This window comes from Paenibacillus doosanensis, from assembly GCF_025060755.1.
GTDB classification, from domain to species: Bacteria; Bacillota; Bacilli; order Paenibacillales; family NBRC-103111; genus Paenibacillus_S; species Paenibacillus_S doosanensis.
Window position 1 is genome coordinate 57672 of record NZ_JANYUY010000007.1, and the last position, 57093, is coordinate 114764.

Genomic DNA, 57093 nt, shown 5'->3' on the forward strand with positions numbered 1-57093 from the left:
ATCAAATATATATTATTGAATTCCGTTCCAGAAAGATCGCGAGGTTTCCGGATCAGCTTCACATGCAGCTATTGTTATTTTGGCGAATTGTTGCGGTCTTGATGCCCGTCTAGATTTGACTATTTTTACGAAATTCAGAGGCGTTGATGCCCATCTTCGCACGGAACACCCGGCTCAAGTACGAGCCGTTCTCATAGCCGCACATGGAAGAGATGGCGTCCATCGTGTAATTCGTTTCGAGGAGCAGCCGCTTCACCTCTTCCAGCTTCAAACGGGTCGCATACTCCTTCGGGGACAGGCCGTATTCCAGCCGGAACCGTCTCGTTAATTCCGATTGCCGGATGCCGAGCATCTCGGCAATTCGCTTCATAGTCAAGCCGCTGAACAAATTGTGGTGAATGTAGCCGGCCGCCTGCCGCATTTGCGGATCGGTTCTTTTCCTTCGCTTCTGCGCGTACTGCCCTTCCATATCGCCCAGATGGAGCAAATCCATCAGCATATGATTGGCGATCTTCGTCTTGTACGATTCGCTGCCATGCTCGCGCCAAGCTTTTCGCAAATAAGCATAGGTGGACGACAGACGATTGACGTCGCTGACAGTTACTTTGCCGACCGGGAGCGAATCGAAGGTGGGGTCCGGCTCGAGCATCGGACTGTAGTTGAGCATATGGAACGTAATTTCTCCGAATGATCTGCGCTTGAATAGAACACCGGACGGTACGAACACAAGATCGCCGAACGAAGCTTTACCTGTATGTTTGCCGACGCCGTATTCGAAGGCGCCTGTTTCTACGCCTAGAATGACATGCTGTTTGTGAATTTCTTCCGGCTTGATAAAGCCGGGCTGCGGACCTGCATATACATAAAATTTCAACTCGTGTGACGGTGTGTACAAACGTATCGCCTCCTTCCTTCACCATTTTAATTTATCATGACCAAAGCCGAGGCGGGAATCGAGAACATTAAAAAAAGTACAGAAACTATATAAAATCTGTGTATTTCTATTTCAACTTTGTGTGTGTAAGATGAGGGTGTGGTCCGTTATCGGCATTACGAAAGGCGCTGGTTTGGCAGCCGTCGACGTGTGCCCTGGTCGTTATTGCGCTCGGAGCGATCTGTTGGGCGGCTGCAAAGACGTGCCGGTCAAATTTCCGCTCAGCTCAAACGTCGTGCTGATTTGGCTTGCCGGCAGCTTATGGAGGTGAGGCTGGGAACAGCTTGACGGATTACCGCTTTTATGAAAACGTTTACAATTTAACCGTTCATGACAAGAGGTGATTATTCATGAAACGCTAGCGAAAAACGAAACGCGCCGGAAGCACCCGACAAGCCATTACGGCTGCAGAGTTGACACGAATTCTAATTAGAATGGAGGCTTGAATAAGTGGGAAGCAGACGTGCACTATTCAGAGCTGCAAAATTCATGATCTTATGCTTTTTAATATGCAATATGTTGATATGGCCCTTGCTGAGCCAGGTGGCCCATGCAGACGTTATTGACACGCATGACCCGATTGAAGTAAGCGTCGACTGGGGTACAACGGGGAAAACGATCCCCGCTTACGCATACGGATTAAATTCCAATGGACTATTACAAGATTCGTATACGACGGATGCCAACTTTATGTCGCATCTTCGTTATTTGAACGGTAACAAAGGGCTTGTGCGCATTCATAGTACAAGCATGATTAGTACAAGCGGCTGGATCAATGCGGACCTCACCTGGAGCGAATCCAAAATCGTCGCCGCTCTGACACCCTTGGCAGCGGAACATTATCCGGTCATGATCAACATTCCATATGGACCGAACGGCCAAACGGACTATTTGGATGCGGATACGTTCGCCGCTTTCGCCGCCGAATTGGTGCGTATCGTTAATGTGGAGCACGGGCTGGGCATTGCCTATTGGGAAATTCCGAATGAAAGAGAAAGCGGCTTCGTGAATCCGGGATTGAATGCTTCGGCAATGGCCAATCTGATCCGCAAAAGCTATACGGCTATGAAAGCGATCGACCCGTCGATTCAAGTCGGCGGACCGGCCGCAAGCGATGTGAACGTCTCCTATATTAGCAATGTGGTCCAAGCGGCTTGGCCCCAAATCGACTTCGTTACGATGCACGCGTACAGCAGCGGACAATCACGGCCGGGTACGGACAATCAGGCATATGATCATGCCCAGAAGCAAGGCGTACTTGTCAACTCGCTGCGCTCCGCCCTGCTCGCGAACAACTCGCAAGCCGATCTGCCCATATTGATTGACGAATACAATATGACTTGGGATACCGATCCCCGCCTGCATACAAGCAAGGAATCCGTCTACAGCGCGCTGCTCGTCGCGGGTGTCATCGGCGGAGCCGGGTCAGGAGTCAATTTCTGGCATGCCGAAAGCTCCTACATGGGCCTGATGAACGACCGCAGAGAACTGTACGATACGGCGGATCTGAATCATTGGTTCAATCGTTTTTTTCACGGACAAGCAGCAGCCTCCGTATTCCCCGATAAGTCCAAAGTAGACGGATTTGCAGTCAAAGGGGATAACCGGAATTCAGTTTTACTCGTAAACAGGACGAATAACGAACAACTTGTGCGCTTGCAGCAATCCGGCTCGCAGCTGACGAATCAAGCCGCGGCGTCCAGTTGGGATTTGTATCGGATTGATGAATACGGCTCTTCCCATATGCCCGGGATCGATGGGAGCCAATGGCCGACAACGGGAATTTTGCTGCCCGCAAATTCCGTAACGATTGTAACGTCAGGCACAGATGTGACGATAACGGAGCATATCCCGTATACGCTCACGAATAGGAGCTCGGAAACATTATTAACGGTCACCGGCTCCGCTTACGGTTACATTCATGAGCAGAACCGGTTGTCCGCCCAACAGCGCTGGGTGTTCCAATCGGTTGGAGCCAACGTATACGAGGTCCGCTCCTACGCGGACGGAAGCTTGCTGTCAATACCCGATGGAACGAACGGGACCATTACTCAGTGGAAGCTGCTGCCGGTTGGCGGGGACACGTTCGAACTTCAAGCGGCGGGAACCACCTCGGCACTGTCCATCTCCAACGACCCGCTTGACAACCATGTGCGGCTGGACCCTGATGCATCGACGGCAAGGCAGCAGTGGACGTTAGCCTATGCAGGCACACGTACCGAAATTATCGATCATGCGCAGCATCTGTATCAAATCGTTAACAAAGCGTCGGGAAAAGCGCTGCAAATCGGCAATTCACGGAAGACGGAAGGCGGAATCGCCAATCTCCAAAAGGATGAAGGATTAGCCAGCCAAAAATGGAGCTTCCGATGCTACGCCGATTGTTCCGGCTTCCGAATCACGAACGCGAACAGCGGACAAGTCATTCACGGCGCAGCCGGGTCGCTCATTACTCAAGCGCCCTTCTGGTACGACCCTCCCAGACAACTGTGGACGTTGGAGAAACAAGCGGACGGCTCCTATGTAATCCGGAATAACTTATCCTCTCAAGTGCTGCAGCCTAAAGAGGGGAGTTTGCTGGAAGGTGCTCTAGCCGTAAGCGGCCCCTATACCGGAGCCGATGATCAGAAATGGTATATTTCTAAAGATACCCGAATTCCTGTTGCACCGACGATCGACGAGGAATCGGACTATATTCTGCAAAATTTGGCCACAGGGAAAGTCATCTCCGTACCGAACTCAAGCACAGCGAATGCTGCGGCTGTCACGCAAGCAGCGTATACGGGCAATCCGGAGCAGCTTTGGCAATTTAAATGGTATAGGTCCGGAACAAGAATCATCAACAAAAACAGCCAGCTGCTGCTGGCGCCTAACTCGTCATCGCTTTCTATCCAGCAAACTTTCGCTTATCACGATATAAATCAGCAATGGATATTGGAGAAGCAGCGCGACGGTACTTACATGCTCATCTATGCCGCCAACCGAAAAGTGCTGCAGCCTGTGGGCGGAAGCAGCGCGGTTGGCGTCAGATACGAATGGGTCGAACCGACAGGTGCAAATGAACAGAAATGGATTCCGATCCGAAAATAGCTTGAATGAATCAACCATGAACGCTCGCGATCAGCGGCGAATTGCATCAATACCCGGCTGATCGCGGCTCGTGCTTGTTTTGCTTGGCCTTGACTATTACTTCGAAGACGGGCTCCGCCACTATCACGGTTGGGACAAATCGGGCTGTACGAAAAGCCATACCGTGTCCAGTGATTATCATCTTTTTATAAAAAAAGAGAGGGGCTCCTCCTGGGCTCCCCCTCTCTTCTCCTTAACTACACCTGCTATAACCGCAGTTGCTGCAGCTTTTGCAGCCTTCCGTATTAATCAGCGAGGCGCTGCCGCAAGACGGGCACAGGTCGAGCGAGGTCGCCGAGTTGCGGGTCACTGCGTATTGCGCGGTCGTCTCCATGACGACCTCTTGGGTTGCGGTGACGTAAGTCTCCGCCTCGTCGGAGAAGTCGCCGTGCATTTCGAGCGCCTTCGCTACGGCGTCGGCGATCGATTCCACGCGGTTTGCGCCGAAGCCGATGGCGCCGGAGCCTCCGATGCCTTTCAGATGCTTCGTCAGCAGCTGCACTTTGTTGCCGTGATCGCCGTAACGCAGGAACAGGGAGATGACCCGGCCGAGCGCTTCCGACATGGCGAACACGTCGGAACCGGCTTTGCCTACGTTCAGGAAAATTTCGCTAGGCGTCCCGTTCATGTCGTTGATCGTAATGTACGCCATACCGAACGGCGTATTGAATTTATATGTGGCGCCGCGCAAAATTTGCGGACGGCGTTTATATTCCTTATCCAGCACGGAAAACGACTTGCTCTCGGAAGCCGCCGCTACGGTAACGGACGCCGCTTTGCTCACGACGGCGGTTTCCTCCGGCTTGGCCTCGGCCTTGATCGTTTCCGCTGCCGCGGCAGGCTTCTCTTCCTTCTTCTCCGTCGACAGCACCTGCACGTCGCGGCTTCCGTCGCGATAGATCGTTACTCCCTTACAGCCGAGATCGAAGGCCAGCTCATACAGCCGCTTCGTTTCTTCTACGGTGAAATCCGCCGGACAGTTGGCCGTCTTCGAGATGGAGCTGTCCACCCATTTCTGAATGGCCGCCTGCGCGCGGATATGATCTTCCGCGGACAAGTCCATAGCGGTTACGAAATAGTCCGGAAGCTCCTCGTTCGGATGGGCATCCTTCCACTGCTGCGCGATCGGCACGTACTGCTTGTCGAAGCCGAGCCGGCTTTGACGGTAATATTCGAAGGCGAAGTAAGGCTCGATTCCGGTAGAAGTACCGACCATCGTCCCCGTGCTTCCCGTCGGCGCCTGGGTAATGACCGTGACGTTGCGCATCCCCTTCTTCTGTACAGCGGCTCCTACTTCCGGATAGACGGCCGTCATATTTTTCATGAAGCCGCTTTGCAGAAACGGTTCGGCGTCGAACTGCTTGAAGCTGCCTTTCTCCGCGGCAATGTCGGCAGACGCCAAATAAGCTTCCTTGGCCATAAAGCCGTATAATTGATCAAGGAATACGAGCGATTCAGGACTGCCGTAACGGATCTCCAGCTTGATCATCAGCTCCGCCAGACCCATCGTGCCAAGCCCTACGCGGCGCTCGCTCTGCTGATTGACGCGATTCTCCTCAAAATGATAAGGCGTCTTGTCGATGACGTTGTCCAGGAAACGCGTGGAATAACGGACGACCTTGCCAAGCTCATCCCATGCCACATCCTGCTTGTCGGCATCGTAAAACTTCGACAAATTAATGGCGGACAAGTTGCACACGCCCCAGGCGGGCAAGCCCTGCTCTCCGCACGGATTCGTACAAATAATCGGGTTGAAATACCAGCTGTTGGACATCTGGTTATAATATTCCATGAATACGACGCCGGGCTCCGCGGATTTCCAGGCGGATTCGATGATCGTATGCCACACGTCACGCGCTCTTACGGTGCGGTGCACATTCACTTTCTTGCCGAGCTTCTTCCATTTATCCAGATCGCCGTCCCACAGATCGTCGTATTCGGCGTCTGTCGTATCCGGATAGACAAGCTCCCAATCCAAGTCTTCCTTGACGGCTTTCATAAAGCCGTTGCTTACGCAGACCGACAAGTTGGCGTTCGTGATTTGCCCCATCGTCTGCTTAACCGTAATGAAGTCGACCACATCGGGATGCCAATCGTTCATCATCAGCATCAGGGCGCCGCGGCGGCTGCCCCCCTGCTCGATCAAGCCCGTCGTGTAGCTGAACAGCCCGCCCCATGATACGGCTCCGCTGGAAGATCCGTTCACGCCCTTCACGACGGCGCGGCGCGGTCTCAAAGAGGACAGATTGATGCCGACTCCCCCGCCGCGCGCCATAATTTCGGTCATTTCCGATAATGTGCTCATGATGCCGCCGCGGCTGTCGTGCGGAGATGGAATGACATAGCAGTTAAACAGCGTCAGCTCGTCGCTTGCATCCGCGCCCGCCGCGATCCGTCCGCCCGGAACGAGCTTCCAGTCGTCAAGAATGTATTCGAATTTTTCCTTCCACTCCTGCCGCTTCTCTTCGGTCGGCTCCACGGAAGCCATCGCCCCCGCCAAACGCTCCCACATCTGCGCCGGCGTCTTCTCGACCGTTAACGTCAGCTTTTCTACGGACGACGTTACGACATCGCCGCTTCTCACCTTCACTTGAACTTGATTGCCGTCCCTGGATATGACTTCTCCGACTTCTTTGGCGGGAAATTTCGGATCGTCCTTCGTCAGCACGAGCACCGTATCCCCGACTTTTGTATTTTGAGTGTCCGCATCTTTCATCGCATAGCGGTCAAGAAATATCTTTTCGCTTAATCCTTCGAGTCTATTGCCGCTCCCGTTCTCCGTCATCAATACAATAACCTCCCGAAAATTAGAATGCTGCAAATCATCACAACATCTGGTATGCGAAATCCATTATACATCACAATATATTGTGCTTCTAATGGGTGAGTAGCGGAATTTGGAAACTGGTACAAGACGTAGGGCCGAATGCTCTTATTTCCTCTTGAAATCGCTCTTTTTCGCCGCCGTCGGCTTCATTTTTTTCGACAAAAATCAGTACCATCCCGCCGCCAAAAATGCCAAATTACCTACTAGAGACCTATTGGCATTCCTTCGTCTACCGGTACCGAAAGCATATTCTTCGTCGGCCTTTGACATCCGCTTCCGTCATTGATACGCTATCAGTAGAAGCAGGTGCCTATGATCAGTTCGCACTGCTGTCGGTCAATATATTATATCACAAACCGGCATGATATACAAACAAACGTTCGTATACATAATTACAATCAGGAGGCTTTCCTATGTATTTGTACCAACATGAATTTCTCCCGAAGGATGAACTTCGTATTTCCCCCGATGACCGCGGTTACTACTTCGGCGACGGCATTTACGAGGTGTTTCGCGTCTATAACGGCATGCTGTTCGAGCCAGCAGGCCATTACGAGCGGCTCGAACGAAGCGCGCGCGACGTCCGGATAAGCCTCCCCTATTCCATAGACCGGCTGGACGGCCTGCTGCGGCAGTTAATCGAGCTGAACAAGCTGAGCGAAGGCATCGTCTATATGCAAATTACCCGGGGCGCGGCGGAACGGACCCACGCTTTCCCCAAACAGGCGGAGCCGATACTTACGGCGTATTGCAGCGAGCTCGCAAGACCGCTGCAAGCTCTGGAGCACGGCATCGCAGCGGTTACGGCCGACGATATCCGCTGGCTTCGCTGCGATTTGAAGACGCTCAATCTGCTGCCTAACGTCATGGCCAAGCAAGCCGCACTCGATCAGGGAGCTCAAGACGTCATCTTCCACCGCAGCGGCACGGTGACCGAATGCAGCTCATCGAACATTATGATCGTGAAGGACGGCGAGCTGCGTACCCACCCGGCCAACCACCTGATTCTGCACGGCATCACCCGCGCCGTCGTGCTCCGCTTGGCCGCAGAGCTGCAGCTTCCCGCGAAGGAAGAAGCGTTCACGCTGGACGATTTGAACAATGCGGACGAAGTGTTCCTGAGCAGCACAACGATGGAGATTACCCCTATCGTTTCGATCGACCGCAAGCCCGTCGGCAGCGGAGCTCCCGGCCCCGTAACCCGCAAGCTGCAGCGCGCCTTCGAGCATCTGATCGGCAGCGGCGGCCCGCAAGCGTAACGCTCTGCCTTCCTCTCACCATCGCAGGAGGATAACGTACTCAACGGGAATGGCCCCTCTCGGATAATAAATGATCAGCCCCAAAAAACCTCCGGAGTCATCTCCGGAGGTTCCATGCTTCGTTCGCGTATTTATCCTTGACCAGCTGTTCAACGAGCGTCAGCTCGTAATCCGTCAGCGCGCCTTCCTCCAATTGAACGCCGAGCCCTTCGGCCATCCCGGCCCGAAACGCTTCTTCGACCTCCGGCAGTTCGACCGGAGCCCGGCCAAGCCCCCGGCAAATGTCGTTAATCGCGACCGCCTTTTGCGAAAATTGCTGTTTCAATCTCTCTTGAATGCGTTCGTTCTTGAACTTCAAGACGCGAAACAATTGGTCCGCATCCATATCGAGCAGAATCGATCCGTGCTGCAATACGACCTGCTTTTGCCTTGTCTGCGCGCTGCCCGCGATTTTCCGTCCCTCGACGACCAGCTCGTACCATGAAGGAGAATCGAAGCATGCCGACGAGCCCATGGAGGCGTATTTGCTCTTGTCCTCCTCGCTGGCAAGCTGTACCATCTGTGCGTCCAGCCCCAGCTTGCGAAAGCCGAGCAGCAGCCCTTCGCTCAGCACGCGGTAAGCTTCCGTCACCCCGCTCGGAATGCCGGGATAGCTCTCCGCCACGATAATGCTGTACGTCAGCTCCTTATCGTGCAGCACCGCTCTCCCGCCGGTCGGTCTGCGAACGAATCCGAGTCCCTCTTCGGCCAGCCGTTCGAAGTCGACTTCCTCGGCCTTTTGGAAATACCCGATGGATAAGGTCGGAGGCTCCCACCCGTAGAAACGGACCGTAGGAGGTACTTTGCCCTCGCTGTGCGCGATCAGAATCGCCTCGTCGACCGCCATATTATAAGAAGGATGATGCATCCTGTTGGAAATAAAACGCCATGTTGCCGTCATGCTGTCTACCTGCCTTTCCTTGTTGCTGTTCATGAAGCCTGCCTGGCTTCCGGTTGCTTGATTCGCCGCACTCCTAACGCTTGGGACATATTTCTCTCGCATCCGTCACATTGTCCAGCTGAAACTCGCCCTCCGGTTTCTCCGACGCATCCAGACCGACGAAGGCGATCGCTCCATCCTCGCCCAGAACGGCGAACCGGTTGTCCGCCGGTATCGGCGCGATATCGACAGGCCGGTGGTCCCATGTCAGATGAAGCTGTTTGCGGCTTTTCAAATCGAGCAGCGCCAGCGGCTTCTCCAGCTCGACCGAGCCATCTGCCGCATCAAAGCGGTCAATTAGCATTTTACCCTGCATCGCCGACATCGTAAAGGAGTACGGTTTCGTGTTCGACACGAAGTTGTTCATCAGCTCGTATGGAGACTCGGCGGCATTGAATTTATAAATTTTATTGGACCATTCGCTCTTATGGCGCTGGGAGATCATCATATAAATATCGCCGTTGGAATCGACGCTTACCCGATCCAGCGGATAACGTCTGGGCTCTTGAATCAGCTTGCCCCATTCGCCGCTTTGGATATCGGCCTTGTAGACGTTCGAGCTCGTTTCGGCATTGTTGGAGGTCACGAAGTAGACGTCCTTGCCCGCTCCCTTCACATCCTCCACGCCTCCGGGCACAAGCCAGTCCTTGATCCATTTGTGCTGCTTCAGCTGATAAATGCCGACCCGGGTCATATCCCCGCCTTTTTGCGGCGTTTTATCTGCAGACGACACGAACATCAGATCGCCGAATACATAATGGTACTTCGGCGCCATTTTGGGCGTAGCAAGCTGCAGAAAGCGGTCCCCCTGTTTCTCTCTCACGTACAATCCTTTGAATGCCTTCGGATCGTCCGGATTATATACGGTGACGACCGTATGATCCCCGGTGTAGCTGATCCCGCTGATCGGCTGGGACGTCTGCAGGATTTGCTTGCTTCGCTGCGTCCGGCTGTTCACGCTGAATACCTGATACGGATCCGCGACAAGCAAATCTCCCGTCTCGTCGATCGCCTTCGTAACTTCCTCGTCGATAGGCAATGCCTGCGGCTTGGCATCCCGGCTCGCATAATAAACCGTGCCGAGGCCGACCAAAAGCGCGGCTGTCAGCCCCAATACCCATTTCTTCAAGTCGAATCCTTCCTCCCCCTTGCTACTAAACATCATAATGCATTCATCCAAGTTATGAAAGGGCTTCTTTTCGTCCATACTAAAAATGATAGCTTTGCCTGCTCTATCAATGAAACTTGCGGAAATTTCCGGATTGTTTTCATCAAATGGAGCAAGCGATTCATTAGCGGTCGGACACGGCTGCCGGGGCTTAACGCCCAGCCGCAGAGCTTAGTGCAACGGCCCGATGCAAGCCCTGCTGTCATCAAGATGCCCGCTTTCCTTTCCCGAAGGAAGGCGCCCAAAGGAGGGCATACCATGCAAACTGGCAATAAACTAGAACATGTGAGACCCTTTAACGAGCATGTACAGCTGCATTTTGACCGGGAATGGTTCGAGCAGTTGCATGAAAGAGCGCTGCGCAACGGTCCCTGGGACGATTGGACGCTGTATCAGCTCGCTTACGAGGCGGAGCAAGCCAGTCTGATCTCCAGCTTCGACCAGCTGCAATCTCTCGTTCATATCCAGCAGCTGACGCCGATGCCCCATCAGATCGATACCGCCAAAAAAGTGCTCACGGAGATGAGAGGCCGGGCCATATTGGCCGACGAGGTCGGTCTCGGGAAAACGATTGAAGCCGGATTAATTTTAAAAGAATACATCATCCGCGGTCTGGTCAAAAAGGTGCTCATTCTCGTGCCCGCTTCGCTTGTGCTGCAGTGGGTGCGCGAGCTGAACCAAAAATTCGGCATACCGGCCGTAGCGCAAAAAAAAGAATACATGTGGGCGCAGTACGATATTATCGTCGCTTCCATGGATACGGCCAAGCGCGATCCGCACCGGGACATCGTGCTCGGGATGGAATACGACATGCTGATCGTCGATGAAGCCCACAAGCTCAAAAACAAAAAGACGACTAACTACCAATTCATCAACGAGCTGCGCAAAAAATATTGCCTGCTGCTGACGGCAACGCCCGTCCAGAACGATTTGAGCGAGCTGTACAATCTCATCACTCTGCTCAAGCCCGGCCAGCTCGGCGGCCAAGGCAGCTTCCAAGCCAACTTCGTCGTCGACAAGCGCATTCCGAAAAACGAGGAGCAGCTGCAGCAGGAACTGTCCAAGGTCATGATCCGCAACCGGCGCAGCGACGGCAACGTCAATTTCACCAAGCGGATCGTCCGCAATATTCCGTTGACGCTCTCCCCCGAGGAACAAGCGCTCTACGACGGCGTGACCGACTTCGTCAAGGGCCGCTACCAAGAGTCCGAGGGCGATATCAGCAGCGCGCTTTCGCTGGTTACGCTGCAGCGCGAAGTGTGCAGCAGCCGCGACGCCGTGTTCATTACATTGGTGAACATGTTCAAGAAAACGGCGGAGGATTCTCCCGTCCGCCAGCGCATTTGGCAGCTCGTCGAGCTGATCCGCAGCATCAAAGCCAACACCAAAGCGGAAAAAGCGATGGAGCTTGTCCAAGAAATTAACGATAAAGTGATCATATTCACCGAGTACCGCGCTTCGCAGGAATATTTGCTGAACTATTTGAAAGAGCATAAAATTACCGCCGTTCCCTACCGTGGAGGCATGAACCGCGGTAAAAAGGACTGGATGATGGATCTGTTCCGCAACCGCGCCCAGGTGCTGGTGGCGACGGAGGCCGGCGGCGAAGGAATCAATCTGCAGTTTTGCCACAACATGATCAACTTCGACCTTCCTTGGAACCCGATGCGCGTGGAGCAGCGAATCGGACGCGTGCACCGGCTCGGCCAGCAGGACGATGTCAAAATCTATAATCTGTCCACCAACGGCACGATCGAAGAATATATTCTGTCTTTGCTGCATGAGAAAATCAATATGTTCGAGCTGGTCATCGGCGAGCTCGATACGATTCTCGAACGATTCGAGCAATCCCACTCGCTGGAGAAATCCATTGCGCAGATGATTCTCTCCTCTTCCGAGGAGGAGCTCAAACGCCAGATGGACGATCTCGGCCGCTCGTTCACGACAATCCGCACGGAAGTGGAACGCGATTCCGCCGCCAGGGACATCTCCCGCTCCCATATGATGCCCGGCGCCGTCGGACAGATCTTACCTATTACCGGCGAAGCGGAGGCATCCCCATGAAGAGCGAACAAATTCAAAGCTTCGTTATGCGCTACCTCGAAGCGGAACAATGCGACATCCTGGAGAAGCATCCCGCCTACGTCACGGTCAAGCTGTCTCCTTCCGCCGACAAGGAGCTGACGTACCGGCCGTATTACTGGAACTTTGTCGAACGGACCGGCGCCGTCCCGGAGACGATGACGTGCACGTTCATCTTCGACCCGGAGGGGCATAAGGCCGCGCAGTCCGCTGCCGGCGCTCAAGCGGGCGCAGCCGGAGCCCAGCCGGGCGCTGCTTCTGCGGGCGGGACGGCGCTCTCTCCGCCCCCCGGCGAGGGAGCGCCGTCGCCGGGAACCGCCGGCCCCGGCCCCCAAGCGCCGGGCGCCCCGCAGCAGGACAGCATCCTGGGACGCTATTTCGGCTTTGTGCCGACGCAGATGACATCCAGGGTGCCTAAAGATGAAGTTACGTTCGGAAGCCGCAGGCTCGGTCAAATTTTCGACGCGGTGCGCAGCAAAGGGCGCTTCGTCCACCTGTTCGAGCAGTTCAAGCCCGAGCAGCAGAAATCGGCGCCGCCGCCTACGATCGCCTACGAAACCTGGATGCAGGTAAACTACAAGGTCGAGCTCGCCTGCGATATGAAGCGCAGCGAAATTCATTCGCTGGGCGTTCATCTGGTCACCGGGGAAATTCGCGAGCATTTCCAAGAATGGCTGCAGACCAAGCGGCTGTCCCCGCGTTTGCCCGCTCATGTCTACATGATTCCGGATAAATTTACGCTGCCGCGGGCCGTCATTTATTTGGAGCAATATTTGGAGAACCGGTTAAAAACGTACGACCACCGCTGGGCGGAGGACGCCAAGCTGCGGCTTCAGGACGAGCTGGAGCGGATTCATTCGTATTACGAAGCTTTAATTCAAGGGGCCGAACCGGAGAAAAAAGCGGAGATCGAAGCCCAGTATACGAACCGTCAGCTTGAAATCGACTGGCAGTTTCGGCCGCGCATTCAAATATCCGTCATCAATTGCGGTCTGTTTCATCTGCATGCGGGGAATCTGCCTACGAATTGACGAATTCCGTTCATTTCCAGCAAAAATAGAAGCAAACTTTTTTTTGCTCCGCTACAGGTTCTAACAAACTTTTCAAGGCATATTTTATACAATAAGGGCATAGCAGCTGCTTCATGTGACAGCATCCGTGCCCGACAAACCATGACAAGCAGGTGAATGGATGAAAAAAACGTTGTTTAGGCTTTCCTGCCTTTTGCTCTGGACAAGCCTGCTGGTTGCAAAGCCGCTCTCCTCCGCCGCGGTACCGGACAACCCGCCCATTCCGGCACAAGCTCTGGCGCCCGTTATGCAGGATGGCACAGTCACAACGCCGACCTTCCTGGACGCGGTCAACCAATTGATGAAGCAAATCGCAGGCCAGCAAGGCTTCGAGGCATGGAAGCAAGCCTCGTGGACCAGCTATCCGCTGGGGCCGGGGCAGCACGGCTGGATCGTTCTGCTCAAAGCAGGCGGCGCCGAAGTCGGCTACATGGTCATCTATGCCGATCCCGACAACCCGGACAAGTACAAGCTTGCCGAATACGGCAGCGGCAGCGCTCCTCTCTTCAGCTTAAACACTCTGTACCAATCTTTGGTACAGCTCGAACTCATCGATACGTCCTACAGAGCCGAACGCTGGTACGCCGATCCGTTTCATGCGGTATGGCTGGTTTCCGCCGGCGAACAAAACTATTACATCGATGCCAAGACCGGGCAGCCGCTCCTGTTAAGCTCCGTCCAGGAGCTTCAGGACGCTTCCCTTGCAGCCGCGCCCCCGCCCCGGATCGGGCCGGACCATACGGTCGCCGCCAGTCTGCAGACCGACGCTTTCGATCCGTACGACCGGCTGCCGTGGGTGAAGGGCCAAGCTGTCTCCTTCAGCCGATTCGAGCTTCTTGCAACCGCTATCAAGGAGCAGCGCAAGCTGACCTTCGTCGCCGAGCTGTACGGCCGCACCGTAACGCTGCCGTTAGCCGTAACGGGCTACCACCGTTGGTCCGACGAGGAAGCGTTTCTGCTTCTCGACCAAGACGGGCCCAGAGCCGTTTCGTATGCCGCCGTTTCCGCGGCCGGCCGGCTATTCCCTTAGGTTTTTCTCCTCCTTCCCTATATAGAAAAGCTTCCCGTCCCTTCAGGCTCGAGCCTTTGCTCGCGCCGAGGAGAGAAGCTTTTCATTTTTTTTTGCGCCAGCGAAGTCCTTCCATCCACATGCGCAAAGCTAGCGGGAGCATGCCGAACCAGCGGTACTGCCAATGCTCGCGATGCTCTCTTTGGCTTGCCCTCGTCTGTTTGCGGATTTCCTTCGGCGTTTCCATATATTCCACAAATCGCTCTGTCACATATTTTACCAATTCATCCCCTTTGGCGATATGCGCTCACCTCCAAACGGCTCATAGTAGCCATTGTTGCCAGATTCTGCCCGCTCCAAACCGCGCCGTTAAGCGGCGTCGAGGCCCGACTCCTTCCCCGTTAAGCGAAGCGGTCCGCGAGCTGGACATCGTTGTCAGCCGTTTTGACGCGCCAAATGCAAATCACCCGGTATCCTCAACGCTGAGGATACCGGGTGACAAAAGGGCATACCTTACATTTTCTCAGGGGCTTCCAGACCGATCAGGCCGAGTCCGTTGCGCAGCGTAATCTGCACGCACTTCACCAGCGCGAGCCGCGCTTCGCGCAGCGCTTGATCGTCCACCAGAATCGGACATTCATGATAGAAGCGGTTGAAGGCTTGAGCCAAATCGACCAAGTAACGACTCACTACGGACGGCTCCAGCTTGTGCATCGCCTGCTCGACCCGCTCCGAGAACAGGTACAGCTGCTTCAGCAAGCCTTGTGAGGCCGCGTCCGGCAAGAGCGACGCATCCAATTGAGCGGCCTGCCGGGCGAATTCGATTCCGTCTCCTCCGTTCGCTTTACGCAGCACGCTGCAGGCGCGCGCATGCGTATACTGCACGTAAGGACCCGTCTCTCCCTCAAAGTTGAGAGCCACGTCCCAGGAGAATACAATGTCCTTAATCCGGTTATTGCTCAAATCGTTGAAAATAATCGCGCCTACGCCGACTTGACGGGCGACCTCGTCTTTATTTTCCAGATTCGGATTTTTCTCTTCGATAATCGCTTTCGTCTTCTCGATCGCCTGCGTAAGCAGCTCCTCAAGACGAATCACGTTCCCTTTGCGCGTTGACAGCTTAGCCCCTTCGAGGCTCACTTTGCCGAACGGCACGTGAACGAGCTTGTCCGCCCAGTCGTAGCCCATCAGCTCGATCACTTTGAACCATTGCTGAAAGTGCAGGCTTTGCCCCGCATCCGTGACATAGACGCATTTGTCGAAGTCATACGTATTTTTGCGGTAAATCGCCGCCGTAACATCCCGCGTATGGTACAGAGTGCCGCCATCCTTTTTGATCATCAAGGCCGGCGGCATATTGTAATCGTCCAGACGCACGAGCAAGGCTCCGCCGTCTTCCTCCAGCAGGTTCTTCTGTTTCAGCTCGTCGACGACGGCCGCCATCTTGTCGTTGTAGAAGCTTTCGCCTGCATACGAATCGAAGCGAACGCCGAGCAGATCGTAAATTTTTTGAAATTCCTTCAAGCTGATTTCGACGAACCATTTCCATAGCCCGAGCGCTTCCTCGTCGCCTTGCTCCAGCTTGACGAACCAGGCGCGCGCCTCGTCCTCCAGCTCCGGCTTAACGTCCGCTTCGTCATGGAACTTCACGTACAGCCGCTGCAGCTCGTCAATGCCTTCCGCTTCGACTGCGTCTTTGTCGCCCCATAGCTTGTAGGCGACGATCAGCTTGCCGAACTGGGTTCCCCAGTCTCCGAGATGGTTGATGCCGATACAATTATATCCGAGAAATTCGTAAATTTTGTAGATTGCATTCCCGATCATCGTCGTCCGCAAATGCCCGATATGAAACGCTTTGGCAATGTTAGGCGAGGAGAAATCGAGCGCGATGTTGCGTCCCTGGCCGATGTTCTGCGAGCCGTAACGTTCCCGCTTCTCCAATACTTCGCCGATGACGCCGGAGGCGAAGCCCGCCGGGTCGAGAAACACGTTCAAATAACCGGACACCGCTTCCACCCGTTGGATGGCGGGATGCCCCTGCCAGTTCGCTTTGAGCTCCTCCGCGATGGCCTGCGGCGCTTTGCGCAGCTGCTTGCTCAGTTTGAAGCAAGGCATAGACAGATCGCCCATCTGCGGATTCGGCGGATATTCGATCAGCTCCGCGATCGACTCCGCAGTCACCCCTTCCAGCTGGGAAGCGAGCTGCGACGCCAATATATTCTTGTAATCCATCATGATTAACCCCTTTCGAATCTTCAAGCCTTACATAATGAGAAAAGCTCCTATCCGGAGCTTTTCCACGGAGCATGACCCTGCCGTTGAATGCAGCATCCCATGCCGTTCAGAAATGATCTGCACCGCTCGACAAAGCACCCCAAAAGGGGTGCTCGTCATACCAAAATCATAGTCTGCCATCATTTACATATGTAGCTATTATATCGGTCCGTAAAAAACGAGTCAAGTTCCCGGTCCGGCCATTCGCTTACGAAATCCGGAACCTCCGCACCAGCGAATCCAGCTCCCGGCACAACGTCTCGATCGAATGCACCGATTGCGTAATCTGTTTCATCGAATCCAGCTGAACGACGGATAAATCGGCCGCCTGGGCGGATTGCTTGGACGAATTTTTGGCGATGGACGCCGTCTCCAGCACCGATGCGGACACTTCCTCGGAGCCGGCCGAAATTTGCTCGGAAATGGCGGATATTTCCGTAATCTGCTCGTTGGTATGCTGGGCTTTCTCCACGATGCTGTGGAACCCTCCCGCCAGTTGATTGACGTACATCTTGCCGGTCTGCATCTCCCGGATTTCACGCTCCATGGCCTCGACCATATGGGATACCTTGCCCTGAACCGCTTCGATCAACTCGGCGATATGCTCCGAGGATTGCTTCGATTGCTCCGCGAGCTTGCGGATTTCTCCCGCTACGACGGCGAAGCCTTTGCCTTCTTCTCCTGCCCGCGACGCTTCGATCGAAGCGTTGAGCGCAAGCAGATTGGTCCGGGCGGAAATATCGCCCATCACTTTTACGATCTCGCCGATTTCCTCCGAATGCGCCGATAGCCCCCGCACCGCTTCGGACGACACTTCCACCGACTGGTGAATCGAATCCATCTGCAGCAGCACTTTATCGAGCGTTTCGCTTCCGAGCTCGGCGGCCTTCAGCGTATCGTACATCATCTCCGCCATGGCCATCGACGCATCGGCGATTTCGCCCATCCCTTCCGAGATCTCCTCCATCGCCCGAGCGCTTTCCTCCGTGCCTTTCTCCTGCGTGGCGGCTCCGGTCGCAATTTCCTGCATCGCGGTATTCATCGAGTAAATTGAAGTGACAGTGCGATCGGCATCGCCGGCGAGCTGGCGCGTCGTCTTGTTGACCTCGAGGGATGTCTCCTCGATCGTGACGATCATCGTCTTGAGCTGCTGGTTCATCTGGTTGACGGATTGAACGAGACTGCCGATTTCATCCTTGCTTCTCGTTTGGATCGGCTCTCCGGTCAAATCCCCTTCGGCGATCCGCTTCACTCTCTCGCTGATCGCTTCGATCGGCTTGATCATCCGGCTGATCAGCAGGAATGCGACGAACGCCGCTGCGATCGGGAAAATCCCGCCGGTTTGCAGCGTGAACTGCAGCATATTCCATGTCCGGTTTTTCAAGATTGAAGCGTCGAAATCAATCGCCATCATCGCCACGATCTCCTTGGACGAATCATGGTCGGCGAAGATCGGCGCATAGCCGGTTTTCCGGTCCCCGTCGCCAAACGTATACACGGACGAAGCCGCCGGATGCTTCATATTCACCATCATATCGATCGCTTCGCGGTCTATATAAAATTTGTCGCCCGCCTTGAAGCCTTCCTGCTGCAGGTTTTTGTCGGGTACAAGCAGCACTCCGCTCAAGCTCATAATTGAAGCGTTCTTAAAAATCGGTTTGTGATCGACAATCCAATTCACTTTATCCTGCAGCGCCTTCGAGGCTTGGCCGCTTGCCAATTCCTTGATTTCGGCGGTTGTCAGCAGGCCCGAGGTAATGCTTGCGCAGCCGATCAGCTCATCTCCCGCGGCCTGGTCGATCTGCTTGTAATTGACATAGTAGCCGATGGCCAAAAGAGACAATACGCTGGTTACAACCGCAATGACGACCAGCCAAGTTACCTTTCCTACGATACCTAATTTCACAGATGTCCCCTCTTTTCCTTTTGCCAAGATATGGTGTGATTTCATAGTATAACTAACGTATACGGCTCACTGTGATTTTTGTCACACCTCATGTGATTTCCATAACCTTCCCACCAAAATGTAAATAGTTTGTTACTCTTTGTCAACGCATAAGCTGATATAATCATGTTAAATAAGCAAGAAAGCAGGCGATCCTATTTTGCCGATCACATCCCGGATGCCGCTGGTGCTGTTCTTACTGATCGCTCTGGCCTGCAGCGGCTGCTCCTTCACCAAGGACCCCCAGTCCTACATGCGCATGCCGAAGCTGCCCGACGATAAGGAGAACTTGAAGCAGGTGATTCAGCAAGCGATGCCGGCGGGAGCTTCCTTCATTCATCCCAAAAACTCAAGCGATCCCGGCTCCATATATTTGAAGGATCTCGATAAGGACGGGGTTCCGGAAGCCATCGTCTTCTACCAGACCCCGGACAAAGACGTGCGGGTCAAAGGCATGCTATGGCAAAAAAGCGGCGACAGCTGGAAGCTGCTGAGCGAGATGGAAGGCGAAGGCTACGAGCTCGATACGCTGCTCTTCGAGGACGTAACGGGCGACGGAGTCGACGATATTTTGGTCGGTTATTCCGGCGGAGCCCGCATCAATAAAGGTCTGGTCGTCTATCATTTGGTCGATCGGAAGCTGACGATCCTGTACCAGGCTCCTTATACGGAGCTGGTCGTCGACGATCTGAACCAGGATAATAAGAAAGATATTTCGATTCTGACGCTGGAGCGCAACGTATCGGCCAAGATGTCGACGCTGCAGTACGATCACGGCTTTCAGCCTGTCGGCTCGATTGCTCTGGACCCTTACGTGAACGGGTATTCCAGCGTCACCGCCGGTTTTGTCGCAGAGAACAAGCGCGGTCTTCTGCTCGACGCCGGGGTCGGGGCGCATTCGTCGACGACTCAGCTCGTTTATTTCGATAACGGGCAGCTTGTCAAAGCGTTTCCGGACGACAAGCTGCCGCTCAGCCCCCGTTCGGCCAAGAGCGGCGACTACAACCATGACGGCATTATGGAAATTCCGATCGATGTCGCCCCGCAAGGGTCGGAAAATGCCGCTTATGCGGTAACTCCCTGGATTACGCAATATTATCGCTGGGACGGACGGCAAGGGCTCGGCGACACGCCGCTGTACGAACGCTACTACGATTATGAGAACAGCTTCTATTTGGATATCCCGAGCGAGTGGAGGGATCGGTTTAGCGTGCAGCGTTCGGCGGACGGAACCCGGATCGCATTCGTCTCCTCGGTTACGGGAGAAACGTTGGCGGATTGGAAGACGATGCCGGCCGATAGCTGGGACGCCTCCGATCCCGAGTGGAAAGAGATCGGGCGGACGGACAAGACGGTTACTGCGCTTCGCCTGACGGAGAACAGCAAGCCGCTGCTTGGCAGCTTCCATCCGGTGCTGGATCTTGAAAGACAGGAGTTGTCCGATCATGTCAATGAATAAGGTACTGATTCTGGAGGATGAAGAATCCATCCGCAGCTTTATCGTTGTCAATTTGAAAAGAGAAGGATTCCATATTATAGAAGCGTCCGACGGGCATGAGGCGCTTCAGCGGTTTCGCGAGCATCCCGACATCGCAGTGGCTCTACTGGACGTGATGGTTCCCGGACCCGACGGGTTCGAGGTATGCCGGCAAATCAGGGAAGAGAGCGAACGGATCGGCATTATTTTCTTGACGGCCAAAGTGCAGGAGCAGGACAAAATTTTCGGTCTCTCCCTCGGCGCCGACGACTATATCAGCAAGCCGTTCAGCCCCGGAGAACTGATGGCCCGCGTCCACTCCCTGCTGCGCCGGGTTCATCTCCAAGCTCCCTTCCTTCAGCATGACCCCGTCTCTCGATCCGGCCCGTTCGAACTTCATACCGAGCTGCGCGAGTTCAAAAAACACGGCAGCCCCATCGATGTGACGCCGACCGAGCTCGCTCTGCTGCAAATGTTCATGGAGCATCCGGGCATCCCTTTAAGCCGGGACAAGCTGCTGGATGAAGTATGGGGAGAGCATTACGTCGGCGATCCCAAGATGGTCGACGTGAACATACGCCGGGTCCGGCAAAAAATCGAGGAAGATCCGTCCAGGCCGCTTTATATCGAAACCGTGTGGGGCTACGGCTATAAATGGAAGGACCCGAATAAATGATGCGCACAGGAATCAAACGGCTGGTCGTCTCCCACTACGTCCTAGTCGTGCTGCTGACGCTGATTTTGGTCGAAAGCGTGTTTATTTATTCCGTCCGCACGTTTTACTACAACAGCATCTTCAACAGTCTCAGCAACCACGCTCAGGTGTCCGCTTCGTTCTACAACAAGTTCCATAATAATTTGAACGTGCTGACTTTCGAAAGCCAGCTGCCGGAGGTTACGGAAGCGTTCGCCCATGACAACGCGGAGCTGCAGGTCATTAACAATCAGGGTACGGTGCTGGCCAGCACCAGCGGCTTTGCGGTCCGCGAGCAAATCGCCACTAAGGACGTGAAGCTAGCGGCGCATGGAGAGACGGGAAGCTGGATCGGCAGCAACGCCGTCACCCGCGAACGGGTCATGGCGGTGTCCACGCCGCTGGAATGGAACGGCCAGCCGATTGCCGTGCTTCGTTATGTAACGTCGCTTGAAGAAGTCGACCGCTTCATTCGCAGCGTGGCCGGAATCGCGGTGCTGATCGGGTTCATCATTTTGTCGGCGGTCTCCTTAATCAGCCTTGCGCTGGCCAATTCTATCGTCAAGCCGATCAACCGGATTACCGCCGCTTCCGCGCTGATGGCCAAAGGGCGCCTTGACACCCGCGTCGACGAATCGTACCGGTACGAGCTCGGGGAGCTGGCTCGGACCTTGAACTTCATGGCGCAGGAAATCGTCAAGAGCGATAAGCTGAAAAACGATTTCATCTCTTCGATTTCCCACGAGCTGAGAACCCCGTTAACCAGCATTAAAGGCTGGAGCGAAACGATCTTGATCGGGGATATGCAGGACGCGGAAGAGACCAAGACAGGTCTGAAGGTCATATCCAAGGAAACCGATCGGCTGGTAGGGCTCGTCGAGGAATTGCTCGATTTTTCCCGGCTGGAGCAAAAACAGCTTGCCCTTGACATCCAGACCTTCGATATCCGCGAGCTGCTAAGCGAAGTCGTGCTGCAGCTTGCGTCCAAAGCCCGGGAAAAGCAGGTGACCTTCGACTTCGCATGCTCCGGCTCCAATGCCGGGGCGGTCCCCGGAGATGAGAACCGGCTGAAGCAGGTCTTTCTCAACATTGCCGATAACGCCGTCAAATTCGCCTATCCGGAAACGGTCATCGAGATCAGAGTCGCGGAAGAGGATGGAGATTGCGTCATTTTTATTCATGATGAAGGGGTCGCCATACCGGAGGAGCATCTCGCAAGAGTGACGGAGAAGTTTTATCAAGTGAACCCTCAAGGCGAAGGCACCGGCCTCGGGCTCGCCATCTGCAAGGAAATCGTCGAGCTTCACGGCGGCGCGCTCGCGTTGGAGAGCTCAGAGCAGCGGGGAACGTCCGTCTCCGTTCGACTGCCTTTTCGCAACTAGGCCACAGGAACGCTTTAACCGCAACGAAAATAGCCGCCCTCCGCAAGCTCTGCAGGGGGCGGCTGCTTGTTATCGCCGTCCATAAAAAACAATAAGTGCATTAAAGCATTTTTTGCATCAGGATCACATCGAGCATCCGGTCGAACTTGAAGCCGACCTCCCTCATCACCCCGATATATTCGAACCCGTACAGCCTGTGCAGGTAGATGCTGCTGTCGTTGCCTTCGACGATACGCGACAAGACGGTATGCAGTCCGGCTGTCTTTCCTTCCTCCAGCACCCGCTGGATCAGCTGCTTGCCGATCCCTTTGCCGCGAAAGTCATGATGGATGTAGAGCGAAAGCTCCGAGGTGCGTTCGTAAGCCAGACGGTCGGAATACGCATTGAGCGAGGCCCATCCGACAACCGTCCCTCCCAGCTCGGCCACTATGATCGGATAGCGCGATCCGTGCTGGTCAAACCAGGCTTCTTGCTGTTCCAAAGTACGCTCTACGGTGTCAAAGGTTGCTACGGTGTGCAGGATGGCTTCATTATAAATGTCGAGAATTGCCTTTACGTCCGCCTTCGCTGCCGTTCGGATCATCATTACCAGGTCACTGCCTTTCCAAATGAAAAACCATCTGTTATCGACAAATAATAACAGATGGTTGTATTATTTAAGGTTAATGCGGTCGCAAGAACTCGGACTTCCACGGGTCCACACGAACGTGAAACTTACGAAATAATTATAACACAAGCGGAATTAAAATCAAGGATGAGGAAGCGGCTTGGCGAATGAACGGGCGCTATCCCTTCCCTTTGGTCCCGATCTGCCGGGCAACGCGCTCTCCCAGCTCCGGGCTCGCCTGAGCCAGATAACCTACCACAATCTGCTGCAGCTCCGGCACGGCAGCTCCAAGATCGGAGGCAATGTTGTGGACTAAGTGCTCTTGAAGCACAGGCGGCAGCGAGCTATAAAATTGCCCCGGCTGCGTAAAGTCATCCCCTTTGGGAGGTGCAGTGCGCCCAAGCCGCCCTGCCACATAGCTGCCGGTGCCGCTTGTTACCTCGTCTGACGGCTTCCAGTTCGCCTGCTGGTTGATCGGGATGCTGCGGAAATCCGGTCCCAACCGATAACGCTGTGAATCCGTATAAATATTGGCGCGGCCTTGAAGGACCCTGTCGAATGAAAACTCGGCGCCCTCCAGCATATTGGACGGGGAAAAGGCCAGCTTCTCCACCTGTTCTTTATAATTGTCGGGATTGCGGTTCAGCACCATCTTGCCGACCGGCTGCAGCGGGTACTGCCGCACATCCCACACCTTCGTATCGTCCAGCGGATCGAACGGCAGCGCAGCTTCGTCCTGCGGATTCATGAGCTGTACATATAGCCCGTATTCCACCGTCTTTGCTTGAGCAATCGTGTCATAGAGATCCTTGCCCGCATAATCCGCGTTCTCGCAGGCGAGCCGCGCCGCCTCCTGGCTATCGATATACTGCGCGCCGGCTAGCGGAATCCAGTTGTATTTCACATATGTACGGACATCCTGCTCATTCTTCCAAACATAAGTACTCACGCTGTAACCCGGAATGTGACGGAAGCTCTTGACCGTACCCAGGTCGGAGTATAGCTGCAGCACGAAATGCGTCGCTTCCGGATTTTTCGCGTAGAAGCTCCAGAACCGATTGGGGTCCATCAAGTTGTTGACGGGCGACGGGTTGAAGGCGCTGACCGTCTCTACAAACCGCATCGGGTCCCGCACCGTAAACACGGGAAGATGGTTGCATATTAAGTCGAAGATACCTTGCTCGGTATAAAATTTAGTCGAGAAGCCGCGCACATTGCGCGAAGTGTCCGGCGTCCCCCTGTTGCCGGCCGCCAGCGAGAATCGGACGGCAACGGGTACTCGTTGACCCGGACGCTGCAGAAAACAAAGCTTCGTGTAAGCCGCCATAGAGTTAACCGTCTCGAAATAACCGAAGGCTCCGAAGCCCTTCACATGCAAAGGGCGCTCTCGTATAGTCCCATGGATAAAAGTTTCGTTTTTTTCGTGCAGCATAGTATCTTGTTCCAAAATCGGGCCGCGCCCCCCTACCGTCTGCGAGTAGCGCGACGGTTGCGAGCCGCCTTGCCATTGCGAAGGAGCGGCGCCCTGCTCACTTTGATTGTCGGTGTGATCGCGAGCGTTCTTGTCGTCCATTTTTCTGCCTCCTATACCTTCATTCTCAGCAATATATGCTTGGCTATAGGTTATTATGATCCCGAGGATGGCTTTCGCCGCCTTATACGCCCGCCGCGCCATTCCTTATACACTCGGATAAAGACACGTCCATCTTATGCCTGGTCCTGCATATTAGCTTATCTCGCCGGGCATAAACAAAGCCGCTGAGAACCTAAATATATTAGATGAGGCGAGGCAAATGGAAAGATAATATAAATGCGTCCAATAAAAAGCGTGAACAATTAGAGCAGTTCATTCATGGATATTGTTTCCAAACAACTAGGTACTACCGTACCCGATGTGAAGGAGTCTCCCGTATCATTCAAAATGGCGATGCTGTATAGGAGCCGCTGGATTGATTGCGTGATGAGGGGAACGTAACGGATTCGGATTCGGAGTTTGCGGGCAGATTTGTCAAGGCAATGGCCCAGCAGAGATTCTGGGACCGTCCAAGCTTTCTTTATCTGAACGCAAAAAAGCTCTTGAACTGTCGCAAGGACAAATTCAAGAGCTTGTTCATTGTAGGGTTGGTGCGGTCGAGAGGACTCGAACCTCCACGGGGGGTTAGCCCACACGGACCTGAACCGTGCGCGTCTGCCAATTCCGCCACGACCGCATATAAATCGTCTCTTTCGATACTCTCGAACGGGACAAGAATGATAATATCATCACTCGCCCGTATCTGTCAAACTATTTTTTAAGATTTTTTAAAAGATCTCGGCTATTCGGCATGCGGGGTGCGTCAATCCAAACATTCGTAAATGACCCAAGCGATAATCCCCCATATTGGAAGCGTAAACAAAATGCCGTACATCGTTCCTTTCAAAGCGGAACCTTCGGTGGACATCTTATCTCCTCCCCGCTAACGAGTTTTCCCTGCATAACTGCATACCCGGCAGGGTCCGGATATTATATATATGCGGCTCAGGAAGCCGGTATGCCGAAAATACGGCTGCGCCTATCATCATTTCCGTTCCTCATCCATATATATAGGACATGGGGGGGATCGGAATGATTTTATTGCAGCTGGCTATGGGCATTATCGCCGCGTTGTTTCTTTGGGGTCTGATCAAATTTACGTTTCAGGCGATGTTATGGGTCGTCGGCATCGTGCTGGTCGTCAGCTTCATCATCCCAGGAGCGCTGCTGTTCCTGAGCGGTCTTATGTTCATTCTGATCGGAATGCTGGCCACGCTCGGATTGCTGTATGTTATCGGCGCATTCCGTCCTTGACATACGAACCCCAACGCGGGTTCAGCCTTCCCTGTACGCCCTAAGGGCTCTCGCCGCCCATTCCTCGACTGCCTGCGGATCGGCTTGCACCGGGATATCGAACAAATGAGTGCCCTGCTCCTTATCCGCGCTTAGTCTAATGAGTTCTCCGCCGAACCCGTCATCTCCTGCCCTCTTCACCTTCACGGCGTAAAAATCGTCCAATCGAACCATACGCTCCGCTTCCATCCGACTTTTTGCCCCTTTCGTCGATATATATCGCATGATCTTCGTATTGTCTCAGGCCGGGCGTCGAATTATGCAGTATCGGCACGGGAAGAACCGCTGAAGCTTGTGCTAAAAAAAGCGCCGGATGAGAACCCTATTCATCGGGAGGTGATCGCTTTGGCAGGGAGAAACAATAAACCCGATAATACCGGACCGGCAAGCCAGCCGTCCCGCCTGGACCAATTCGGAGACAAACTGGCGGAACCCGCGAAGCAGCCGAAGAAGGGCGCGGCTTGCGACTCCGAATCTTAAAACGCTTAACCATGACAAAAAAACCGGAAAACAAGCTCCCCGGACCGCCAGCGGCCGGAAAAGCGATGATTCCGGTTTTTTTCTTATCTTTCGAGATAACGGCCGACGGAATAGCTCACCGCTTCATATACCGTTCTGCCGATCAAATAGCCGAGCACGGTCGCCGTCCCCGCGTACCGGTAAGAGCGCCCCCGCTGCGTAGCCGCTATAATCACCGCGTCCGTAGTCGTGCCCGTGGCCGTCTCCCCGCTTTCGTCGATGCGGATTTGACAGTCCTGCAAAGCAGCCGTCTTGGCCTCGGTCGCCGTAATGACGCAGTTAACCATCGCCGCATCCGTGAGTGTCCCGTCGATCAGCGCAATCACGTTGATCGTCCCGGGAAACAGCTCGTCCCGCTTCCGCTCGCTCCCGGCCCGCGCCTTATTGCCGAGCCCCGCGGTAGCCCAGACGCATACTCGCAAACCTTCACCGTCCGATCGCTCCGAAAAACCGCGGTCCCGCACCCTCGCCGCCGTCAGCAGCGCTGCCGTCCCATCGGCGGGAATACCCTTCATATGCATAAAACGGCGCATTTCTGCCATCGGATCGTCGCTCGAATAGTTCTTGTCCACCTGACGGTTGACGAGCCGGTAATGCCATCCCAAGCCTTCTCCCCACATGGACGAGTTCAGCGTCCGCAGCGGTTTGCTGCTTTCGATCATATAATAGCTCGCATAACCCGCTTCCGTTTCTTTAAATACGATATGCTCTATGGACGGATCGCTCCGCAGCCGCCGATTTTCAGACAAGCCCATTAAGACTCTCCGATCCAATCGGCGTTGCGCTTCTCCGATGCGGGTTGATACAAATACCTCCGGTCGAGCTTGACTATATGCCGGTTTGACTTGCGAATCATCACGGTATTGTCGTCCCAGGCGACCACGAGCCCCCGTACATCGTTCACAGGGTCGGCGTCCCTTACGACGCGGACTTTAATCCCGGCGATCCGGTATTGATCCAACTGTTCGTCGCTGATCATAGCAGTGTGCCCTCCTTGGTTTTCTTTGAGGAAGCGGACGTTTCGCCGCCGATAATAAGAATAGAATACACTATTCAGGGTATACAATAAACTTAAGCCAAAGAATACGCATGTCCGAGAGGAGCCCGCAATCCGTCATGGAGAAAAAAACGTACTACATCGCCGTCGCTTCCAGCGAAATTTTGGAGCCCGAAAACATGACAGGCAATTTTGAATTTGAAATATCGGCGACCGAGGAAGAAATCGAGCAGCTTCGAGAAATGTTCGAGGATTCGGAGGATGCTCACGACGATACGGCCGCCCGCGCCATGATTCCTGTCCGAGAGTATCATTTCGATAAAGAAAACGATGCGGCCGACTACTACTTGCGCGAAATTTACCGCAAAATTCATGAGCTCGGCACACCGGCGACCCGAGAGCACATCGAGAGCATGAACGTCCTTCAATAATAAGCACGGACCTCGGCAGCCCGCAGGAAACGGGCGAAGCCGGACATTTGCCGGTCAACAAAAAAACCTGACGCGCCTTTACGCAGGCCGCTCAGGTTTTTTATCTTTTATATGATTGCAAGAATCAGCTTACATGCTCTTTCGAATCGTTTGTCTCGAACCAGTAATCCAATACTTTGCTGGACATGACCCTTTTCTTGATATACTCCACTTGCTGGTTGGAAAACTGCTGCTGCCACTCTACCCCGAGCTCTTCGCAAAGCTTGACGATCGTCAGCAATTCGGACCAAGCCACGTACCGTTTATACCAAAAAAATTGAGGATGTTCAATCATATAGGGATACAGGTCGTCAAACTCTGTATGTTTACAATCGAGGGCACGTTCGAAGTGAAGCTTGGCTTCGTTCAACTTGGTAACAAAAAAATCCGCCGGAATCTCATTCCCCATAGCAATGCCTCCTCTCTTTCGCTTGAGTCCATTATAAAGGAAAACGACTTGGGAGGGAAGAATAAATGATTTTGAAAATAATTCTTGAAAAGGTTCTATTCGAATTCGATCCTGCCTTGGTGAAGCGACGCGATCTTAGCCAGCGATTCCACGCGCACTCCCATCTCGCGGATCGTTCTTCCTCCGGCCTGAAACGATTTCTCCACGGCGATGCCGACGCCTACGAGCTCGGCTCCCGAACGGCGGATAATCCGGATCAATCCTCTGGCAGCGTCGCCGTTGGCGATGAAATCGTCGATCAGGACGACGCGGTCATTCGCGTCCAGACACTCCCTTGACACCATGATGTCGGTCACAAAGCCTTTGGTAAACGACGGAACCCGCTCGCTGTACATCTCAGTGCTATCCGTATTCAGCGATTTCTTCCGGCGCGCAAAAACCATCGGCACGTTCAGCTCCTGTGCGGTTGCAAACGCGATCGGAATGCCCGATGATTCGATCGTCAGCACCTTGGTCACATTCTCCTCGCGGAACAATCTGGCGAATTCCTTCCCCATCGCCGTCGTCAGCGCCGGGTCCACCGCATGATTCAATATCGCATCGAGCTTGATAATATCGTCGGAGAGAACGACTCCCACTTCTCTAATGCGCTGTTTTAACAAATCCATAAACATGCCTCCATCCGAAAACCTTTTCCGTTAACTTATCATAACGTGAATCTGGGTTTCAAGTCCTAACTTTATAATCTTTTCTAAACTTTCTGCAACTTTTATGCCGAAAATTACGTCTATATTATATAAGAATACATGAAACAATGACAGCGGACGAGAAAAGAGCTTCTTGAAAATAAGAATTGCTCGTTTTCATAAAAAACGCCTGTTATTTGTTGAAAAATGATCTTTGTGGATTCAAAGCGCACGGAGTATGATTAATAAAGTTATAGGAACTATACCCAAGGAAAGGAAGACTGGGATGTTGAACTCATCTACATACATTGCACGATGGCTTGTTCCGTTCATCCTCATTATGCTGATAACCGGTTGTAAAAATACATCTGGCGCAATGCAAAATCCGTCCCCTGCACCGGAGACGCCGACTCCCCCGACGCTTGCCGTTACGGGGCAAACCGTTACCGAGGTTCCCGGAGACCAGGCAACGCCGACTCCCGCTGCGCATAACCCTAACGATAAGGTTTCTTTGGCCAGCGCCGAGTCGGGCGGCAAGGAAGAAGAGCAGGAGCCTGCCAAGCCCCCTGCCTCCAAGCCGAAAATCGACATTCAGGACCCTTACAATCAGGCCAAGCCTACGCTGCTCGGCCTTACCTTGAAGAGCTCTCCTGAAACCGTCACGGACAAATACGGCGATCCGAAGCAGCAGTTTCAAATGGAAGACGATACCGATCCGATCACCGTGTATGATTACACCGATTTTTTGGTCGGCTTCAACAAAAACAACGAGCTGCAGTTCATCGATATCCGCAGCAGCGAAATTAACCCGGGCTTGAACGGGCTGAAGCTGGGAGAAACGACGAGCGACGTATTCAAGGCGCTGGGCAAGCCCGATTCGAACACAAGCTACGTCATGACCTACAAATCGAAAGGCGCCATACTGAAGCTCGATATCGACCCCAAATCCGACAAGATCAATTCCATCAAGCTGTTCGCCGAGTAATGTACAGCCGCTAACATATCCGACGCATACAAATAGCCTAAGCCAGAGGATGACGAATCCCGGCTTAGGCTTTTCCTTATTTCTTTGTCCGTCAACCTGTACGTTTCTGATGCGGCGCGCCGCGCTTGCGATAGCGCCAGTAAATGAACAGCCCTACGGCAACCGCAACGACCAACACCGCTGCGCTGATTCCCATATAACGATGCACCAGATGCATGATCAGCGGAGCGTTCACCCCGATAAAATGCCCCAGCGTCAGAAACGACGCGCACCAGATGAAAGCCCCCGTGCCGGCATACAGCAGATACCTCCACAGCGATACGGCGCTGACCCCCGCCAAATAACAAGTAAAATGCCTGACGCCGGGCACATAGTATCCGAATGCGACAGTCCATAACCCGTATTTCTTAAACCATCCTTCAGCCAGATCAAGCCGTTGCGGGGTCAGCTTGACCCATTTGCCGTAACGGTAAAGAAACGGCTTGCCGACCGTTTTCCCCAAATAATAACTGACGAGCATCCCTGTCATCGTTCCCGCGTAGCTGACGAATAACGATTTGCAAAATGACAAAGGCCCACCGTGCGAAGTAAGCGAGCCCACCGTCGTCATCAAAATCTCGTCGGGAACGGGCAGGCCGACAATCCCTACAGCCAACAAGCCGAACAGGGCGATATATCCGTAATGTTCAATCAGCAGCAAAATATCATCCAGCACACAGACACGCTCCTGCAAAAAATGATGTGGATTTTTTATTTATTAAGGAAAAAGTCTCTCCTATTTTAACAGAAACATAAGCTTTTCCCAAGTTCATGTCATGTGTTTCGCCGGATGTTCATACCTTGTACTATATGGAACAAGCCGTACGAAAGGTGGACCGGAAGATGTTGAGAAAGTTCGGCAGCATTATGCAAGTGAGCTTCACCTATGTCGGCACCGTTGTCGGCGCCGGGTTCGCCACCGGTCAAGAAATATTGCAATTTTTTACGCGATACGGCTGGATGGCCACCGTCACGATCGGCATTGCCAGCCTCCTTTTTGTGTGGCTAGGGATTAAGTTAATGTTTCTTGCGCATGAAGTCAAGGCACAATCTTATGAAGATTTGAACAAGGTGCTGTTCGGCGCCAAAATAGGCGAATGGATCAGCTTGTTTACTCTGGTTACCTTATTCGGAGTAACTACGGTGATGCTCGCTGGCGCGGGGTCCGTGTTCGAGGAACAGTTTCGTCTCCCCTTTCAAGCCGGCCTGCTCATTACGCTTCTGCTCTCCTACTTCGTGCTGAATAAAGGAATGGGAGCCATCGTCGCAGTCAACTCGATCGTCGTTCCGCTCATGCTCTGCTTCAGCTCCGTCGTCGTCTGGTATTCCTGGGACTTGCCCGGATCGGGCAATTGGCTCCAGCTCGGTTCCGACTACCCTCTGGAGAAAATATGGTTCGCTCCGTTCCTCTATGCCGCCTTTAATTTGACGATGGCACAGGGGGTGCTTGTCCCGCTCGGCGCGCAAGTGAAAGACCGCTCCGTGCTGTTCTGGGGCGGTATATGGGGAGGGGTCGCGATAGGCGTCATGCTGCTGGCCGGACATTTCGCCCTATCGGCGCAAATGCCGGGCATCTCGCAATTCGATATTCCGATGGGGCATTTGATCCGGAAAGTCGGACCGATGATTCAGTTCATGTTCGTCATGGTTATTTACGGCGAAATCTTCACGACGTTCATCGCCGACGTATACGGCCTTACGCTTCAGCTGGAGCAGCGCACCCGCTTTTCGCGCAAGCGGATACTATGGGCCGTTCTTACACTCAGCTATCTTGTCAGTCTCGCCGGCTTCAAAACGCTGCTCTCCACGCTGTACCCGCTATTCGGTCTGATCAGCATCGCCTGGATGACGATGATGATCTGGCGCAAGACCCGCCCGGCCGGTACGAATTAACGACAAGACGACGCCGAGGCGCAAAATCATGAACAGCATCCCGAGCAGAGTGAACACAAATCCGCACAGCAAATAGCCGTAATGATAGAGCGGATAGCTTGCGGCGTCGCGGATAACGGCCACCGCATCGGTGAACAAAAACAAGCTGCCGATCGCAAACACCGCGATGAGCGCGTAATCGAAATAAGTCCATTGAAGCAGCATCGAGGATAAGCCCGCCAGCGGGCTTTCCTGCGTTTCTTCCCCGCTCCGGTTTCTCTGCTTCCGCTGCATGAAAAGCCATATCAGCATGACGGCCGAGGCGGTTACCAAGAGACCGACCGCGCCGCCGAGAATGGCCAACATTAATTTCAAATCGAGTCACCCCATTATCTCTTTATACATAACGATCAGTAAGGCTGAATGGACAGTTCATATACGAGCCATACCGATAAGGCGAAGGCAAGCAGCGGGAATACGGCGAGCAGCACTGTCAGCGCGGGGGCCGGGAGCGCTCCGGCTCTGCGCCATACGTACGCCCGGTTCCATCGAAGAAGGCCGGGCTCCGCGCTCTCCTCTTCCTCCGCAGCATGCGTGTGCGCCTGCTCCGGCTCCGAAGACTGGCTCTGGTTCAGCTTGATCTTCCCCCGCTTCCAGCCGACATGATACGTAATTTCCCGCTGCGTTCGCTGCTCTTGTTCCATGATTTGCTCCCCCGTTCGTTATACTATATACTATAGTATTTATATACTCTAGAAAAAGCAATGGGTTTCACAAAAAGGAGGTTGCGGAATGAACAAAGTTGCAGCGGTTACCGGCGGCGCGCAGGGCATCGGCAAAGCCGTCTCCCTCGCCTTTGCCAAGGCGGGCTACGAAGTGTCGATAGCGGACATCGACAAGGAAGCCGGCCTTGAACTCGTCAAGGAAATTCACGAAGCCGGCGGCAAGTCGCTGTTCATGTGCGTCAATGTCGCCAAGGAGCAGGAGGTCGCCCGCTGGATGCAGGTCACGCTCTCGGAGCTCGGGCGAATCGACGTGCTCGTGAACAACGCGGGGATCGGCCGCAGCGGTTCGATGCTGGAGCTTCCCGTGGAGCTGTTCGACGAAGTGATCGGCGTGAACCTCCGCGGCGCCTTCCTCTGCTCGCAGCAGGCTGCCGCTGCAATGAAACGCCAGGGCGGCGGCTGCATCGTGAATATGGCCTCGACGCGGGCGCTGATGTCGGAGGCGGATACGGAAGCCTATTCAGCCTCCAAGGGCGGTCTGCTGGCGCTGACCCATGCGATGGCCGTCAGCCTGGGCCGCTACGGCATCCGCGTCAACGCCGTCAGTCCGGGCTGGATCGAAACGGCCGATTGGCAGAAGCTGTCCCGCCGCAAGCAGCCCGTGCACAGCGAACGCGACCGGCTGCAGCATCCGGTCGGGAGAGTCGGCACGCCGGAGGATATCGCCGCGGCGTGCTTATATTTGACCGGCGAGTATGCCGGCTTCATTACCGGGCAAAATCTCGTCATCGACGGCGGCATGACCGTCAAGATGATCTACGAGGAATAATACTTCAGCAAGGAGCTTGTTCATCCATGTGGTTTGTGTTTGCAGCCGCTTCGGCCGTTTGCTTCGGCCTAAGAGGCATATTGTATCAATGGACGTCGCAGCGGCCGATCGACCGTAATCTGCTGCTGCTCGGCGTCTACTTATCCGGCACGATCATAGCGTTTGCCGTGAACGCATTCGTCCGGCAGCCGTGGAGCCCGGGCTGCTGGGTCGGCGTATGGATGGGACTGTTCTCGTTCATCTCCAACGCGTCAATGTACCGGGGCTTTGCCGTCGGCAGAGCGTCGGTCATCGCCATGTTTACCGGCCTCCCCCCTGTCGTCGTCGTGACTCTGGCTTATTTGCTCTGGGGAGAGCGGCTGAATATGTGGCAAACCTGCTCGTTTGCCGTCATCGTGCTCGGCATTTTGATGATCCGCTACTCGAACGACATCTCGCTGCGCAACCTGCAAGGAGCGGGCTGGGGAGCACTGACGATGATCGCTTTCGGCATCACCGATTTGTCTTCGAAGAAGGCGACCATGCTGGGAGCGGAGACGCTCCCTACGCTGATGCTGATGTACGTGACCGGAACGGTGCTGTTCGGCGCCGCTTGGTATGCGGGCAGGCGCAAGCTTGCCGCCGCCCGGGCGATTGCCGCGGCCTCCTCCGAGGTTCGGCAGTCCGTCGCCGAAGCGGCAGCCGGCAAGGCGTCTCCGGCCGCATGGACGGCTCCCCGGACGCTGCTGTGGGGCATGGTCGTCGGCCTGACCAACATCTCCGGCATGATGCTCGTCATGCCTGCGTTCAAGCTCGGCGTCACCGGCCTCGTATCCGTCGTCATTGCCATGAACGTCGTCTTCGTCCTGCTGTATGCCCGTTTCGTCCTGAAAGAACGATTCACCAAGCTGGAAGCCGGCGGCCTTACCTGCGCGCTGATCGGCATTATTATACTGCGCTTAGCGGCCTAATGCGCACGAAAAAAAACTTCAACTTCCCGGCAGCGGAGTTGAAGTTTTTTTCGTGTTACGGGCCGGCGAAGCCGGGCGGCCGGGACGGAGGCGGAGCGGATTCGCCGCAATCGGATAACGTCGGCTTCCCGCTCTCCCGCCTCTTGCCTGACTATTCCGTCCGCCGATAGGGCCGGTAGACGTTCTTCAGCTGCTGCACGACCCGCGTCATCGAATACGATTTTCGCGCTTTATCCCAGGCAACGCGCCCCAGGTTATACCGGTAAATGCGATCGCTGCTCACCTTCTCCAAGGCGCTTGTCAACGAAGCCACATCCCCTACGGGCACAAGAAGCCCGTTATGCCCATGCTCGATTTGCTCGGGAATGCCGCCCACATTCGTGCCGATCAGCGCCAAGCCGCACAGCGCGGCTTCGGCGAATACCGAACCGAATGCCTCGGCCCGGGACGGCAGCACAAACACGTCGAAGAACGGCATGAAATCCTCCGGATGCAGCATATACCCGTAAAAAATGATTTCCTCGTAAATATTCAATTCGATCGCCATTTGCTCCAGCTCCGGCCGAATCGGGCCGTCGCCGATCAGATGCAGAACGAAGGGAATGCCCTTCTTCTTCAGCTCGGCGCAGGCGAGCAGCAGCGTATCGAGCCCTTTGGCCGGCACGAGACGGCATACCGTAATCAGCTGCGGTATTTTGTTCTCGTGAGCCACCGGCCGAAACCGCTTCTCATCGAAGCCGTTCGGAATCACCCCGATCCTCTCGGGTTCTTGCACATATTCCGCCAAGTATTGCTTGAAGGAATTGGAGACGGTTAAAAGCTGATCCATCCGTGCTTCAAGCTCTCTATAGATCGAGGTCAAAAATTTGTGCTCGGGGCCGCTCTCCTTGATTTTGCCGTTCAATATAAGCTCGCGCTCATAACTGGAGTGAACGGTCATCAGCACCGGCTTATCCGGGTACAGCTGCTTCATCACAAGTGCGGCAATCGGATGGTGGGCATGGATCAGATCGAACGATTTGTTCATCCTCAGCTTCGTCCACCAAACATAATCTTTATACGTTTGAATGTATTTATCCACGACAGGATGTCCCGCATAGCGTTCCCAATCAAAAGTTGTGAATTGTACCGGCTCCGTTCCTTTGCCTCTTACACGCTTCGGCAGGGAGAACAGCTCCATTTCCCAGCCCCGTTTGTTGAAGCGCTCCAGCATAAAGGGAATCATCGAAGATACGCCGCCCGGCTGCTCGGGAGGAAAAAACAATGCTTGTAAAATGTTCATGATAGCCTCCGTGATGGACCCGTTAATTTTTCCAACCATTCACAGGAAATGTCCAGTCGATAGGTCGTTTTTTCAAACGATCCTATCTACATCGTATCAGCATTGAAAAGCCACTACAAGGGTATCCGCCAAAAGAAGCGCATGAAAAAAACGGTTGAAAATAAAGTGAAACGCAACGATAGCGGACCTTTTAGCGTATACATAAGGGATTTTATTACATTTTACGGAGGAAATGCTTCTTAATGAAAAAGATAATTTTAGGATTGATACTGGGGAATAAGGTGAAATATGTACCGGCCTCATCTTCGGTCGATTTGCTTGACGAGTATGTCAACTCCTTAAAATAAAACAACCCGTTATCGAAGAGATGCTCCAGGGCATCTCTTTACTGCGTTGACTCCGAATTGCGCGAATCCATGTACGGAAGCTCTCAACATTTATACTCTTGCAGCCGATAAATGAAGAAGTCCGCCGCAAATGAAGTCAAAGCGCATGTATTTTTATATAAAATCGAATGTATGTTTGGTATAATGAATGGTAATCTTCCTTATTGAATGCGAGGGTCCCTGCCGACTATGAATGCCTTTTCCCTGTCCGACTTATGGAACGGTCCCTTGGGAGCCGTCCTCTCTTATACGATTATTTTATCGATATTGCTGGTGAACCTGCTCGTCTCCATCCGCCTGCTCCTGACCCGCCGAAAAATCGGATACTTCTCCCTGATGCTGTCGCTGCTCATTCTAATGACGCAGTACGTGCAGCTGACCGTTTTTGAGTTTACGCAAGATCAAAGCGATGTGTCGAACTTCGTGGCGATGCTGCTCAAGCTGCTGTCGTTTCTGCTGATCAACACCGGCATGTATCAGCTCTACAACCCGACAAAGTGGAAGGATTCCGTCGTGTTCCTGCTCTGCCTTGGCGTCACGATTGCGGTCTCGGCTACATATTGGTTTATACCGGACTGGCTGCAGGGCGGCGGCGAACAAATTCCGATGCTGAAGCCGCTCGGTATGGATCTGTATTTATTTTTGCTCATTTTCGTCAGCTTCCTTCTCGTCAATCCGCGAATCGGGCAGAACGGCAAATATCAGGTCATGCTGACCTTATACTTTTGCTCGCATATGATTCATATGGCGAATATGTATTTGTTCGGCAATAGCCAGACCGTGCTTACCAAATTCGAGCAGCTGATTCCGATGGCGTTTCATCTTGTCTTGTTCCTGTTCATCTTCGAGAGGATCATCGAAATTATGCAGGCGATTTATCATTCTTCCATTACGGACGGCTTAACGAAGCTGTATAACCGCAAATACTTCTATAACCGTGTGGCGCAGCATATCGCGCAAAAAATTAACGTTTCCGTCATTTTCAGCGACATCGACAATTTCAAAAAGCTAAATGACACGAAGGGACATCATATGGGCGATCTGGTGCTGAAACAGGTGGCGCAAATCGTGAAGGAAGAGGCGGAGGAAGTCGGCATATGCGGCAGATACGGAGGCGAGGAGATGGTCGTTCTCGTGACGGACAGCGAAGTGAATGCGAATGAGCTAGCCGAGCGCATACGGACGCGGGTGGAGGCCGAAACCATCGTAACCGTAAGCATGGGCTTCAGCCGCTACAGCAAAAACATCTCGGCGGACGAGCTGATCAAGCAAGCGGACGAAGCGATGTACAAAGCCAAAACGAGCGGCAAAAACAAGGTGGTCGCCTTTTGACGGTTGCCGTAATTAGAAGAGAGTCCCCTTCACCCTGCCGCACGATAAATAGTCTGATGAATACAGGCCCGGACAAGTATGATCGGTTCGGGCTCTATCTATCTTCTATTCTATAACGAATAAAGTGTCCAAGGGCTGTTCGAGCAGATCGCTCAGCCGTTTGGCGGTTGCCGGCCCGACCGATTTAACCGATCGTTCAAGCAAACTGATATACGAAGGACTCAGGCCCGACTGCTTGGCCAGCTCTCTTTGCGACATCCCCTTAATAATTCTCGCCCTCACGAAAGCGTTCGAATTGGTCTTTATCTTCATCCATGAGCTCCCCCTTTCTCCATTGATTTCATTATACTCACTTAATTTTACTTTTGCAATAATAAATGTTTACTTTTGTATCTATATGTAAAACGTTGAAATTACAGATGTTTACTGTTATTATAATAAAGCTAATCATTTGTTTACTTTTGGTAAAATGCGGGTGTTGCGGATGAACTTTTACGAGCAGTTGCGCGATATGCGCAAATTGAAAGGCTTTACCATCAGGGAATTGGCCGATCGTTCAGGCGTTTCCGCAGCGTATATTTCTCAGCTGGAGAACGGCAATCGCGGCGTCCCTTCGCCGGACGTGCTGATGAAACTGTCTGAAGGGCTGAACACTCCCTATTCGGAATTGATGGAAATTGCGGGCTATCTCGAAGCCAACGTCCCGCGAAGCGATAACGTTTCCAAACCGTTGGTCAATCTACGCCGCTTATTGCGCGAGAACGAGCTGATCTTCGACGGCATTCATTTGAGCGAACAGGACAAGGAATGGATTGAACGGATGCTTACCGCGCTGTTCTGGCGGGATAAGAAGCGGCTTGAAGAAGCAGCGGGCGAATCCGGCGATAACGGCGAACCGGGGCCGGAATGACGGCATCCCCCCGGGCTGCAAGGAGCCATTCCGCGGCAAGTTCTTCCGAGCGATAACGAACCGAACGGCACAAAAAAATCCCGCTTTTCCCGGTACTCCATCAAGGAGCGGCCCGGAATGCGGGATTTTCTTTTAACTTTCCAGATGAACCTGGTTTAAACCTGCTTGTATGCAATAGGGTCCGTCTCTCCGGCTTCCGCAAAGCCTTTGAGGCGCAGCCTGCAGCTGTCGCAAACCCCGCATGCTTCCGCCTCGCCGTTATAGCAGGACGTCGTCAAATGATAAGGCACGTTCAGGCGCATGCCCTGACGAATAATCTCCGCTTTGCTCCACTGACCGAGCGGCGTTGCGATGCGCAGCGGCTTTCCTTCGACGCCGACACGGGTGGCGAGCTCCATCACTTCCTGCACCTTCTGAATAAACTCCGGACGGCAGTCGGGATAGCCGCTGTAATCCAGCGCGTTCACGCCGATGTACACGGCCTCCGCCCCCGTTACTTCCGCATAAGAAGTGGCGATGGACAGAAACAGCAGGTTGCGTCCCGGCACGTACGTCACCGGAATTTCGGAGTCCGCCTCCTCCTGAGGCTTGGTCATATCCGGCACCGCTATCGTCTCGTCGGTGAGCGCGCTGCCCCCGAAATCCTTCAGGAAACCGAGCGAGATCACTTTGTGGCGATCCGCCACGCCGTAATATGCGGCGACCTGGCGGGCATTCTCCAGCTCTACCTTATGCCGTTGGCCGTAGTCGAACGTGATCGGGAACAGCTCGTAGCCCTGCTCCTTCGCGAGCCCCATACATGTCGTACTGTCCAATCCCCCGCTTAAAATGATGACCGCTCGTTTCGTTTGCTCTGTTGTCATTTCCGTTTCACACCTTTATTTTAACTTTCATTCATCTCTTGAAATTCGAACTATACCCCGCGCATCGCCGGGTCCCATATGATTTTGTGCAGCTGCATATTCAGCTTCACCTGTGACAATCCGTGATCCAGCATCAACTGCACCAGCTTGGCCGGCGGCATCGTCTCCCAGACCGGACTGAACAGCGGCAGCGCACGGGTCGGATAACGTTCCAGCACCCGCACGGACTCGGCGAAGTCGCGGTCGCTGCCGATGACGAATTTCAGCTCGTCCTGTTCGCGCAGCAGCGCGAAATTGGAAGTGATCATCGCCTCCGATTCCCCGGAATCCGGGAGCTTGTAATCCATGATGTAGCGTACTTTGGGCGAATCGATCCGCTCCATGAACATTGCCAGATCGACGGCTCCGTTCGTCTCGACATGCAGGTCGGTCAAGGTTTCGATCTCTAGCAGCGCCTCGATCAGCGCAGCTGATTTCTCTCCGTACAGCAACGGTTCTCCCCCGGTCAGACATAGATGGGTAGAGCGGTAAGTCCGCACCTGCCGCATGATATCGCCGATTGTCATCACGCTGCCCGCTTCCTCCGGAGGATAGCTGTATTTCGTATCGCACCAACTGCAGCGCAGGTTGCAGCCGAACAGCCGCACGAAGATCGTCGGAAATCCGGCGCGGGTTCCTTCTCCCTCGACCGTTTCGAAAATTTCGACCATCGGTATTTTGATTTCACTCACCTTGCCGCATCTCCCATCATCTCCGAAGTGACGGCCGCATAGCTCGTCGGCGTCTCCCACAGTCTCACTTCCGCCAGTCTGACCGCCGGATACAGTCCTTCGGATCGAAGCCCGTCCGCCAACTGCTCGTACATCCAGACGACCATATTCTCCGCCGTCGTATTCATCGGAGGCAGCGCTTCATTCAAATACCGGTGGTCCAGCCGGTCGATAATCCGTTCCTTGGCAATCCGCTTCATGTCGCCAAAATCTATCGTGATGCCGCGATGATCCGTTTTGCCGCGCATGATCACCTGCAGCTTGTACGTATGCCCGTGAAGACTTTTGCATTTGCCTTCGTAGCAATGCAAATGATGGGCGCTGTCAAACGTAAACTCCTTGGAAACAAGGACTTCCCTGTCGTGATATTTCAGCTGATGCTCCTGAATATCCTCTCCAAACACTTGAACTTTCGCAGGAATTTCATATTCCATTCATGATTCCACCTTCCTGAACAATCCCCTAAAGGAAATAAATCCCCCAAAAGCGACGCCGGTTCTATGAAGCCTATTCCTTATACTTTCGGGTTGCCCCCGGTTATTCCCAGGAAATTGATTACATCCTTCTCCAAAAACCACCGACAATTATATCACGGCGGGTTCACTTCTCACAATACGGAGAAACTTGTATAATAAATGAATGACGACAAAGGAACCGAGAAGGAGCAATGAAAGCAAGATGATTCAACTTCCCGACGCCTATATACGGCAAATGAAAGAACAGCTCGGCGGGGAAGCCGAAGCTTTCCTCGACAGTTACGGCGAGCGACGAACCCAAGGATTGCGAATCCGCCCGGATAAAATAACCCCGGATAGCTTAAGCGAGCTGACGAAGCGATTCGGCCTGACGCCGGTGCCCTGGTGCGAAACCGGCTACTATTACGATGAAGCGTCCAAGCCCGGCAAGCATCCGTACCATGCGGCCGGATTGTATTATATTCAGGAGCCTTCGGCAATGTCCGCCGCAGCGCTGCTTGCGCCCCGGCCCGGCGATGTCGTGCTCGATCTGGCCGCCGCTCCCGGCGGCAAATCGACGCAGATCGCCGGCATGCTGCAAGGGCAAGGTCTGCTCATATCCAATGAAATTCACCCCGCCCGCGCCAAAATATTATCTGAAAATATCGAACGCATGGGCATCACCAACGCCGTCGTCACGCAGATGGCGCCCGATCCGCTGGCCGAGCGGTTCCCGCAATTTTTTGACAAAATAATGGTCGACGCTCCTTGCTCCGGCGAAGGAATGTTCCGCAAGGACCCCGACGCCGTCAGCGAGTGGTCTCCGGAGCATGTGCGCATGTGCGCCTCCCGGCAATGGGATATTTTGCAGGCCGCCGTTACGATGCTGAAGCCGGGCGGCCTGCTGGCCTATTCGACGTGCACGTTCAATAAGGCGGAGAACGAGGACAACGTCGCCGAGCTGCTGCGGCGCTACCCCGCGTTCGAGCTGCTGCGAACCGAACGCATCTGGCCGCACCGCAGCGCGGGCGAAGGGCATTTCGTCGCCTTGCTGCGCAAAGGCGGCGATGCGGCCTTGGGGGCGGCTTCCCTCGCCGCCGCCAAGGCAACCCCTGCCCGCGGCGCCAAGACCGCCGGCAAACGAGCCTCGCATCGCCCCGAGGAGGAGGCGATGCGGCTGTTTGCGGCGTTCGCCGCGGAGGCGCTTCCCGGCTTCGAGCTCCCTCCGGGAGAAGCCGTCCTGTTCGGCGGGCAGCTGTATTGGCTGCCGCATGCCGCTGGCTGTCCGTTCAATCCCGGCTATTTGAACGGACTGAAAGTGCACCGGCCCGGCCTGCATCTGGCCGAGGTGAAGAAAGGGCGCATCGAGCCTTCGCATGCGCTGGCGTTGGCTCTGCCGCGGGGAGCCGCGCGGCAGACGCTGGACTTCGCCGCCGACAGCCCCGAAGTCGATCGTTTCCTGCGCGGGGAAACGATCGATGCGGACCCTACGGCCAGCGGCTGGGCGCTGGTGGCGGCGGACGGGTTCGCCCTCGGCTGGGCCAAGCAGAGCGGGGGCCAAGCGAAGAACCATCTGCCGAAGGGGCTGAGGAGGCTCGGCAGCAGCGCTTAAACGGCGTCAGCGCGGACAGCGCCGCCATGAAAGCTTTCCGCCTTCGGACTGAATCGAGCCGAAGGCGGAAAGTCTGCAGATCGGCCGCTTGAAGCCAAACGCCAAAAAAACACTCCGTCCTCTTAAGCTGCAAGCCTGCTGCCGAATGCGGCTGTCTTGGCTTCGTTTTCAAGAAGAAGGAGTGTTTTTCATGTTTTTATTAATGAACTTGTTCGTTTTCGAACAGCATTTCTTCAAACGGCTGATTTTGGAACAGCATCGTCACATTGAAGGTTTCAAAATCTTTTTCCTTATCGAGCTCCTGCATCAGCAAAGCGACGATATATTCCCTATCGTCGGCATCGCCCGGTTCGCGAAAATCGATAAATCCGGTCACCTGCCGCTGGCTTATATCGATCGTCGCCGTCCCAATCGGCAACCCGCCGTGAGATTGCTGGTAAATTTCGTAGGTCAGCATGTCACCGTCATCTCGCGCCAAAACGATGGAATAATCGTCTTGGTCCATTTCGGCAAATTCCCAATCCGGCTCATCCGCAGCGTCAAGCAAATCCTCATGCGTCAGCTCGATCGTTTCGATAATATCATGATCCCATTCCATATGGAGGACGAAGGAATCCACCTCGTCTTCGTCAAAATCGCTGACCAGCAAATCCGCGACCGCTTCGATCTCATCCTCTTCCGGCTCAAGCATCCAACGAACGCTTCCGCTTACTTCCCGGCCGCTGATGTGCGCATCGCATTCGGCAACCAGCTCCTGCTCCTCGTCGTAAATATGGTACTTCACCTTATTGCGCGATTCGCTGACGACGGTCAGCTCGTAATAAGCGTCCGCTTCGTCCTCGGAGATCAGCTCCTCTTGCACGGAGCCATCCCAGGATGCTGCGCCGTCTTCCGCTTCCAATGTGTATTCATCCAGATCCGCAGGATTTTCATCCTCCAGCCGGTCGTAATCGTTCCATGAATCGTAATCCAAATCCTCCTCTACATTGTCCGCGGAGGATTCCAAACGGTCCGTAGCGATGACGCGGTCGTATTCGCTATAAGTAACCAGCACGTCGCAGGATATAATCCCCATCGCATCGATCAAAGCTTGCACATGCTGCTGCAGACAGGAGATCACCTCAGCTTTCGCATGCGGAGGAAGCATCGCTTGTTCCAATTGGATCGCTCCGCATAGGCGGTCGGACTCGCGGTACACCAGAGTCATGCTGCCCACAAACTGCCCATTCCATAGAATATCGTTCACTTCGCCGCCAGCCGTTCTCAAATCGGGTCTTAGCATAACATCCATTTGTGCTCGCCTCCAATGAAACTATTCATAGTACAGCGCTTCGGGTCATTCTTTGTTAGCGTGTCCCAAGGAAGCCCAAAATATATCCAGCGGTGAAAAACGCGGTACTTCTCCAGATTGCTCTCGCCTCAATAGACAGGAGTCCAAGCAAATGAAGTCATTTGCCATATAATAAAGTAAACCGATAACAAGAACAGCGCACAGACAAAGACACAGCCGCACTCCAACAACAACCGCTGCAAACGTCTTGCTCTATCGGTAAATTAACAAATGGGAGGAATCAGCATGTCCGGAGTTGGAGGATTCTACACAAGCACTGGTGTGATTTTAGTATTGTTCATCCTGTTGGTCATTGTAACCCGCGCTGGCTGGTTGTAATTCCCCTAGCCACTCAACATGCCGGGGTTTAGCCTCGAGCAACCAAAGAAAACGCATTATGCGCATACGCGAATGAAGCTAATTCAGGGAATCGCTGCCTTCCTCTGCACCCGCGCCCTGATTATCTATACTTTGGATGACGAACCACCCCCGGAAGCGGACAACGTTACGGGGAAACCCCGGTGCCCGCAGGAAACGGCCACGCACATTTCCTATGCCAGCACAAAAATACCGGTGCATTTTCATAAAATGCGCCGGTATTTTTCTTGCATCAACGAAAACAAACGTTACTGTCGTACCGCCCCGTAGGTCAGCAGAGCTTGATAAACGCCGTCCTCGTTATTCGAAGCGGTCATGGCGTCCGCCGCCTGCTTCACAGCTTCGGGAGAGTTCTCCATAGCAATGCCTAGTCCCGCGAACTCGAGCATCTCGATGTCGTTAAAGTAGTTACCCATCGCCATGATCCGCTCTCTCGGTATATCCCAATCCTCCGCCAGCTTTCGGAGAGCCTTTCCTTTGGACGCTTTGCCGCTCATAAAATCGATGAAATAGGCGCCGCTCCGAATATAGCGAAGCCCGGCAGGGACGAAGCCTCCCGGCAATTCCGCTTCCATGCGGTCCATCGCCTCGGACGAGCCGAATACGGTGAACTTCACGACTCTGTCTTCGAGCGACAAGACGTCCTCAATCACATGCGGACGGACGAGGAACTGCTCGTACATCTCCTGCGCCTCCGCTCCCAGCTTCTCCACATACATGTCCAGAGCCGTATTGACGTCAAAATGAACGCCGCTGTCGCGGCAGTAGCGGACGAGTTCGGTTATCTCCGCAATGGAAAAACCTTCTTCATGCAGCACCTCGCGTCCGGGCGCACGCACCGTAGCCGCGCCGTTATGCGTGATCAGCACGCCGCTCATCCCAAGCCGTTCCAGAACGGGAATGGCGCTTCCCGGTCCTCTTCCCGTACATAGCACGATGCGCGTTCCTTCCGCCTGGACTTTCTGCAGCGCGCTGCAGGTAGGCCCGGAAATTTCATGATCATCGTTCAGCAGCGTTCCGTCTATATCAAGCGCAATCAGTGAATAATTCATTGGCATCCGCTCCTCTGTCATTTTTTGCAAGCCTTTGTTCAGGCATTCTCGCCGATGCCGGCCCGCTGCAGCTGGAGCAGTTCTTCCTGCGTCAATTCCCGGTATTCCCCGGGCAATAAATACTCGTCCAGCAGCAGGGGTCCCATCGAAATCCGTTTGAGAAAAACGACCCGTTTGCCGACGGCCTGGAACATTCTTTTCACCTGATGGAACTTCCCTTCCATAATCGTCAACTCGATCTTGGATACGATTCCCGCGGCCGGATCGCCCTGACGTAAGATGGTCAACCGACCGGGCATCGTGACGTATCCGTCATCCAAAGTCACCCCTTCACGGAACGACTCGCCGTCCTCTTCCGTGACGGCCCCTTCCACCTCGGCGAAATACGTTTTTGGAACATGCTTGCGCGGCGACAGCAGCTGATGGGCAAGCTTGCCGTCGTTGGTGAGCAGAAGCAGCCCTTCCGTATCTTTATCCAGCCTTCCTACGGGAAACGGGGCAAAATGGCTGTACTGCTCGTCCAGCAAATCCAGCACCGTGCGTTCTCTCGCATCTTCGGTCGCAGATATGACCCCCTGCGGCTTGTTTAGCATTAAATAAATAAATTCGCGATACTGCACCGTTTCGCCGTTCACCGTAACCTGATCCCGCTCCGGATTTACTTGGACGCCGCTGTCTTTCACCGGCTTGCCGTTGAGCCGGACGGCTCCGTGTTTGACTAGCGCCTTGATCTCGCTTCTCGAACCGTAGCCCGTATGGGCCAACAGCTTATCAAGCCTCATTGACTGCTTCAATCTTAAGTCCACCTCCAGCCTGGGGGATAATCGTTTTTCAGCATGCCGTCCAGCCACTTGCCCCAGCCGATCGGATAACCGTCCACACCGACGAGACAATAGCCTTTTTTCTTCTCCATTCCGTTTGCCAGCTGCACCCTCTCTTCCGGCATCTCCAGCGTCTCCCCTTTCAAATAGCGTACGACGGCCGGATCATCGGAGGACAGCGAGATGAACCGGCTGGTCTCCTGCAGTCGCAGCCCCATCGCCAGCGCATGAGCCGGCTCAAACCGCTGCTTCTTCAGGCTCCCCATATACCAGCCCGGGCGAATGACGCGGATTCCGCTTAAGTCGGGCAGCCCTTGCGGGGTTACATAGATGTGCTCTCCGTGCAGGGAAATAGAGTCCACCGGTACGCCCGGGGCCATTTGCCGCATAAACTCGTAAAACGGCTGCAAATCCAGTACCGGCTGCCTGCGCGTCAGCCCTCGCTCCCAGCCGTAACGCTCCTTGCTCCTCGATTTCGCCTTATCCTTGCCTCCGCTCGCTGCGGTCATTAGCGACGGGAAGACGCTTTGCTTCGAGGGCGCCGCCCGGCCGATGCGATGCTCCAATACGGCGACGAAATGCCCTTCGCCGCTAAGCTGATGCGGCCACAGCCGCGCCGCTCCCTGCAGCTGCTGAGCGGCCGCCGCAGCTTGCATAGAACTGACCTCCGTGATGTCGACCCAGCTTGGATTGCCCGGCTGAAACCCATGCCGCATCAGAACCGGAACTACCTGAAACTCAGGATGCGCCCCTAGAAACTCGGCGATCATCAGCTCGTTCTCCTCCGGGGAAAACGTGCAGGTCGAATAGACCAATCGTCCGCCTGGGCGCAGCATCGCCGCCCCCTGCTTCAGCAAATCCCGCTGCATTCCCGCATAGCGGTCCACCCAGGCGGGCTGCCACGATTTGGCCATCTCCTCTTCCTTGCGGAACATGCCCTCGCCGGAGCATGGCGCGTCGATCAATATTTTATCGAAAAAGCCTTGAAACGCCTCTTCCAGTCGCTCCGGCCTTTCGTTCAAAATAACCGCATTTCGGGCGCCGCTGAGCTCGATATTTTTGACCAGCGCCTTAACTCTGTCGGGATGAATGTCGTTAGTGACCAGCACGCCTTCCCCGGCCAGTTTGGCGGCAATCTGCGTCGATTTGCCTCCGGGCGCCGCACATAAATCGAGCACCCGCTCGCCGGGACGAACGTCCAACAGCTCTACGGGTGCCATCGCGCTTGGCTCCTGAATATAGTACAATCCGGCGTGGTAATAAGGATGCTTGCCGGGTCTGTCTTCCTCGCGATAATAATATCCTGTCGAAGCCCAGGGGATCGGGTCCAGCTTAAGCGACGTCATCCCCTGAAATTCCGGTACGCTGCATTTCAATGTATTGACCCGAAGTCCGTACCACCGCGTATCCTCGTACGAAGCGAGAAATGCGGGAAACTCCGTTCCCAATAACCGTTCCATCTTTGTTACGAATGCCTCAGGCAAGCTGCTGCCCATACTCGATGTCCAACTTTCCGCAAATATGCTCAATTTCTAGTTAACTTGAAAAAAGAAAATTTTATCCCCGTCCGTCTGCGATTGATGACGCGCCATCCAATGACCGTCCAACCAGCTGAAGTCCTGATTGTCCCAATTATATTTCTTATAGCTGAACGCTGCAACAAGGAGATCCGGCCGCGTGAACGAGCTGACAAACACCCTCTTGCTCGGCTCGTCGACGAAGGTCACTACGTCCTCCTCCTGCCGCAGATCGACCTGTTTCGTTTTCCAGCGGCTCATATAATAGCTGTTATCGGCAACATTAACGAACACCTGCTCCTCGTTGACCGGAGAGAGCGGTTCGATACATATTTTTCCAAAAACGATATCGTTCTTGTCCCAGCCGTCCGGAACGTCAACCTTGTTTAGTACGGTCATGTTTCCGGTGGTCATGTCGCCGATCAGCCAGCTCACCGTCTTTTTATACGGCTGGCCTTTGCTGCCGGTCGCCATGATATATTTGTGGAGCAGCACGCTCTTCTTGCTTTCGCTGTACCCTCCGAATTCCAGCCTCTCCTTCGAATCTTGTGGAAGAGCGAACCGTTTCAGCAAGTTCCCTTGAAGATCGACCAACTGTACGCCGCTTGAGAGCAGCAGCGTCCGGTTGTCTCCCTGCATTATTTGCTCGGGAGCGCGATCGTAGGTAAAATTATAATACATCTCTTTCCCTTTTGCATCTGTTCCCGGATCGACATAGCCTTTCTCCTGAACAAACGGCTGTTTCACCGTCCCCGCGTTCATATCGATCCAATATATATCGCTTTGATAGCGGTTCGCCCCGAATAGAGCGATGCCGCTGGTTCCGATCGTCTCGAAATGTTCTCCCGCGCGAAGCTCGTTTGAACCTCCGATAAGACGCTGCATTTTTCCCGTAATAAGGTTATAATTGGCAATCCCGTTCAAACTGTCGCGGACGAACAAATGCTGCTTATCCGGAGTCAGCTCGGCGCTGTAAATGACAGGCGGAACGGCCGGCCCGTTGCCGGGAAGCGGTTCGTACCGGAACAGCTCCATGACCGGCGTAATCGTCTTTTGGCTCAGATCAAATTTGTTCACTTGATAAATCCATTCCTGATCCGCGTTCAGCACCGTCGTATACAGAAACTCGTCATCGGATACGAAGCCGCACAGCAGCGTCGATTGTTCGAACGGCTCGGGCGAAGGCCCGTACGTATAGCCGACCGTCTGGGTGGCGTATTGCCCGCTCGAAGGCTCCGCCACAGCTATATCCATTTGCGTCCAGGCTTGCTCTTCCTGGGTCAGCTCCCGCTCGATAAAATAGATCATGCGCCGCTCGTCCGCCGCTTTATATTGCTTCGTCACTTGCGCTTTTTTGACCGTGAGGGCGAACCCTCGGTTCAGCTTGACTTTACCGAGCTGCAGGGGACCGAAATCATGTCCGGGCAAATCCGGATTTTTCTCCTTATAAGCTTCCAATACTTGATAGGCAGGCGGGGATGGAAATAATTTGACGCGGTCTTCGTTCGTTTCCGCCGCGCTTACTTGGGTGGCCCGATTGACGCCCGGCTTACTGACCGAATAAACGGCGGCGAACAATACGATCAGCAGCAGCCCCCCTAAAACAAGCCATACATAAGGATGCACCGTTCTCAATCCGAATTTCTTCAAATTCCATTCCCCTTTAGTCCGCTATATAATGTGAACGCACTGCAAAAAGCCTACTGTTTTATTCCACGCTTTTGTCGAAAATCCTTCCATTATGATGTATGATTATTACAGACATTGAACTGGAAAGAGGGTATTTATGAAAAAGCTGGCTATTTATTTTTCCATCATTATCGTCCTGTTCGGCGCGCTTTACGTGATCAACCAGCAATCGGCAAAAGCCAAGAACGGGAAATATGCGAATAACGTATACGGCATTGCGCCGGACAAGCTGAATCCCGAAACAGTCAAGCAGCTGGACGATCCAAATTACCAAAATATTATATTGCCTGCCGATCTGGATAAGAAGCTGAACAATAAAGAAAATTTCTTCCTGTATTATTTCGCTTCGACATGCCCTCACTGCAAACGGACAACCCCCGTTCTCGCCCCGATGGCCAAAGAAATGGGCGTCGACATCAAGCAGTTTAACCTGGAAGAGTTCAAGGACGGCTGGGACAAATACGGCATCCAATTTACTCCCACGCTCATTTATTACAAGGGCGGCAAGGAAGTGGAGCGGATGGAAGGCGGTTTGGCCGGAGCCGGAGAACAGGGCTATTCCCAGGACGATTATAAACAGTTTCTTTTGAAGTATAAGAGCCAATAGAACGGTCCCGCAGCGGCCTTTCAAAGAAGAGCTGCCCCCATGTCCGTTACAATTAGAAACGGTTCGATGCTCGGTTCCGGGGGCTGCACCTACTGTACTGCAGCTCCCTTCCAGACCGTTCGAGCGCTTGCCCGTTCCCGAGAAAGATACATGGGGAGCGGCGCGCGAAAGCGCTATTTTCGCGATAAAAATCCAGCCTGCAGCCAAACCATTGTCTAAACGGATACGTTGGAGCGTCCTCCGGCGATGATTGAAGTTCCCACTCGCTATTCCAACTCGCCGCCGACTTCCCGGCCGCTTTTTCACCACGCTTTTAATAAGCTCAAACATTCCCGCACGGTAAAAAAGGACCTCACTGCCTGTAAACCTCCCCCATCGTTAGCGGTGTCTAACAATAGGAGTGCAGTTCACGGCAGCGGTCCTTTTTTTATAGTACACGTCAGTCTAAGGTTTTGCCCTACCCGGCTAGTGTTCTTCTCCCGGTACGGGAGGGTTCTCCCGCAGCGCCTCGACCATCGTCTCCAGCTCCGGGTCGGTTATGCGTATGTCCAGATCGTAGAAGTCGAACGGTTGTTCCTCGATCCGCTCCAGCTTCGCCAAATACAGTCGGCTGTCCCGGACCAGCCGGACGAGATCGATCCCCGCCTCGGCCTTCTGCCGGGGCTCCAGCTTCTCCAGCGCGGCGGTAAACAGCTTGACCGCTCCGCTTACATTGCCGTTGCGGTGATGATACAACCCGACCGCCACCTGCAGCAGCCCTTGGTACAAAGGAGCCCGGCCTTCTTCCAGCCATAGCTCCTCCATCACTTCGTGGCATTCGAAGTAATCCCGCGCGACGTTAAAGTAATATACGAATTCCACATAGAGCCGATCATAGGAGCTGTTCCCGATCATCTGTCGTCCCCCTCCCGGCCAATCCGGCTCAAGATTCATCCTGCTGCCCTTTTTTCGCCCGGGCGATGGCTTCGTCGATGTCGCTGAGCAGCTCCTTGAAGAACCACATGTCATCCGTCTCCCAATGCTCGTTGAAGCGGAGCTGGAACTGCGCGGCTTCGCGGACGCGCCTGTAAAAATACAGCTCCTGAATGCCGTTCAGCACTCGGGACACCATATTCGACTTATCCTCGAACAGCTGCTGCGATTCGACGATCTCCTCACGGATGCTGCTCATTTCCTGATCGAGCAAATATGCGGCTTCCGCCGCCTTGCTAAGCCGTTTAATGACATCCTCCGGCAAGCTTTCCCGGTATTTATAATTGAGCGAATGCTCGATCGTAGCCCAAAAATTCATCGCAAGCGTACGGATTTGCACCTCGGCCAGCACTCGCTTCATCCCGAGCGCGGTTTGCACCGGATATTCTACAATCATATGGTAGCTCCGGTAGCCGCTTGGCTTTTTGTTTTTAATATAATCTTTCTCGTACAGCAGCGTCATATCTTCGCGCTGGCGGATCAGTTCGGCCAGCCGTTCGATATCTTCGACGAATTGGCACATAATGCGGATTCCCGCAATATCCTCGATACCGGTCTCGAGCTGCTCCATCGGCACGTTTAATCGTTTGGCCTTTTCCAGAATGCTCGAAATTTTTTTCACGCGTCCCGTTACAAATTCAATCGGAGAATATTCTTCGCGGCTTTTCAATTCGCCGCGCAGCGTCTTGAACTTTACTTTTAATTCCTCTACCGTCTGCTCGTAAGGCAATAAAAATTTTTTCCAGTCGAGACCATCCATCCGTGTTCCTCCATTCCTTTACCTTCTGTGGGCTGAACCGACCGCTTCCGCAATATGCTTGAAGCCGTCCTTCCTGAGGAGTGCCCGCAAACCTTCATTCAGCTTCCGGATTAATCCGGGGCCTTCATATATCAATGCCGTATATACTTCAACCAGACTCGCTCCGGCGCAAATTTTGGCATATGCGTCTTCCGCCGTAAATATGCCTCCCGAACCGATGATAGGAAGCTTCCCTTCCATAGCCGCATAAACGGTATGAATCAGCTTGGTGGAACGTTCCGTCAACGGCTTGCCGCTTAAGCCTCCCGCTTCTCCTTTATGAGGATGCGTTAAGCCCGCGCGCGATATGGTCGTATTCGATGCGATAATACCGGACACGCCGCTGTCTGCGATCGTACGCACGATATAGGTGATCTCGTCGCCCTCCAGATCGGGAGCGATCTTGACAAGAATCGGCTTCTGCGCTCCCCCGTGCTTACGATGCTGCAGCTCCATCTCGTCCTTAACGGCCGCAAGCAGTCTGGACAAATCGTCTCCATGCTGAAGATTACGCAGATCCGGCGTATTCGGAGAGCTGATATTTACCACGAAAAAATCTCCGTAAGCGTACAGCCCGCGGATGCATGCCCGATAATCTTCCTCCGCCTGTTCGTTCGGCGTCGTCTTGTTCTTGCCGATATTGATCGCAAGCGGTATCGAACGACGGCCCGTCTGACGCAGATGCTCGGCCATCGTTTCGATCCCGACGTTATTGAAGCCCATACGGTTGATCAGAGCCGTATCCTCCGGCAGCCTGAACAGTCTTGGCAGCTCATTGCCGGCCTGCGGCTTGGGCGTGACGGTGCCGACCTCCATGAAGCCGAAGCCGATGCTGGAGAAGCCCTGCACCGCCTTCGCATTTTTGTCGAGCCCTGCCGCAAGGCCCACCGGATTGCCGAAACGGATTCCCCACAGGTTCGTCTCCAGCTCCGGATATCGAGGGACTCCATACATTCCTCGCAGCAGCGCCCTGCCTCCCGGCAAACGGCTGGCCGTATGAAGCCCGTCTATCGTCAAATGATGGGCTTTTTCGGGGTCCATCCGAAATAACACCGGTTTTGCTATCTTCTTATAAAGCATGCTTGCTCTCCCCTAACCGTTCTTTAAGTTGCTCTCCTTGAACAGTTTATCGTTTTATCGAGGAAAAATAAAGAGGACAAGCCATGCAAAATGATGTTCTTCACCGGGTCCATTATGATAAAATATGCTTAAATCTATGAAAAGGCAGGGCGGATCTCTATGCACCGAAAAAAACCAACTTATTTGCAGCAGCGCAAACCGCAAGAAACCGTCAACAAAAAAGCGATTATCTGGGTCGGCTCCATATTCGTCGCGCTGATTGTGGTTATGGCCGTGTTGCTCGTCTTTAACAAGTGACGCAGCTGATTTATTGAAAAAGGAGCGCTTCTCTTCATCGCAAGAGATACGCTCCTTTTTGCCGTTGCAGCCCTTCACGGGCTTGAAGCCGTGTCGGCTCAATCAAGCCACTTGTACACCTTCCCCGGATTAGTCTCCTCGCTGGATACCGGCAGGCCGAACGGCGGCTGCCCTCGCTTGATCTCGGTCGGCAGCAGCCCGTGGCCGATCGTCACCGGCGTTCCTAGCGGCGCCATCGCGAACAGCTCCTCAATGTCCTCCTTCAGCATGCGCACACAGCCGAGCGATTGATCCTTGCCGATGCTGGACGGCTTATTCGTCCCGTGAATCGCATACTGCGTATCCGATAAGGTCATACCGCGGCTGCCGAATTCGCCGTTCGATTTGCCGTTCGGATTACGTACCTTCTCCGATATTTCGAAGGTGCCTTCCGGCGTCCTGCCGGCTCCGAGACCGACAGGATAGATTCGTACGATAAATCGCCCGCTGACAAGCGCCAGCCGGTGATTCGACTTGTCCACTACGATGGAGAGCGGCTCGCTAAGCGGCTTGACGAGCCCGCCTGTGCCTACTCCTTCGTCTCCGGCGGAGGAAGCGTCCGAAGCGGAAGCTTCCGCATCTGCCAGTACGGGAGCGGATGCCGCGGCCGCTTGCGCCGCTTGCCCTTTGCGTTCCTGGTACAGCTGCTCCATGAACGGGGTTGCGCCGGACAGCACGTTGTCCGGATAAGGCCTGCTTAAGTCGGCCAAGCTGTCCGCAGCCTCGCCATACTTACGCTCGTATGCCTGAAGAGCGGAATTCAGCACAAGCTCCTGCTCCCTCTGCTGCGACCACGCCCGGTAGACGGCCTGCGGCTTGGCGGGGTCCGTCGGCTGACAGCCGCAGCTTTCGGCATCGTGATATTCGATTTGCTGCTGGGAAGCGTCCTGCCGGGCGGCGACGGACAACAGGATGTCCGGAGGCGTAAGCCAGGAAATCCAATCGCCGCCTGCCGCCGGCTTGCCGTAAGCCAATATGGCGTAACGGTTCAATCTCTCCTGCAGCAGCATTTGCTGCAGCGCCGCCCCCACCCTTTCCTTGGATTTATCGCCGGTCACATAATATACTTTCGTTTGTTGCACTTGATCTGCGGTCATATCCGGAGGAAGCGTGTAGGCTTGCTGACTCTGCCGGGTCTCGGACCCCCATTGCGGTGCGAATACGACGCCCAGCAGCAGAAGCAGAGTCAGGCCGGCCAGCCTCAATCGGCCGAGCAGCTTGTTTCTTTTGCCGCGCCGCTCCCACAAAGTTAAGGACCGCTCCGATTCGGGAGAAACCGCAATCGTCCGGTTCTCGAAGGCCTCGTATATTTCGCCGGCCTGCGTATAGCAGTACAGCGCCTTGCCCCGCTTGCCCTGCGCGTCGTACTCTCGGCCGAGCAAATACCAGGCCATTTTGTTCTGCGGATGCTCCCTGACGTACTTCTTCAAATATAACGGATCATCCAACGGATGGTGCTGAAAAAATTGGCGAAGCTGTTCATCGTGATCCTTCGGTTTCACCTCCGGCCCTCCCTCCCGCTTTCCAGCTTTCTCCCAGTAATATCGGCAGCGGTGGCGCCGTTTTAAAGGGCTTTCGGAAAAACATCGGGCGAACGCTTCCTCCGATTCATGCAAAAGCCCGGCATAACGCTTATGGCTAAACGTCGCCGGGCTTCCCTCGCTCATCTATATCATTCGTTTTTAGCTGTACTCGCAACACATTTACGGATGAACGTCTTCGAATTCCGGAAGCTCTCTGCCGCTGAAGCCGTCCAAATAATGCCGCCGCCGCATGACCGCTTCGAAAGCGTCCGCCATTTCCGGGTCGAAATGCGTTCCTTTGCAGCGGATAACTTCGGCGACTCCGTCGCGGTAACTTCGCCCTTTGGCGTAAGGTCTGTCCGTCGTCATCGCGTCGAAAGCGTCAGCAACGGCGACAATTCTAGCAAAAAAAGGAATTTCCGTTCCGCGAAGCCCCTCCGGATAGCCCGAGCCGTCCATTTTCTCATGGTGGTATTTGGCGACTTCGGTTGCCTGCAGCATTCTCTCGTACGGTTCCATCCGGGACAAGATCCGCGCCCCGATCGTCGTGTGGGAGCTCATGATCAGAAACTCTTCATCGTCCAAACTGTCCGCCTTCAGGAGCACCTTATCCGGCACTCCGATCTTGCCGATATCATGCATTAAGGCCGATTGGTGAAACTGAAAGCAGTCTTCCCCGGAGACGCCCAGCTCTTTGGCGATCCATAGCGAATAAAGAGCCACCCTGGAGGAATGTCCGGCCGTATAAGGGTCGCGCGAATCCAGCGCCAAAATAAGCGAGTGAATAACGCTCATCGACACTCGATGGTCCTTCGCGGCCAAGCCTTTATGTAACTCCTCGGCTGATTCCAGCATGAGAGAAAGCTCCTTATTGCGTTTCTCCAATTCCGTGATCTTGCTGTGCAGCTGCTGTAAGTCGGACACCGTTTCTCCTCCCGGTTCATGACAATCATACCTTTATCATAATCTAAAAGACCTATGATGTGAAGGGAACTCTCGAGCCCCTCCGCCATCATAGGTCTTTTCTCATACGCTTATTGCACCGACTGCTTTTTCCGGACAATGACCGTCCGCGTCGCTTGATCCCATTGCACGTCCAAGCCGATCTCTTCGGCAAAAAAACGCACGGGAACATAGGTCAGATCATGCTCGATGTAAGGAGCGGCATCCGTTTCATGAACGGCTGCAGGCTTGCCTGCTTCCGTCGTCGTCATGCCGGTCTTGCCGATATACAATTCGACGGTCGTCCCGTCCTTGCTAAGCTGCACGCTGCGATCCTCGTCCCGGTAAGTGACGTTGTAGCCGAGCGCCTCCGTAATGGCTCGCACCGGAACCATCGTACGGTCATTGACGATTTCGGGCGGCGCCTCGAACGCTATGATCCGAGAGCCCAGCACGACCTTGATCCCGTCATCCTGAGGCAGGTCGGAAGGCAGCTGATACAAGCTCAGCTTCCGAATCTTGTTGTTATACGAATCGGCGATGAAGATGTCGCCGCTTGCCGTCACCGCAACGTCCGTCGGCCGGTAGAACCGGGCATAACGGTCGATCCCGTCGTTCTCCCCGGTCGGCTTGCCGGCGTCTCCCGCCAGCGTGACGACTTGGCCGCCATGCAAATAACGGATCGAATGGTTCATGCTGTCGGCGATAAGAACGCCGCCTTCTTCCGTCAAGGCAAGCCCTGCAGGATAATTGAACATCGCTTTCTGAGCGTCTCCGTCGGCAAAGTCGCCTGGAACGTACAATTCGGTATTGCCGTACAGCGATCCGCCGGTCGCCGCCGATCCGGTTCCGCCGCCAGCTACCGTCGTCACTTTACCGGAGGAAAAATCCATATAGCGAATACGTTGGTTGCCCGAATCGCTGATGTACAAATTGCCTTTGCCGTCGATAGCCAAACCGGAAGGCTCGTTGAACTTGGACTTGGCGATCTCTCCGTCCGCATAATCGCCTCCCCATACGACTTGCCCCGGAGTTACTTCCACCGGCCGCTTGGAATCGGCGGTCAAGGTAGTGACTTGACCGTCCTTGGCAATACGGCGGATCGCATGATTCAGCGAATCGGCGACATAGACCGTCCCGTCAGGAGCTACGGCGACATCCTTCGGATGGTTGAAGGTCGCTTCCGTCCCTTTGCCGTCCTTGTCGCCGGTTAAGCCGTTGCCGGCCAGCGTCGTTACGCTGCCGGCCGGATCGATCTTGCGGATCGCGTTGTTGCCCGAATCGGCGACATATATATTGCCGGCCGCATCGGCGGCAAGCCCCGCAGGCTGCTGAAAGGCCGAGCGAAGCGCCGTTCCGTCCAGCCTTACGCCCATAGGCAAGCCCTTGTCGTCCCGGCCGATCAGCATGCCGGCGTAAGTCTTGACGCCTGAGCCTGCAATGCTTCGCAGCATATGATTTCTCGCATCGGTAACGAGCAGGCTGCCGTCCCCAAGCGGCAGCAGCGAGTCGGGATTGCGGAATGTGGACTCAAGCCGCTGCCCGTCATAGCTTCCGAAGTCGCCGCTGCCCGAATAAGTCGTCACATCCGTCATGATCTGTCCGTCGCTGCTCAGCAGAGCATCCGCAAAATTCGCCGCCCCCGCGCTCGTCCCGCCGCCCAGCAAGCATGCCGTCATAGCTGCGAAAACGAACAGCTTTCCTGTTTTCTTCATAAGCTTTCCAGTTCCCCTCTACCCTTATTCAATATATTCCTGCTTTTCTTACTTCACGGGAAGTGCGTCCGGCTGACTGGCCAGATTGACCTCGGCGATCACTTTGCCTGTCCGGTCGACCACTTTATAATAGATCAGCTTGACGTTCAGCGAGTTCACATCGCTTCCGGACAAGGCAAGCGGGATGGAGACAAGCGCCTGCTCGCCCGGTACCTCAATAGCTCCGGAGTCCGCTCCGAATGCGGAGGCCGCATAGATGAGCTCCGATTCGGCAGCGCCGGCGGACTGCATAAGCCGCTCGACGCTCTGCGACCGGGAACCGAATACAGTGTCACTGCTGCGAACGACCGTCCCGTCCCCCTTATAGCTAAGCCGGTTATCATAAACGAGATGCGCTTCTACCGCGTAGAAAGCGTTCGGTTTCACGAAATGCTTCATCGCCAAATTCGCCGTAACCGCGTTATTCTGTCTTGTGACCGATTGAAGGAAGATAGCCATGGACTGATCCACCGTTATTTTCGGCACGGCTACCGGAGCGC

The 57093-nt window shown here is 54.3% G+C and carries 55 protein-coding genes and 1 tRNA gene (1 of these 56 cut by a window edge); 21 read left to right on the forward strand and 35 right to left on the reverse strand.

Translation table 11 applies throughout. The features are described 5' to 3' along the window. Nucleotides 1-109 precede the first annotated feature (109 nt). On the reverse strand, nucleotides 110-895 hold the full coding sequence (locus tag N0M98_RS07970) for a helix-turn-helix domain-containing protein (protein ID WP_249864838.1): 786 nt from the start codon (nucleotides 893-895) through the stop codon (nucleotides 110-112). Between the two features lie 570 nt (nucleotides 896-1465). Here N0M98_RS07970 and N0M98_RS07975 point away from each other — a divergent pair. Further along, nucleotides 1466-4024, forward strand: a complete 2559-nt coding sequence (locus tag N0M98_RS07975) for an RICIN domain-containing protein (protein ID WP_259617494.1) — start codon at nucleotides 1466-1468, stop codon at nucleotides 4022-4024. A 232-nt stretch (nucleotides 4025-4256) separates the two neighbouring features. Here N0M98_RS07975 and N0M98_RS07980 read toward each other — a convergent pair whose 3' ends face one another. After that, entirely contained in the window at nucleotides 4257-6848 is a 2592-nt protein-coding gene (locus tag N0M98_RS07980) for an adenosylcobalamin-dependent ribonucleoside-diphosphate reductase (RefSeq protein WP_259617495.1), read from the reverse strand. 455 nt (nucleotides 6849-7303) lie between these two features. Here N0M98_RS07980 and dat point away from each other — a divergent pair, with 455 nt between their 5' ends. Further along, complete coding sequence (gene dat / locus N0M98_RS07985) at nucleotides 7304-8149, forward strand: D-amino-acid transaminase (protein WP_259617496.1); 846 nt, start codon at nucleotides 7304-7306, stop codon at nucleotides 8147-8149. A 97-nt stretch (nucleotides 8150-8246) separates the two neighbouring features. On the opposite strand, the gene lipM is transcribed toward dat, so the two are convergent. Together lipM and N0M98_RS07995 are read right to left on the reverse strand one after the other, a co-directional pair. Further along, nucleotides 8247-9089, reverse strand: coding sequence for an octanoyltransferase LipM (gene lipM / locus N0M98_RS07990; RefSeq protein WP_259617497.1), 843 nt, complete (start codon nucleotides 9087-9089; stop codon nucleotides 8247-8249). 73 nt (nucleotides 9090-9162) lie between these two features. Beyond that, nucleotides 9163-10293, reverse strand: a complete 1131-nt coding sequence (locus N0M98_RS07995) for a hypothetical protein (protein ID WP_259617498.1) — start codon at nucleotides 10291-10293, stop codon at nucleotides 9163-9165. Between the two features lie 261 nt (nucleotides 10294-10554). Here N0M98_RS07995 and N0M98_RS08000 point away from each other — a divergent pair, with 261 nt between their 5' ends. The 3 genes from N0M98_RS08000 (at nucleotide 10555) to N0M98_RS08010 (ending at nucleotide 14478) form a co-directional block, all read left to right on the forward strand. Beyond that, complete coding sequence (locus N0M98_RS08000; RefSeq protein WP_259617499.1) at nucleotides 10555-12360, forward strand: DEAD/DEAH box helicase; 1806 nt, start codon at nucleotides 10555-10557, stop codon at nucleotides 12358-12360. Continuing rightward, nucleotides 12357-13409: a YqhG family protein gene (locus N0M98_RS08005; protein ID WP_259617500.1), complete on the forward strand. Its 1053-nt coding sequence runs from the start codon at nucleotides 12357-12359 to the stop codon at nucleotides 13407-13409. The genes N0M98_RS08000 and N0M98_RS08005 overlap by 4 nt, the downstream gene beginning before the upstream one ends. Before the next feature lie 160 nt (nucleotides 13410-13569). Then, nucleotides 13570-14478 carry a hypothetical protein gene (locus tag N0M98_RS08010; RefSeq protein ID WP_259617501.1) on the forward strand — a complete coding sequence of 303 codons (909 nt, stop codon included), beginning with the start codon at nucleotides 13570-13572 and terminating at the stop codon, nucleotides 14476-14478. An 82-nt stretch (nucleotides 14479-14560) separates the two neighbouring features. Here the strand turns inward: N0M98_RS08010 and N0M98_RS08015 are convergent, their stop codons facing one another. The 3 genes from N0M98_RS08015 to N0M98_RS08025 all read right to left on the reverse strand — a co-directional run bounded on the left by N0M98_RS08015 (nucleotide 14561) and on the right by N0M98_RS08025 (nucleotide 18637). Next, nucleotides 14561-14758: a YqzE family protein gene (locus N0M98_RS08015; protein WP_249866246.1), complete on the reverse strand. Its 198-nt coding sequence runs from the start codon at nucleotides 14756-14758 to the stop codon at nucleotides 14561-14563. A gap of 212 nt (nucleotides 14759-14970) precedes the next feature. Beyond that, nucleotides 14971-16689, reverse strand: coding sequence for an arginine--tRNA ligase (argS, locus tag N0M98_RS08020; RefSeq protein WP_249866247.1), 1719 nt, complete (start codon nucleotides 16687-16689; stop codon nucleotides 14971-14973). 250 nt (nucleotides 16690-16939) lie between these two features. Then, nucleotides 16940-18637 (reverse strand): methyl-accepting chemotaxis protein, encoded by a 1698-nt coding sequence (locus N0M98_RS08025; RefSeq protein ID WP_249864847.1) that lies wholly within the window; start codon nucleotides 18635-18637, stop codon nucleotides 16940-16942. Nucleotides 18638-18836: 199 nt separating this feature from the next. Between N0M98_RS08025 and N0M98_RS08030 the strand changes: the two genes are divergently transcribed. The 3 genes from N0M98_RS08030 to N0M98_RS08040 are packed head-to-tail and all read left to right on the forward strand — an operon-like array spanning nucleotide 18837 to nucleotide 22229. Then, complete coding sequence (locus N0M98_RS08030) at nucleotides 18837-20135, forward strand: hypothetical protein (RefSeq protein WP_259617502.1); 1299 nt, start codon at nucleotides 18837-18839, stop codon at nucleotides 20133-20135. Beyond that, entirely contained in the window at nucleotides 20128-20829 is a 702-nt protein-coding gene (locus tag N0M98_RS08035; RefSeq protein ID WP_249866248.1) for a response regulator transcription factor, read from the forward strand. Before N0M98_RS08030 ends, N0M98_RS08035 begins: the two co-directional genes overlap by 8 nt. Further along, nucleotides 20826-22229, forward strand: coding sequence for a sensor histidine kinase (locus N0M98_RS08040; RefSeq protein ID WP_259617503.1), 1404 nt, complete (start codon nucleotides 20826-20828; stop codon nucleotides 22227-22229). The genes N0M98_RS08035 and N0M98_RS08040 overlap by 4 nt, the downstream gene beginning before the upstream one ends. A gap of 100 nt (nucleotides 22230-22329) precedes the next feature. Here the strand turns inward: N0M98_RS08040 and N0M98_RS08045 are convergent, their stop codons facing one another. The 3 genes from N0M98_RS08045 to N0M98_RS08055 form a co-directional block, all read right to left on the reverse strand. Then, a complete protein-coding gene (locus N0M98_RS08045; protein ID WP_259617504.1) occupies nucleotides 22330-22815 on the reverse strand; it encodes a GNAT family N-acetyltransferase in 486 nt (161 codons plus the stop codon). 199 nt (nucleotides 22816-23014) lie between these two features. Further along, nucleotides 23015-24409, reverse strand: a complete 1395-nt coding sequence (locus N0M98_RS08050) for a catalase (RefSeq protein ID WP_249864851.1) — start codon at nucleotides 24407-24409, stop codon at nucleotides 23015-23017. A 549-nt stretch (nucleotides 24410-24958) separates the two neighbouring features. Continuing rightward, a tRNA-Leu gene (locus tag N0M98_RS08055) sits at nucleotides 24959-25046 on the reverse strand. A gap of 395 nt (nucleotides 25047-25441) precedes the next feature. Here N0M98_RS08055 and N0M98_RS08060 point away from each other — a divergent pair. Next, the gene (locus N0M98_RS08060) at nucleotides 25442-25663 is read left to right on the forward strand and encodes a hypothetical protein (RefSeq protein WP_249864852.1); all 222 of its coding nucleotides are present in this window, start codon (nucleotides 25442-25444) and stop codon (nucleotides 25661-25663) included. Nucleotides 25664-25684: 21 nt separating this feature from the next. On the opposite strand, the gene N0M98_RS08065 is transcribed toward N0M98_RS08060, so the two are convergent. Continuing rightward, on the reverse strand, nucleotides 25685-25891 hold the full coding sequence (locus tag N0M98_RS08065; RefSeq protein WP_249864853.1) for a hypothetical protein: 207 nt from the start codon (nucleotides 25889-25891) through the stop codon (nucleotides 25685-25687). A gap of 156 nt (nucleotides 25892-26047) precedes the next feature. Here N0M98_RS08065 and N0M98_RS08070 point away from each other — a divergent pair, with 156 nt between their 5' ends. After that, nucleotides 26048-26182, forward strand: coding sequence for a hypothetical protein (locus N0M98_RS08070; protein ID WP_259617505.1), 135 nt, complete (start codon nucleotides 26048-26050; stop codon nucleotides 26180-26182). Between the two features lie 83 nt (nucleotides 26183-26265). On the opposite strand, the gene N0M98_RS08075 is transcribed toward N0M98_RS08070, so the two are convergent. Beyond that, nucleotides 26266-26976: an adenosylcobinamide amidohydrolase gene (locus N0M98_RS08075; protein WP_249864854.1), complete on the reverse strand. Its 711-nt coding sequence runs from the start codon at nucleotides 26974-26976 to the stop codon at nucleotides 26266-26268. After that, nucleotides 26976-27200, reverse strand: a complete 225-nt coding sequence (locus N0M98_RS08080) for a hypothetical protein (protein WP_249864855.1) — start codon at nucleotides 27198-27200, stop codon at nucleotides 26976-26978. Before N0M98_RS08080 ends, N0M98_RS08075 begins: the two co-directional genes overlap by 1 nt. Nucleotides 27201-27337: 137 nt before the next feature. Here N0M98_RS08080 and N0M98_RS08085 point away from each other — a divergent pair, with 137 nt between their 5' ends. Next, nucleotides 27338-27649 (forward strand): hypothetical protein, encoded by a 312-nt coding sequence (locus N0M98_RS08085; RefSeq protein ID WP_249864856.1) that lies wholly within the window; start codon nucleotides 27338-27340, stop codon nucleotides 27647-27649. Between the two features lie 124 nt (nucleotides 27650-27773). On the opposite strand, the gene N0M98_RS08090 is transcribed toward N0M98_RS08085, so the two are convergent. Together N0M98_RS08090 and N0M98_RS08095 are read right to left on the reverse strand one after the other, a co-directional pair. Further along, nucleotides 27774-28097, reverse strand: a complete 324-nt coding sequence (locus N0M98_RS08090; protein WP_249864857.1) for a hypothetical protein — start codon at nucleotides 28095-28097, stop codon at nucleotides 27774-27776. A 95-nt stretch (nucleotides 28098-28192) separates the two neighbouring features. After that, nucleotides 28193-28765, reverse strand: a complete 573-nt coding sequence (locus N0M98_RS08095; RefSeq protein WP_249864858.1) for a xanthine phosphoribosyltransferase — start codon at nucleotides 28763-28765, stop codon at nucleotides 28193-28195. 304 nt (nucleotides 28766-29069) lie between these two features. Between N0M98_RS08095 and N0M98_RS08100 the strand changes: the two genes are divergently transcribed. Continuing rightward, nucleotides 29070-29768, forward strand: coding sequence for a DUF4309 domain-containing protein (locus N0M98_RS08100; RefSeq protein WP_259617506.1), 699 nt, complete (start codon nucleotides 29070-29072; stop codon nucleotides 29766-29768). A gap of 91 nt (nucleotides 29769-29859) precedes the next feature. Here N0M98_RS08100 and N0M98_RS08105 read toward each other — a convergent pair whose 3' ends face one another. Next, the gene (locus tag N0M98_RS08105) at nucleotides 29860-30480 is read right to left on the reverse strand and encodes a DedA family protein (protein ID WP_249866249.1); all 621 of its coding nucleotides are present in this window, start codon (nucleotides 30478-30480) and stop codon (nucleotides 29860-29862) included. Nucleotides 30481-30650: 170 nt separating this feature from the next. Here N0M98_RS08105 and N0M98_RS08110 point away from each other — a divergent pair, with 170 nt between their 5' ends. Continuing rightward, on the forward strand, nucleotides 30651-31700 hold the full coding sequence (locus tag N0M98_RS08110) for a YkvI family membrane protein (protein ID WP_375295457.1): 1050 nt from the start codon (nucleotides 30651-30653) through the stop codon (nucleotides 31698-31700). Here N0M98_RS08110 and N0M98_RS08115 read toward each other — a convergent pair. Continuing rightward, nucleotides 31626-32054 (reverse strand): hypothetical protein, encoded by a 429-nt coding sequence (locus tag N0M98_RS08115; RefSeq protein WP_249864860.1) that lies wholly within the window; start codon nucleotides 32052-32054, stop codon nucleotides 31626-31628. The two genes, N0M98_RS08110 and N0M98_RS08115, sit on opposite strands and share 75 nt — an antisense overlap. 35 nt (nucleotides 32055-32089) lie before the next feature. Then, the gene (locus N0M98_RS08120; protein ID WP_249864861.1) at nucleotides 32090-32383 is read right to left on the reverse strand and encodes a hypothetical protein; all 294 of its coding nucleotides are present in this window, start codon (nucleotides 32381-32383) and stop codon (nucleotides 32090-32092) included. Nucleotides 32384-32471: 88 nt separating this feature from the next. Between N0M98_RS08120 and N0M98_RS08125 the strand changes: the two genes are divergently transcribed. Further along, the gene (locus N0M98_RS08125) at nucleotides 32472-33233 is read left to right on the forward strand and encodes a glucose 1-dehydrogenase (protein ID WP_259617507.1); all 762 of its coding nucleotides are present in this window, start codon (nucleotides 32472-32474) and stop codon (nucleotides 33231-33233) included. Between the two features lie 26 nt (nucleotides 33234-33259). Beyond that, nucleotides 33260-34183 carry an EamA family transporter gene (locus tag N0M98_RS08130; protein WP_259617508.1) on the forward strand — a complete coding sequence of 308 codons (924 nt, stop codon included), beginning with the start codon at nucleotides 33260-33262 and terminating at the stop codon, nucleotides 34181-34183. 151 nt (nucleotides 34184-34334) lie between these two features. Here N0M98_RS08130 and N0M98_RS08135 read toward each other — a convergent pair whose 3' ends face one another. Further along, the gene (locus N0M98_RS08135) at nucleotides 34335-35465 is read right to left on the reverse strand and encodes a glycosyltransferase family 4 protein (protein WP_249864864.1); all 1131 of its coding nucleotides are present in this window, start codon (nucleotides 35463-35465) and stop codon (nucleotides 34335-34337) included. A 575-nt stretch (nucleotides 35466-36040) separates the two neighbouring features. On the opposite strand from N0M98_RS08135, the gene N0M98_RS08140 reads away from it, so the two are divergent. Next, nucleotides 36041-37183, forward strand: coding sequence for a GGDEF domain-containing protein (locus tag N0M98_RS08140; RefSeq protein ID WP_249864865.1), 1143 nt, complete (start codon nucleotides 36041-36043; stop codon nucleotides 37181-37183). A gap of 105 nt (nucleotides 37184-37288) precedes the next feature. Here N0M98_RS08140 and N0M98_RS08145 read toward each other — a convergent pair whose 3' ends face one another. Next, nucleotides 37289-37495 (reverse strand): helix-turn-helix domain-containing protein, encoded by a 207-nt coding sequence (locus N0M98_RS08145; protein ID WP_249864866.1) that lies wholly within the window; start codon nucleotides 37493-37495, stop codon nucleotides 37289-37291. Nucleotides 37496-37667: 172 nt separating this feature from the next. Between N0M98_RS08145 and N0M98_RS08150 the strand changes: the two genes are divergently transcribed. After that, complete coding sequence (locus N0M98_RS08150; RefSeq protein WP_259617509.1) at nucleotides 37668-38093, forward strand: helix-turn-helix domain-containing protein; 426 nt, start codon at nucleotides 37668-37670, stop codon at nucleotides 38091-38093. A gap of 155 nt (nucleotides 38094-38248) precedes the next feature. On the opposite strand, the gene queC is transcribed toward N0M98_RS08150, so the two are convergent. From queC to queD, 3 genes are read right to left on the reverse strand one after another with little or no spacing between them, the layout of a single operon-like run. Next, entirely contained in the window at nucleotides 38249-38956 is a 708-nt protein-coding gene (gene queC, locus N0M98_RS08155) for a 7-cyano-7-deazaguanine synthase QueC (RefSeq protein WP_249864868.1), read from the reverse strand. A gap of 50 nt (nucleotides 38957-39006) precedes the next feature. Further along, nucleotides 39007-39666, reverse strand: coding sequence for a 7-carboxy-7-deazaguanine synthase QueE (locus tag N0M98_RS08160; RefSeq protein WP_249866251.1), 660 nt, complete (start codon nucleotides 39664-39666; stop codon nucleotides 39007-39009). A gap of 17 nt (nucleotides 39667-39683) precedes the next feature. Next, nucleotides 39684-40160, reverse strand: coding sequence for a 6-carboxytetrahydropterin synthase QueD (gene queD, locus N0M98_RS08165; RefSeq protein WP_249864869.1), 477 nt, complete (start codon nucleotides 40158-40160; stop codon nucleotides 39684-39686). A gap of 244 nt (nucleotides 40161-40404) precedes the next feature. Here queD and N0M98_RS08170 point away from each other — a divergent pair, with 244 nt between their 5' ends. After that, nucleotides 40405-41793 carry an RsmF rRNA methyltransferase first C-terminal domain-containing protein gene (locus tag N0M98_RS08170; RefSeq protein WP_259617510.1) on the forward strand — a complete coding sequence of 463 codons (1389 nt, stop codon included), beginning with the start codon at nucleotides 40405-40407 and terminating at the stop codon, nucleotides 41791-41793. A gap of 199 nt (nucleotides 41794-41992) precedes the next feature. On the opposite strand, the gene N0M98_RS08175 is transcribed toward N0M98_RS08170, so the two are convergent. Further along, entirely contained in the window at nucleotides 41993-43084 is a 1092-nt protein-coding gene (locus N0M98_RS08175; protein ID WP_259617511.1) for a hypothetical protein, read from the reverse strand. Nucleotides 43085-43369: 285 nt separating this feature from the next. Between N0M98_RS08175 and N0M98_RS33840 the strand changes: the two genes are divergently transcribed. Then, the gene (locus N0M98_RS33840; RefSeq protein ID WP_249864872.1) at nucleotides 43370-43462 is read left to right on the forward strand and encodes a YjcZ family sporulation protein; all 93 of its coding nucleotides are present in this window, start codon (nucleotides 43370-43372) and stop codon (nucleotides 43460-43462) included. Nucleotides 43463-43749: 287 nt separating this feature from the next. Here N0M98_RS33840 and N0M98_RS08185 read toward each other — a convergent pair whose 3' ends face one another. Genes N0M98_RS08185 through N0M98_RS08200 form a run of 4 tightly spaced genes read right to left on the reverse strand, consistent with a single transcriptional unit; the run spans nucleotide 43750 to nucleotide 48541 of the window. After that, on the reverse strand, nucleotides 43750-44553 hold the full coding sequence (locus N0M98_RS08185; protein WP_249864873.1) for a Cof-type HAD-IIB family hydrolase: 804 nt from the start codon (nucleotides 44551-44553) through the stop codon (nucleotides 43750-43752). A 38-nt stretch (nucleotides 44554-44591) separates the two neighbouring features. Further along, nucleotides 44592-45347, reverse strand: coding sequence for a pseudouridine synthase (locus N0M98_RS08190; RefSeq protein WP_249864874.1), 756 nt, complete (start codon nucleotides 45345-45347; stop codon nucleotides 44592-44594). A gap of 2 nt (nucleotides 45348-45349) precedes the next feature. Beyond that, a complete protein-coding gene (locus tag N0M98_RS08195; RefSeq protein WP_249864875.1) occupies nucleotides 45350-46870 on the reverse strand; it encodes an RsmB/NOP family class I SAM-dependent RNA methyltransferase in 1521 nt (506 codons plus the stop codon). 36 nt (nucleotides 46871-46906) lie between these two features. Continuing rightward, the gene (locus N0M98_RS08200) at nucleotides 46907-48541 is read right to left on the reverse strand and encodes a hypothetical protein (RefSeq protein WP_259617512.1); all 1635 of its coding nucleotides are present in this window, start codon (nucleotides 48539-48541) and stop codon (nucleotides 46907-46909) included. A gap of 136 nt (nucleotides 48542-48677) precedes the next feature. Here N0M98_RS08200 and N0M98_RS08205 point away from each other — a divergent pair, with 136 nt between their 5' ends. Then, nucleotides 48678-49187, forward strand: coding sequence for a thioredoxin family protein (locus tag N0M98_RS08205; RefSeq protein WP_249864877.1), 510 nt, complete (start codon nucleotides 48678-48680; stop codon nucleotides 49185-49187). A 465-nt stretch (nucleotides 49188-49652) separates the two neighbouring features. Here the strand turns inward: N0M98_RS08205 and N0M98_RS08210 are convergent, their stop codons facing one another. Genes N0M98_RS08210 through N0M98_RS08220 form a run of 3 tightly spaced genes read right to left on the reverse strand, consistent with a single transcriptional unit; the run spans nucleotide 49653 to nucleotide 52038 of the window. Continuing rightward, a complete protein-coding gene (locus tag N0M98_RS08210; protein WP_249864878.1) occupies nucleotides 49653-50081 on the reverse strand; it encodes a DUF309 domain-containing protein in 429 nt (142 codons plus the stop codon). 28 nt (nucleotides 50082-50109) lie between these two features. Next, on the reverse strand, nucleotides 50110-50919 hold the full coding sequence (yjbM, locus tag N0M98_RS08215) for a GTP diphosphokinase (RefSeq protein WP_249864879.1): 810 nt from the start codon (nucleotides 50917-50919) through the stop codon (nucleotides 50110-50112). Nucleotides 50920-50937: 18 nt separating this feature from the next. Further along, complete coding sequence (locus tag N0M98_RS08220) at nucleotides 50938-52038, reverse strand: quinone-dependent dihydroorotate dehydrogenase (protein ID WP_249864880.1); 1101 nt, start codon at nucleotides 52036-52038, stop codon at nucleotides 50938-50940. Between the two features lie 159 nt (nucleotides 52039-52197). Between N0M98_RS08220 and N0M98_RS08225 the strand changes: the two genes are divergently transcribed. Next, on the forward strand, nucleotides 52198-52335 hold the full coding sequence (locus tag N0M98_RS08225; protein ID WP_249864881.1) for a hypothetical protein: 138 nt from the start codon (nucleotides 52198-52200) through the stop codon (nucleotides 52333-52335). 98 nt (nucleotides 52336-52433) lie between these two features. Here the strand turns inward: N0M98_RS08225 and N0M98_RS08230 are convergent, their stop codons facing one another. The 4 genes from N0M98_RS08230 to N0M98_RS08245 all read right to left on the reverse strand — a co-directional run. Beyond that, nucleotides 52434-53876 (reverse strand): L,D-transpeptidase family protein, encoded by a 1443-nt coding sequence (locus N0M98_RS08230; RefSeq protein ID WP_259617513.1) that lies wholly within the window; start codon nucleotides 53874-53876, stop codon nucleotides 52434-52436. A 201-nt stretch (nucleotides 53877-54077) separates the two neighbouring features. Continuing rightward, nucleotides 54078-54821, reverse strand: coding sequence for an HD-GYP domain-containing protein (locus N0M98_RS08235; protein WP_249864883.1), 744 nt, complete (start codon nucleotides 54819-54821; stop codon nucleotides 54078-54080). Nucleotides 54822-54931: 110 nt separating this feature from the next. After that, nucleotides 54932-56554 (reverse strand): stalk domain-containing protein, encoded by a 1623-nt coding sequence (locus N0M98_RS08240; protein ID WP_249864884.1) that lies wholly within the window; start codon nucleotides 56552-56554, stop codon nucleotides 54932-54934. Between the two features lie 48 nt (nucleotides 56555-56602). Continuing rightward, on the reverse strand, nucleotides 56603-57093 hold the final stretch of the coding sequence (locus N0M98_RS08245) for a FecR domain-containing protein (RefSeq protein WP_259617514.1). Its footprint extends 1750 nt past the window's final position; the window shows 491 of its 2241 coding nt (coding positions 1751-2241); its start codon lies beyond the right edge, outside the window — the gene reads right to left on this strand; it ends in the stop codon at nucleotides 56603-56605.

Coding starts and splice junctions, on each gene's coding strand:
- N0M98_RS07980 (WP_259617495.1), bottom strand. CDS start 6,848: ATGACGGAGAACGGGAGCGGCAATAGACTCGAAGGATTAAGCGAAAAG.
- dat (WP_259617496.1), top strand. CDS start 7,304: ATGTATTTGTACCAACATGAATTTCTCCCGAAGGATGAACTTCGTATT.
- lipM (WP_259617497.1), bottom strand. CDS start 9,089: ATGACGGCAACATGGCGTTTTATTTCCAACAGGATGCATCATCCTTCT.
- N0M98_RS07995 (WP_259617498.1), bottom strand. CDS start 10,293: ATGATGTTTAGTAGCAAGGGGGAGGAAGGATTCGACTTGAAGAAATGG.
- N0M98_RS08000 (WP_259617499.1), top strand. CDS start 10,555: ATGCAAACTGGCAATAAACTAGAACATGTGAGACCCTTTAACGAGCAT.
- N0M98_RS08005 (WP_259617500.1), top strand. CDS start 12,357: ATGAAGAGCGAACAAATTCAAAGCTTCGTTATGCGCTACCTCGAAGCG.
- N0M98_RS08010 (WP_259617501.1), top strand. CDS start 13,570: ATGAAAAAAACGTTGTTTAGGCTTTCCTGCCTTTTGCTCTGGACAAGC.
- argS (WP_249866247.1), bottom strand. CDS start 16,689: ATGGATTACAAGAATATATTGGCGTCGCAGCTCGCTTCCCAGCTGGAA.
- N0M98_RS08035 (WP_249866248.1), top strand. CDS start 20,128: ATGAATAAGGTACTGATTCTGGAGGATGAAGAATCCATCCGCAGCTTT.
- N0M98_RS08040 (WP_259617503.1), top strand. CDS start 20,826: ATGATGCGCACAGGAATCAAACGGCTGGTCGTCTCCCACTACGTCCTA.
- N0M98_RS08045 (WP_259617504.1), bottom strand. CDS start 22,815: ATGATGATCCGAACGGCAGCGAAGGCGGACGTAAAGGCAATTCTCGAC.
- N0M98_RS08050 (WP_249864851.1), bottom strand. CDS start 24,409: ATGGACGACAAGAACGCTCGCGATCACACCGACAATCAAAGTGAGCAG.
- N0M98_RS08060 (WP_249864852.1), top strand. CDS start 25,442: ATGATTTTATTGCAGCTGGCTATGGGCATTATCGCCGCGTTGTTTCTT.
- N0M98_RS08065 (WP_249864853.1), bottom strand. CDS start 25,891: ATGGAAGCGGAGCGTATGGTTCGATTGGACGATTTTTACGCCGTGAAG.
- N0M98_RS08075 (WP_249864854.1), bottom strand. CDS start 26,976: ATGGGCTTGTCTGAAAATCGGCGGCTGCGGAGCGATCCGTCCATAGAG.
- N0M98_RS08080 (WP_249864855.1), bottom strand. CDS start 27,200: ATGATCAGCGACGAACAGTTGGATCAATACCGGATCGCCGGGATTAAA.
- N0M98_RS08085 (WP_249864856.1), top strand. CDS start 27,338: ATGGAGAAAAAAACGTACTACATCGCCGTCGCTTCCAGCGAAATTTTG.
- N0M98_RS08090 (WP_249864857.1), bottom strand. CDS start 28,097: ATGGGGAATGAGATTCCGGCGGATTTTTTTGTTACCAAGTTGAACGAA.
- N0M98_RS08095 (WP_249864858.1), bottom strand. CDS start 28,765: ATGGATTTGTTAAAACAGCGCATTAGAGAAGTGGGAGTCGTTCTCTCC.
- N0M98_RS08100 (WP_259617506.1), top strand. CDS start 29,070: ATGTTGAACTCATCTACATACATTGCACGATGGCTTGTTCCGTTCATC.
- N0M98_RS08110 (WP_375295457.1), top strand. CDS start 30,651: ATGTTGAGAAAGTTCGGCAGCATTATGCAAGTGAGCTTCACCTATGTC.
- N0M98_RS08120 (WP_249864861.1), bottom strand. CDS start 32,383: ATGGAACAAGAGCAGCGAACGCAGCGGGAAATTACGTATCATGTCGGC.
- N0M98_RS08125 (WP_259617507.1), top strand. CDS start 32,472: ATGAACAAAGTTGCAGCGGTTACCGGCGGCGCGCAGGGCATCGGCAAA.
- N0M98_RS08130 (WP_259617508.1), top strand. CDS start 33,260: ATGTGGTTTGTGTTTGCAGCCGCTTCGGCCGTTTGCTTCGGCCTAAGA.
- N0M98_RS08135 (WP_249864864.1), bottom strand. CDS start 35,465: ATGAACATTTTACAAGCATTGTTTTTTCCTCCCGAGCAGCCGGGCGGC.
- N0M98_RS08140 (WP_249864865.1), top strand. CDS start 36,041: ATGAATGCCTTTTCCCTGTCCGACTTATGGAACGGTCCCTTGGGAGCC.
- N0M98_RS08145 (WP_249864866.1), bottom strand. CDS start 37,495: ATGAAGATAAAGACCAATTCGAACGCTTTCGTGAGGGCGAGAATTATT.
- N0M98_RS08150 (WP_259617509.1), top strand. CDS start 37,668: ATGAACTTTTACGAGCAGTTGCGCGATATGCGCAAATTGAAAGGCTTT.
- queC (WP_249864868.1), bottom strand. CDS start 38,956: ATGACAACAGAGCAAACGAAACGAGCGGTCATCATTTTAAGCGGGGGA.
- N0M98_RS08160 (WP_249866251.1), bottom strand. CDS start 39,666: ATGGTCGAAATTTTCGAAACGGTCGAGGGAGAAGGAACCCGCGCCGGA.
- queD (WP_249864869.1), bottom strand. CDS start 40,160: ATGGAATATGAAATTCCTGCGAAAGTTCAAGTGTTTGGAGAGGATATT.
- N0M98_RS08170 (WP_259617510.1), top strand. CDS start 40,405: ATGATTCAACTTCCCGACGCCTATATACGGCAAATGAAAGAACAGCTC.
- N0M98_RS08175 (WP_259617511.1), bottom strand. CDS start 43,084: ATGGATGTTATGCTAAGACCCGATTTGAGAACGGCTGGCGGCGAAGTG.
- N0M98_RS33840 (WP_249864872.1), top strand. CDS start 43,370: ATGTCCGGAGTTGGAGGATTCTACACAAGCACTGGTGTGATTTTAGTA.
- N0M98_RS08185 (WP_249864873.1), bottom strand. CDS start 44,553: ATGAATTATTCACTGATTGCGCTTGATATAGACGGAACGCTGCTGAAC.
- N0M98_RS08195 (WP_249864875.1), bottom strand. CDS start 46,870: ATGGGCAGCAGCTTGCCTGAGGCATTCGTAACAAAGATGGAACGGTTA.
- N0M98_RS08205 (WP_249864877.1), top strand. CDS start 48,678: ATGAAAAAGCTGGCTATTTATTTTTCCATCATTATCGTCCTGTTCGGC.
- N0M98_RS08210 (WP_249864878.1), bottom strand. CDS start 50,081: ATGATCGGGAACAGCTCCTATGATCGGCTCTATGTGGAATTCGTATAT.
- yjbM (WP_249864879.1), bottom strand. CDS start 50,919: ATGGATGGTCTCGACTGGAAAAAATTTTTATTGCCTTACGAGCAGACG.
- N0M98_RS08220 (WP_249864880.1), bottom strand. CDS start 52,038: ATGCTTTATAAGAAGATAGCAAAACCGGTGTTATTTCGGATGGACCCC.
- N0M98_RS08225 (WP_249864881.1), top strand. CDS start 52,198: ATGCACCGAAAAAAACCAACTTATTTGCAGCAGCGCAAACCGCAAGAA.
- N0M98_RS08240 (WP_249864884.1), bottom strand. CDS start 56,554: ATGAAGAAAACAGGAAAGCTGTTCGTTTTCGCAGCTATGACGGCATGC.